This window comes from Streptomyces sp. NPDC004031, assembly GCF_053604375.1.
Map to the genome: position 1 here is coordinate 1 of NZ_JBSGHL010000064.1, position 50,051 is coordinate 50,051.

45 protein-coding genes are annotated in these 50,051 nt (G+C 72.4%); 18 read left to right on the plus strand and 27 right to left on the minus strand.

The window, feature by feature from the left end:
* Positions 1–168 precede the first annotated feature (168 nt).
* Together ACWERV_RS30495 and mca are read right to left on the minus strand one after the other, a co-directional pair.
* Positions 169–423 (minus strand): hypothetical protein, encoded by a 255-nt coding sequence (locus tag ACWERV_RS30495; protein WP_452939172.1) that lies wholly within the window; start codon positions 421–423, stop codon positions 169–171.
* Between the two features lie 6 nt (positions 424–429).
* The gene (gene mca, locus ACWERV_RS30500) at positions 430–1,302 is read right to left on the minus strand and encodes a mycothiol conjugate amidase Mca (RefSeq protein ID WP_452939175.1); all 873 of its coding nucleotides are present in this window, start codon (positions 1,300–1,302) and stop codon (positions 430–432) included.
* A 123-nt stretch (positions 1,303–1,425) separates the two neighbouring features.
* Here mca and ACWERV_RS30505 point away from each other — a divergent pair, with 123 nt between their 5' ends.
* Positions 1,426–1,854 carry a DUF4307 domain-containing protein gene (locus tag ACWERV_RS30505; protein WP_398182288.1) on the plus strand — a complete coding sequence of 143 codons (429 nt, stop codon included), beginning with the start codon at positions 1,426–1,428 and terminating at the stop codon, positions 1,852–1,854.
* Positions 1,855–2,032: 178 nt separating this feature from the next.
* Complete coding sequence (gene greA / locus ACWERV_RS30510) at positions 2,033–2,530, plus strand: transcription elongation factor GreA (protein WP_398182285.1); 498 nt, start codon at positions 2,033–2,035, stop codon at positions 2,528–2,530.
* A gap of 124 nt (positions 2,531–2,654) precedes the next feature.
* On the opposite strand, the gene ACWERV_RS30515 is transcribed toward greA, so the two are convergent.
* The 3 genes from ACWERV_RS30515 to ilvA form a co-directional block, all read right to left on the minus strand.
* A complete protein-coding gene (locus tag ACWERV_RS30515) occupies positions 2,655–3,509 on the minus strand; it encodes an ABC transporter permease (protein ID WP_398182282.1) in 855 nt (284 codons plus the stop codon).
* Entirely contained in the window at positions 3,506–4,531 is a 1,026-nt protein-coding gene (locus tag ACWERV_RS30520; protein ID WP_452939178.1) for an ATP-binding cassette domain-containing protein, read from the minus strand. Before ACWERV_RS30520 ends, ACWERV_RS30515 begins: the two co-directional genes overlap by 4 nt.
* Positions 4,532–4,902: 371 nt before the next feature.
* Positions 4,903–6,132, minus strand: a complete 1,230-nt coding sequence (gene ilvA, locus ACWERV_RS30525) for a threonine ammonia-lyase (RefSeq protein WP_398182276.1) — start codon at positions 6,130–6,132, stop codon at positions 4,903–4,905.
* A 293-nt stretch (positions 6,133–6,425) separates the two neighbouring features.
* Here ilvA and ACWERV_RS30530 point away from each other — a divergent pair, with 293 nt between their 5' ends.
* The 3 genes from ACWERV_RS30530 (at position 6,426) to ACWERV_RS30540 (ending at position 7,937) form a co-directional block, all read left to right on the plus strand.
* Positions 6,426–6,959, plus strand: a complete 534-nt coding sequence (locus ACWERV_RS30530) for a MarR family winged helix-turn-helix transcriptional regulator (RefSeq protein WP_398182273.1) — start codon at positions 6,426–6,428, stop codon at positions 6,957–6,959.
* A 115-nt stretch (positions 6,960–7,074) separates the two neighbouring features.
* Entirely contained in the window at positions 7,075–7,593 is a 519-nt protein-coding gene (locus tag ACWERV_RS30535; RefSeq protein ID WP_452939181.1) for a sigma factor-like helix-turn-helix DNA-binding protein, read from the plus strand.
* Entirely contained in the window at positions 7,590–7,937 is a 348-nt protein-coding gene (locus ACWERV_RS30540) for a hypothetical protein (protein ID WP_452939184.1), read from the plus strand. Before ACWERV_RS30535 ends, ACWERV_RS30540 begins: the two co-directional genes overlap by 4 nt.
* Before the next feature lie 14 nt (positions 7,938–7,951).
* Here ACWERV_RS30540 and ACWERV_RS30545 read toward each other — a convergent pair whose 3' ends face one another.
* The 3 genes from ACWERV_RS30545 to ACWERV_RS30555 all read right to left on the minus strand — a co-directional run bounded on the left by ACWERV_RS30545 (position 7,952) and on the right by ACWERV_RS30555 (position 13,999).
* Positions 7,952–9,115: a cystathionine gamma-synthase gene (locus ACWERV_RS30545; protein WP_398182263.1), complete on the minus strand. Its 1,164-nt coding sequence runs from the start codon at positions 9,113–9,115 to the stop codon at positions 7,952–7,954.
* Positions 9,112–11,712, minus strand: a complete 2,601-nt coding sequence (locus ACWERV_RS30550; protein WP_452939187.1) for a YfhO family protein — start codon at positions 11,710–11,712, stop codon at positions 9,112–9,114. The genes ACWERV_RS30545 and ACWERV_RS30550 overlap by 4 nt, the downstream gene beginning before the upstream one ends.
* Positions 11,713–11,959: 247 nt before the next feature.
* Positions 11,960–13,999, minus strand: coding sequence for a glycosyl hydrolase family 28-related protein (locus ACWERV_RS30555; RefSeq protein ID WP_452939189.1), 2,040 nt, complete (start codon positions 13,997–13,999; stop codon positions 11,960–11,962).
* Between the two features lie 416 nt (positions 14,000–14,415).
* On the opposite strand from ACWERV_RS30555, the gene ACWERV_RS30560 reads away from it, so the two are divergent.
* Positions 14,416–15,348 (plus strand): phosphatase PAP2 family protein, encoded by a 933-nt coding sequence (locus ACWERV_RS30560; RefSeq protein WP_452939192.1) that lies wholly within the window; start codon positions 14,416–14,418, stop codon positions 15,346–15,348.
* A gap of 105 nt (positions 15,349–15,453) precedes the next feature.
* Complete coding sequence (hutH, locus tag ACWERV_RS30565) at positions 15,454–16,998, plus strand: histidine ammonia-lyase (protein WP_452939259.1); 1,545 nt, start codon at positions 15,454–15,456, stop codon at positions 16,996–16,998.
* Between the two features lie 13 nt (positions 16,999–17,011).
* Here hutH and ACWERV_RS30570 read toward each other — a convergent pair whose 3' ends face one another.
* Positions 17,012–17,290: a hypothetical protein gene (locus ACWERV_RS30570; protein ID WP_398182253.1), complete on the minus strand. Its 279-nt coding sequence runs from the start codon at positions 17,288–17,290 to the stop codon at positions 17,012–17,014.
* A 416-nt stretch (positions 17,291–17,706) separates the two neighbouring features.
* Here ACWERV_RS30570 and ACWERV_RS30575 point away from each other — a divergent pair, with 416 nt between their 5' ends.
* Complete coding sequence (locus ACWERV_RS30575; protein WP_452939262.1) at positions 17,707–18,975, plus strand: Ig-like domain-containing protein; 1,269 nt, start codon at positions 17,707–17,709, stop codon at positions 18,973–18,975.
* Here ACWERV_RS30575 and ACWERV_RS30580 read toward each other — a convergent pair.
* Both ACWERV_RS30580 and xylB read right to left on the minus strand, forming a co-directional pair.
* Complete coding sequence (locus ACWERV_RS30580; protein ID WP_398183380.1) at positions 18,920–20,101, minus strand: ROK family transcriptional regulator; 1,182 nt, start codon at positions 20,099–20,101, stop codon at positions 18,920–18,922. The two genes, ACWERV_RS30575 and ACWERV_RS30580, sit on opposite strands and share 56 nt — an antisense overlap.
* A gap of 659 nt (positions 20,102–20,760) precedes the next feature.
* The gene (gene xylB / locus ACWERV_RS30585; protein WP_452939196.1) at positions 20,761–22,200 is read right to left on the minus strand and encodes a xylulokinase; all 1,440 of its coding nucleotides are present in this window, start codon (positions 22,198–22,200) and stop codon (positions 20,761–20,763) included.
* A gap of 102 nt (positions 22,201–22,302) precedes the next feature.
* Between xylB and xylA the strand changes: the two genes are divergently transcribed.
* The gene (xylA, locus tag ACWERV_RS30590) at positions 22,303–23,481 is read left to right on the plus strand and encodes a xylose isomerase (protein ID WP_452939199.1); all 1,179 of its coding nucleotides are present in this window, start codon (positions 22,303–22,305) and stop codon (positions 23,479–23,481) included.
* A gap of 137 nt (positions 23,482–23,618) precedes the next feature.
* Here the strand turns inward: xylA and ACWERV_RS30595 are convergent, their stop codons facing one another.
* Complete coding sequence (locus ACWERV_RS30595; RefSeq protein WP_452939200.1) at positions 23,619–24,131, minus strand: ATP-binding protein; 513 nt, start codon at positions 24,129–24,131, stop codon at positions 23,619–23,621.
* Positions 24,128–24,442 carry a hypothetical protein gene (locus tag ACWERV_RS30600; protein WP_452939203.1) on the minus strand — a complete coding sequence of 105 codons (315 nt, stop codon included), beginning with the start codon at positions 24,440–24,442 and terminating at the stop codon, positions 24,128–24,130. Before ACWERV_RS30600 ends, ACWERV_RS30595 begins: the two co-directional genes overlap by 4 nt.
* 214 nt (positions 24,443–24,656) lie before the next feature.
* Between ACWERV_RS30600 and ACWERV_RS30605 the strand changes: the two genes are divergently transcribed.
* The 3 genes from ACWERV_RS30605 to ACWERV_RS30615 all read left to right on the plus strand — a co-directional run bounded on the left by ACWERV_RS30605 (position 24,657) and on the right by ACWERV_RS30615 (position 26,026).
* Positions 24,657–25,541, plus strand: coding sequence for a helix-turn-helix domain-containing protein (locus tag ACWERV_RS30605; protein WP_452939206.1), 885 nt, complete (start codon positions 24,657–24,659; stop codon positions 25,539–25,541).
* Positions 25,538–25,750 carry a DUF397 domain-containing protein gene (locus tag ACWERV_RS30610; protein WP_452939209.1) on the plus strand — a complete coding sequence of 71 codons (213 nt, stop codon included), beginning with the start codon at positions 25,538–25,540 and terminating at the stop codon, positions 25,748–25,750. The genes ACWERV_RS30605 and ACWERV_RS30610 overlap by 4 nt, the downstream gene beginning before the upstream one ends.
* 63 nt (positions 25,751–25,813) lie before the next feature.
* Positions 25,814–26,026: a DUF397 domain-containing protein gene (locus tag ACWERV_RS30615; RefSeq protein WP_452939212.1), complete on the plus strand. Its 213-nt coding sequence runs from the start codon at positions 25,814–25,816 to the stop codon at positions 26,024–26,026.
* A gap of 55 nt (positions 26,027–26,081) precedes the next feature.
* On the opposite strand, the gene ACWERV_RS30620 is transcribed toward ACWERV_RS30615, so the two are convergent.
* Together ACWERV_RS30620 and ACWERV_RS30625 are read right to left on the minus strand one after the other, a co-directional pair.
* Positions 26,082–26,459: a nuclear transport factor 2 family protein gene (locus tag ACWERV_RS30620; RefSeq protein WP_452939214.1), complete on the minus strand. Its 378-nt coding sequence runs from the start codon at positions 26,457–26,459 to the stop codon at positions 26,082–26,084.
* A 108-nt stretch (positions 26,460–26,567) separates the two neighbouring features.
* Positions 26,568–28,079 carry an amidase gene (locus ACWERV_RS30625; RefSeq protein ID WP_452939217.1) on the minus strand — a complete coding sequence of 504 codons (1,512 nt, stop codon included), beginning with the start codon at positions 28,077–28,079 and terminating at the stop codon, positions 26,568–26,570.
* Between ACWERV_RS30625 and ACWERV_RS30630 the strand changes: the two genes are divergently transcribed.
* Positions 28,078–28,656, plus strand: coding sequence for an isochorismatase family protein (locus ACWERV_RS30630; protein WP_452939219.1), 579 nt, complete (start codon positions 28,078–28,080; stop codon positions 28,654–28,656). The two genes, ACWERV_RS30625 and ACWERV_RS30630, sit on opposite strands and share 2 nt — an antisense overlap.
* A gap of 127 nt (positions 28,657–28,783) precedes the next feature.
* On the opposite strand, the gene ACWERV_RS30635 is transcribed toward ACWERV_RS30630, so the two are convergent.
* Positions 28,784–29,143 (minus strand): ArsR/SmtB family transcription factor, encoded by a 360-nt coding sequence (locus ACWERV_RS30635; protein WP_452939220.1) that lies wholly within the window; start codon positions 29,141–29,143, stop codon positions 28,784–28,786.
* Positions 29,144–29,175: 32 nt separating this feature from the next.
* Between ACWERV_RS30635 and ACWERV_RS30640 the strand changes: the two genes are divergently transcribed.
* The gene (locus tag ACWERV_RS30640; protein WP_452939222.1) at positions 29,176–29,532 is read left to right on the plus strand and encodes a putative quinol monooxygenase; all 357 of its coding nucleotides are present in this window, start codon (positions 29,176–29,178) and stop codon (positions 29,530–29,532) included.
* A 147-nt stretch (positions 29,533–29,679) separates the two neighbouring features.
* Entirely contained in the window at positions 29,680–30,225 is a 546-nt protein-coding gene (locus tag ACWERV_RS30645; RefSeq protein WP_398182218.1) for an RICIN domain-containing protein, read from the plus strand.
* Positions 30,226–30,288: 63 nt separating this feature from the next.
* Here the strand turns inward: ACWERV_RS30645 and ACWERV_RS30650 are convergent, their stop codons facing one another.
* On the minus strand, positions 30,289–31,185 hold the full coding sequence (locus ACWERV_RS30650) for a LysR family transcriptional regulator (RefSeq protein ID WP_452939225.1): 897 nt from the start codon (positions 31,183–31,185) through the stop codon (positions 30,289–30,291).
* Between the two features lie 120 nt (positions 31,186–31,305).
* A complete protein-coding gene (locus ACWERV_RS30655) occupies positions 31,306–31,968 on the minus strand; it encodes a TetR/AcrR family transcriptional regulator (RefSeq protein ID WP_452939228.1) in 663 nt (220 codons plus the stop codon).
* Positions 31,969–32,072: 104 nt separating this feature from the next.
* Between ACWERV_RS30655 and ACWERV_RS30660 the strand changes: the two genes are divergently transcribed.
* Positions 32,073–32,624 carry a hypothetical protein gene (locus ACWERV_RS30660; protein WP_452939230.1) on the plus strand — a complete coding sequence of 184 codons (552 nt, stop codon included), beginning with the start codon at positions 32,073–32,075 and terminating at the stop codon, positions 32,622–32,624.
* A gap of 22 nt (positions 32,625–32,646) precedes the next feature.
* Here ACWERV_RS30660 and ACWERV_RS30665 read toward each other — a convergent pair whose 3' ends face one another.
* Positions 32,647–32,979, minus strand: a complete 333-nt coding sequence (locus tag ACWERV_RS30665) for a winged helix-turn-helix transcriptional regulator (RefSeq protein WP_452939232.1) — start codon at positions 32,977–32,979, stop codon at positions 32,647–32,649.
* A 78-nt stretch (positions 32,980–33,057) separates the two neighbouring features.
* On the opposite strand from ACWERV_RS30665, the gene ACWERV_RS30670 reads away from it, so the two are divergent.
* Positions 33,058–33,666 carry an NAD(P)-dependent oxidoreductase gene (locus tag ACWERV_RS30670; RefSeq protein ID WP_452939235.1) on the plus strand — a complete coding sequence of 203 codons (609 nt, stop codon included), beginning with the start codon at positions 33,058–33,060 and terminating at the stop codon, positions 33,664–33,666.
* A gap of 4 nt (positions 33,667–33,670) precedes the next feature.
* Here the strand turns inward: ACWERV_RS30670 and ACWERV_RS30675 are convergent, their stop codons facing one another.
* From ACWERV_RS30675 to ACWERV_RS30710, 8 genes are all read right to left on the minus strand, one after another.
* On the minus strand, positions 33,671–34,825 hold the full coding sequence (locus ACWERV_RS30675; protein WP_452939238.1) for a diguanylate cyclase domain-containing protein: 1,155 nt from the start codon (positions 34,823–34,825) through the stop codon (positions 33,671–33,673).
* A 478-nt stretch (positions 34,826–35,303) separates the two neighbouring features.
* Positions 35,304–36,116 (minus strand): enoyl-CoA hydratase-related protein, encoded by an 813-nt coding sequence (locus ACWERV_RS30680; RefSeq protein WP_452939241.1) that lies wholly within the window; start codon positions 36,114–36,116, stop codon positions 35,304–35,306.
* A 77-nt stretch (positions 36,117–36,193) separates the two neighbouring features.
* The gene (locus ACWERV_RS30685) at positions 36,194–41,650 is read right to left on the minus strand and encodes a non-ribosomal peptide synthetase/MFS transporter (RefSeq protein ID WP_452939243.1); all 5,457 of its coding nucleotides are present in this window, start codon (positions 41,648–41,650) and stop codon (positions 36,194–36,196) included.
* Positions 41,650–43,086 carry a 2-oxo acid dehydrogenase subunit E2 gene (locus ACWERV_RS30690; protein ID WP_452939246.1) on the minus strand — a complete coding sequence of 479 codons (1,437 nt, stop codon included), beginning with the start codon at positions 43,084–43,086 and terminating at the stop codon, positions 41,650–41,652. Before ACWERV_RS30690 ends, ACWERV_RS30685 begins: the two co-directional genes overlap by 1 nt.
* Positions 43,079–44,059: an alpha-ketoacid dehydrogenase subunit beta gene (locus tag ACWERV_RS30695; RefSeq protein ID WP_452939248.1), complete on the minus strand. Its 981-nt coding sequence runs from the start codon at positions 44,057–44,059 to the stop codon at positions 43,079–43,081. The genes ACWERV_RS30690 and ACWERV_RS30695 overlap by 8 nt, the downstream gene beginning before the upstream one ends.
* Positions 44,056–44,973, minus strand: coding sequence for a thiamine pyrophosphate-dependent dehydrogenase E1 component subunit alpha (locus tag ACWERV_RS30700; RefSeq protein ID WP_452939251.1), 918 nt, complete (start codon positions 44,971–44,973; stop codon positions 44,056–44,058). The genes ACWERV_RS30695 and ACWERV_RS30700 overlap by 4 nt, the downstream gene beginning before the upstream one ends.
* The gene (locus tag ACWERV_RS30705; RefSeq protein ID WP_452939252.1) at positions 44,970–46,421 is read right to left on the minus strand and encodes a condensation domain-containing protein; all 1,452 of its coding nucleotides are present in this window, start codon (positions 46,419–46,421) and stop codon (positions 44,970–44,972) included. Before ACWERV_RS30705 ends, ACWERV_RS30700 begins: the two co-directional genes overlap by 4 nt.
* Complete coding sequence (locus tag ACWERV_RS30710) at positions 46,418–47,920, minus strand: class I adenylate-forming enzyme family protein (protein ID WP_452939254.1); 1,503 nt, start codon at positions 47,918–47,920, stop codon at positions 46,418–46,420. Before ACWERV_RS30710 ends, ACWERV_RS30705 begins: the two co-directional genes overlap by 4 nt.
* 269 nt (positions 47,921–48,189) lie before the next feature.
* Between ACWERV_RS30710 and ACWERV_RS30715 the strand changes: the two genes are divergently transcribed.
* The coding region (locus ACWERV_RS30715; RefSeq protein WP_452939256.1) for a condensation domain-containing protein at positions 48,190–50,051 on the plus strand (1,862 nt) is incomplete at its 3' end.

Genomic DNA, 50,051 nt, shown 5'->3' on the forward strand with positions numbered 1-50,051 from the left:
GGTCGGATACCGACCCAAAGGGTCTCTTCGGTCCGATCCGGACCACCGGCCGGTGGGGGCGGGCCGCGCAGTTCCCCGCGCCCCTGAAAAACGGGCGCGGCCCCCCGCAAGGGCACCCCCCGGACGGGAGGAAGCGCGCCCCCGCGCAAGGGCACCCCCCGACGGGGGTCAGGACCCGGGGGTCCTGGGGGCCGGGGTCTTCGTGCGGTCAACCGCCGGAGGCGCTTGCTCTTCCTCGAAGTCGATCTTCTTCATCTGCTTGCCCATGTTCTTCATGAGGAACCACAGCCCCGCGGCAATCGCAGCGAAGATCACGAATCCGAGGAGACCCGGCGTGACCTTGTCCTGGTTCACCTCGGCGAGGTGAACCAGGGGGTGGCCGGAGACGGCGTGGGAGGCCTGGGATGCAATCACGCCTCCCATTGTCGCCTAGGCCTTCCTGATGCCTGCAAAGAGGTCGTCCTCGGGGAGGGAGACGTCCACCCGGGACTTCGCGAGCTCGTAGTCCTCGTAGGGCCAGACCTCCTGCTGGAGGTCCATGGGGACGCGGAACCAGCCGCCGTCGGGGTCGATCTGGGTGGCGTGGGCGAGCAGCGCCTTGTCGCGGATCTCGAAGAACTCCGCGCACGGCACGTGGGTGGAGATGTTGCGCTCGGGGCGGGAGAAATCCTCCCAGCGCTTGAGCCACTCCCCGTACGGGGATTCCATGCCGCGTGCTTCGAGGGCCTCGTGCAGCGCGAGGGTGCGGGGCTTGTTGAAGCCCTGGTTGTAGTAGAGCTTGAGCGGTGTCCAGGGCTCGCCGGCCTCGGGGTAGCGCTCGGGGTCGCCGGCGGCGTCGAACGCGACCATGCTGATCTTGTGGGTCATGATGTGGTCGGGGTGCGGGTAGCCCCCGTTCTCGTCGTACGTGGTGATGACGTGCGGGCGGAAGTCGCGGATCAGCTTCACGAGCGCGCCGGCCGCCTCGTCGACGTCCTGGAGGCCGAAGCAGCCCTCGGGCAGCGGGGGCAGCGGGTCGCCCTCGGGCAGGCCGGAGTCGACGAAGCCGAGCCAGGACTGCTTGACGCCCAGGATCTCGCGCGCCAGGTCCATCTCGCGGGCCCGTACCTCGTGGATGTGCTCCTCGATGTAGGGGTCGCCCTGGAGTTTGGGGTTGAGGACCGAGCCGCGTTCGCCACCGGTGCAGGTGGCCACCAGCACGTCCACCCCCTCTGACACGTACTTGGCCATGGTGGCGGCACCCTTGCTCGACTCGTCGTCGGGGTGAGCGTGTACGGCCATCAGTCGAAGCTGCTCGGTCAAGGCTGCTGTCCTCAAAGTCCGGTGATCCGTTGAACCCCCTCGATCGGCGGAGAGGGCACGCCTCCTATAGTGACCGAGCGGGGGGACGAATAATTCCGCGGCCAGTGAACGGGAGTGACGATCATGACGGCTGTGCAGGCCGGTGCGACCGGTACTCCGACGCCGCCCGCGGGCCGCTACGGCCCCGGCGCCGACGCGCGCGCGGACCGCAAGCTGCGGATCGCCGCGATCGTGGCGGGTGTGCTCGTCGCGGCCGGTGTCGGCTGGTACGGCTACGACACGCTCTCGGGTGACAAGGTCAGCGCGCAGGTGGTGGCCTTCGAGGCGGTGTCCGACCAGGAGGTGCAGATCCACCTGGAGGTCCACAAGGGCAAGGACGCCGTCACGGTGTGCACGCTGCGCTCGGTGGACGCCGACCACAACGAGGTCGGCCGCAAGGACGTCCGGATCGACCAGCACACCAAGCAGGTGGACACCCTGGTCACGGTGCGCACGACCGCCCGCGGCGAGACCGGCGAGCTGCTCGGCTGCACCACTGCGTCCGGCAGCTGACCGGGCCGTACGACCCCTTTCCGGGCCTCGGCGGCGGCCGTCCGGGCGGGCGATTTTCTGACGCGTTCTGCGGACTTATCCGCTCCCGTCCGTCCCCGGTAATTGTTAGGCTCGTGGTTTCGTCCCGGCTACCGGTGGCAATGCAATTCTTCACGACAGTACCGACGAGGAGCACTCTGTGACCCAGACCAGCGACAACGTCACCTGGCTGACTCAGGCGGCGTACGACCAGCTCAAGGCCGAGCTGGCCCACCTGTCTGGTCCGGCGCGCGCCGAGATCGTCGCCAAGATCGAGGAAGCCCGCCAGGAAGGCGATCTCAAGGAGAACGCCGGTTACCACGCGGCGCGCGAGGACCAGGGCAAGCTGGAGCTGCGGATCCGGCAGCTCACCCAGATCCTGGAGACGGCCAAGGTCGGCGAGGCCCCGGCGGACGACGGTGTCGTCGCCCCGGGCATGGTGGTCACGATCGCTTTCGACGGTGACCCGGACGACACCCTGACCTTCCTGCTGGGTTCGCGCGAGGGCATCTCCAGCGACCTGGAGACGTACTCGCCGCAGTCGCCGCTGGGCCGCGGTGTGGCGGGCAAGCGTGCGGGCGAGGACGCGACGTACGAGCTGCCGAACGGGAAGTCGGCGTCGGTGAAGGTTCTGGAGGTCAAGCCCTACCAGGGCTGACCCGCGGGGACGAGCGGGACGCAGCGGAGCCCCCGGCGGTCCGGCCGCCGGGGGCTCCCGCATGTCCGCGGGCGGTCCGCGAGAACAGCGTCAGGCCGTTCCGCGGGCTGTCCGCGGAGCGGCGTCAGGCCGTCGCGGAGCGGTACTTGTGCACCGCCCAGGTGCGGAAGACGGCGATGATGACCAGCGACCAGATCAGCGACGCCCACACCGGGTGCTCCATCGGCCAGGCCCCGGACTGGCTCACGCCCGGGTTGCCGAAGAGCACGCGGGAGGCCTGCACGGTGGCGCTGAACGGGTTCCAGTCGGCGACGTGCCGCAGCCACGCGGGCATGAACTGCGTCGACACGAAGGCGTTGGACACGAACGTCACCGGGAAGAGCCAGATCAGGCCGCCGGAGGTGGCCGCCTCGGGGCTGCGCACGGACAGGCCGATGAGCGCGCCGATCCAGGAGAACGCGTAGCCCAGCAGGAGCAGCAGCGCGAAGGCGCCGAACATCTTCGGCAGCCCGTTGTGGATCCGCCAGCCCACCAGCAGGCCGACGCACGCGAGCACCACCACGGTGAGCGCGGTCTGCACCAGGTCGGCGAGCGTGCGGCCGGTGAGGACGGCGCCGCGGGCCATCGGCAGCGAGCGGAAGCGGTCGACGAGGCCCTTGCTCATGTCGTCGGCGATACCGGCGCCGGCGCCCGCGGTGGCGAAGGTGACGGTCTGCGCGAAGATGCCCGCCATGAGGAAGTTGCGGTAGTCGGTGGCGCTGGTGGAGTTGCCGACGTTGACGGAGCCGCCGAAGACGTAGCTGAACAGCACCACGAACATGATCGGCTGGACGAGGCCGAAGATCACGACCTCGGGGATGCGCATCATCCGCAGCAGGTTGCGCTTGGCGACCACGAGCGAGTCGTGGGCGGACTGCGTGATGCCGCCGCGCGGCTTGGGCGCCAGCGTCAGCTGCGGGGTCTCGGTCGTGGCGCTCACTTGGCGCCCTCCTTCACGGTGCTGCCGGAGGCGGCGCCTTCCCCGGACCCGGACTCCTCGTCGTCGTCGCCGTTCTCCGGCACCTCGGCGGCGTGGCCGGTGAGGGAGATGAAGACGTCGTCGAGCGTCGGACGGCGCAGGCCGATGTCGTCGATCTCGACGCCCTGGGCGTCCAGGTCGCGGATGATCTCGGCGAGCAGCTTGGCGCCGCCGGTGATGGGGACGGTGATCCGGCGGGTGTGCTGCTCGATCTTGGTGTCGCCCTTGCCGTGCTGACGCAGGGCGCGGGCGGCGTCCTCGATGCGCTCGCGGTCGTGGACGACGACCTCGACGCGCTCGCCGCCGGTCTGCGCCTTGAGCTGGTCGGAGGTGCCGCGGGCGATGACCTTGCCGTGGTCGATGACGCAGATGTCGTGGGCCAGGTGGTCGGCCTCCTCCAGGTACTGCGTGGTGAGCAGCATGGTGGTGCCGCCCGCGACCAGGTCCTCCATGACCTCCCACAGCTGCTGGCGGTTGCGCGGGTCGAGTCCGGTGCTGGGCTCGTCCATGAACATCACCGGCGGGCTGACCACGAGGGCGGCGGCCAGGTCGAGGCGGCGGCGCATACCGCCGGAGTAGGTCTTGGAGATGCGGTTGGCGGCGTCGGCGAGGTTGAAGCGCTCCAGCAGCTCGTCGGCCCGCCGCCGGGCGGCCTTGGCGCTGAGCTGGTAGAGCTCGCCGACCATCTGGAGGTTCTCGCGGCCGGTGAGGAACTCGTCGACGGCGGCGAACTGGCCCGACAGGCCGATGTGCCGGCGGACCTCGTTGGGGTGCTTGACCACGTCGATACCGGCAACGGTCGCGGTGCCGCTGTCCGGCTGGAGAAGTGTGGTCAGGACGCGGACGGCGGTGGTCTTCCCCGCCCCGTTGGGCCCGAGCAAACCGAGGACCGTGCCTTCCGGCACGTCAAGGTCCACTCCCCCCAGTGCCCTGACATCGCCGAAGGTCTTGACCAGACCTTCGGCATGGATGGCGCCCGGCATTTTTCGCTCCCGTCCCTCGCGTTGCATAGCGTGCGCTTGGTGCGTGAAGCCCTCGTGGTGCCCGGAGGGCTGCGACTGCTGGTTGGCTTGTACGGCTGTACGGCTGTACGACTACGGCTGTACGACCGGTCGGTCGGCCGAAACTCATCGGCTGCCGCTCGACAGCCGATGATCGCCTGATGCCCCGCCCTGCGCGAACGGATAAACGCCAAAACTTCTGACGAACCCGGCGAAACCGGTGGGAACCGGATGCGCCAGTGCCGTACGCGGACGGCCGGGGTGGCACTTTCGCGATACACCGCGAGAATGCCAGACGCGATATATCGCGTCAACCCTGGCGCGTACACGACCGGCGACGGACCCGCGCGGGGTCAGGCGATGACCACGTACCCGGCGTCCTCAAGCGCCGTGCCGACCGCGGCGCAGTGCTCGGGACCCTTGGTCTCCAGGTGCAGTTCGACCTCCGCCTCGGTGAGCCCGAGCCGCGGATCGGTCCGCACATGACTGACGTCCAGCACGTTAGCGTCGACCACTGACAACACCCCCAGGAGCGTCGCGAGCGCCCCCGGGCGGTCGGTCAGCCGCAGCCGCAGCGAGAGGTAGCGGCCCGCCGCCGACATGCCGTGCCGCAGGATGCGCTGGAGCAGCAGCGGGTCGACGTTGCCGCCCGACAGCACCGCGACGACCGGCCCCTCGTACGCGTCCGGCGCGGCCAGCAGCGCCGCGACCGGGCTGGCCCCGGCGGGCTCGACGACCAGCTTGGCGCGCTCCAGGCACAGCAGCAGCGCCGACGACAGCTCGTCCTCCGAGACCGTGACGACGTCGTCGACCAGGTCCCTGATCAGCGCGAACGGTACGTCGCCGGGGCGGCCGACCATGATGCCGTCGGCCATCGTGGCGACCTGGCCGAGCGCGACCGGGCGGCCCGCCTGGAGCGAGGGCGGGTAGGCCGCGGCGCCCGCGGCCTGCACACCGACGATCCGCACATCGGGCCGCAGCGCCTTGACCGCGACCGCGACACCAGCCGCGAGGCCGCCGCCGCCGATGCCCACCACGATGGTGCGCACCTCGGGGCACTGCTCCAGGATCTCCAGGCCTACCGTGCCCTGCCCGGCGATGATGTCGGGGTGGTCGAAGGGGTGGATGAAGACCGCCCCGGTCTCCTCGGCGTAGCGGATCGCGGCCCGCAGCGTCTCGTCCACGACCGTGCCGTGCAGCCGCACCTCGGCCCCGTAGTCGCGGGTCGCGGCGACCTTCGGCAGCGGGGCACCGACGGGCATGAAGACGGTCGAGCGCACCCCGAGCAGCGAGGCGGCGAGCGCGACGCCCTGCGCGTGGTTGCCGGCGCTGGCCGCGACCACGCCCGCGGCGCGCTCCTCGGGGCGCAGGCCCGCGATGCGCACGTACGCGCCGCGGATCTTGAAGGAGCCGGTGCGCTGGAGGTTCTCGCACTTGAGGTGGACGGGCGAGCCGATGACGGACGACAGATGGCGGCTGCTTTCCAGCGCGGTCGTCCGGGCCACGCCGGAGAGCATCTTGTGGGCGCCACGCACGTCGTCGAGGGTGATCGGGTGGGTCGCGGCGGAAACCGGTCGTTCCATACGACCAGTCTCGCAGCCGGTTCGGCGCGGGGCGCGCAGGGTGGGGTGACACGCCCGGGGGCAGGGGTGCGCCGCGGGCCGCACGGCAGGGTCAGGACCCGGTTGCGGTTTGTGCGTGCGGGGTAACTGGGGCGGTCCGGCCGCGTACTCTTCATCCCAACTTCCCGCCCCTTCGAGCCTCTTATCCTCCCGACGATCCTCCGCACCACCCCCGTTCCACCGCACCACCCCCGTTCCACCGCGCAGCACCACCCTCCCTCTTGTTGAATCGACAGAACGCGAGCTTCAAGGTCATGTCCAAACCGACGGAGACCTCGACCGAACTCCTGGAGCGCCTCCAGCACCAGGTGGCCCTCTTCGCGCGCCGTGCCGAGCAGACCCGGCTCGGCGGCGTAGGCAAGGCCCGCAACTCCATGGACCGCGCCGCCTACCTGCTGCTCAACCGGCTCGACCGGGAGGGCCCGATGGGCGTCAAGGCGCTCGCGGAGTCCATGGGCATCGACTCCTCGACGGTGACCCGGCAGGTGGCCCCGCTGGTCGACACCGGCCTGGTCAAGCGCACCTCGCACCCGGACGACGGGCGGGCCGTGGTGCTCGCGGTCTCGCCGCGCGGCCGGGCCCGGCTGGACGACGTACGCGACTCGCGCCGCCGGCTGATGGCCCAGGTCACCGAGGGCTGGACGGACCAGGAGCGGGAGCTGTTCACCGCGCTGCTCATCCGCTTCAACGCCGGGCTCGCCGACTGGCACGCCGGGCTCAGCCGGGGCGACGACGACCCGGCGGTGCAGGGCGCGGCCAGCGGGGCGGGCGGGGCCGCCGGGGCGTGAGCGGCCGGGCCGGCGGGGCGGCGCGCGCGCCGGGCGCGAGCCGGTGGTGAACCGGCCGCAAGGGGGGCGGGCACAGGTCTTGACCCGGAACACCCGGTTGCCGTCCCATGGCCGCGTGGGGAAGCGCCGGGCGGCAGCGGAGACCCGACGGGACGCCGAGTTCGCGGCGTTCACCGCCGGGGCGGCAGGACGCCTGCTGCACACCGCGACCCTGCTCACCGGCGACCGCGAGCAGGCCGAGCGGCTGCTCGGCGCGACGCTCGCCCGCTGTTACGCGGACTGGCTGCGGATGCGCTCCGAGGACCCGTACGACCAGGCGCGGGCCGAGCTGGTGCGGCGTTTCGCGTCCCGTCCGTTCTGGCGCAGGCCGCACGGCGGGGTGCTGGACCGGCTGACCGCCCAGGAGCGGATGATCATCACGATGCGCTACTTCGAGGGCGTCGCCGAGGAGCAGACCGCCGCGCAACTGGGCCTGCCCACCGACCGGGTCCGGGCGATCTGCGCCCGCGCCGCCGCGACGCTGCGCAGCCGCCCGCCGGGCCCGCCGCCCCGCAGCGTGGCCGAGGTCCGCGCGGGCGACGGGTCTCCGGCCGGTGGCCGTCCGCCCCGCGAGGTGCACGGGGCGGCCCGGTGAGCCCGGCGCGCAACCGGCGTGACGACGAGGTGCGCAGGCTGCTGGACACCCCGCATCCGATCGTGCCCGCGGGCCTGGTCGCGCACGCGACCGCGCGGGGACGGCGTACGGTCCGCCGCCGCCGGGTCCTCGCGCGGGTGCTGTGGGTGCTGCTGGCGGCCGCGCTGGTGGCGGGGATCGTGCTCGCGGTGCTGTACGGGCCGGACGACACGGGCGGCGGAGGCGGCGGTGGCGGAGGCGGCGCGGGCGACGGCACGTGGTGGGGGCAGACGGTCCTGGCGCGCGTCCCGCCGCCGCTGTTGCCCCGCCTGCCCCGTGTGCCCCTCGTGCCCCTCGTGCCGTGAGGTGAGGGTGGTGCTCAGCCGAGCGCCTGCGTGAGGTCGGCCAGCAGGTCGTCGGCGGATTCGATGCCGACCGACAGCCGCACCAGGTCGGCGGGCACTTCGAGCGCGGAGCCCGCCGCGGAGGCGTGCGTCATCCGGCCGGGGTGCTCGATGAGCGACTCGACGCCGCCCAGCGACTCGCCGAGCGTGAACAGCTCCGCCCGGTTGCACACCTCGACCGCCGCCTCCTCGCCGCCCGCGACGCGGAAGGACACCATGCCGCCGAAGGCCCGCATCTGCTTGGCCGCGGTCTCGTGGCCCGGGTGCTCGGGCAGGCCCGGGTAGAGGACGTGGGTGACCTTCGGATGGGCCGTCAGCAGTTCGGCGACCCGGGTGGCGTTGGCGCTGTGCCGGTCCATGCGCACCGCGAGCGTCTTGATGCCGCGCATGACGAGCCACGCGTCGAAGGGCCCGGCCACGGCGCCCATCGCGTTCTGGTGGTAGGCGAGTTCGTCGCCGAGCGTGGCGTCGGAGGTGACCAGGGCGCCGCCGACGACGTCGGAGTGGCCGCCCATGTACTTGGTCGTGGAGTGCACCACGACGTCCGCGCCGAGCGCGAGCGGCTGCTGGAGGTAGGGGCTGGCGAAGGTGTTGTCGACGACCAGCCGCACGCCCGCCTGCCGGGCGACCCCGGCGAGCGCGGCGATGTCGGAGATGCCCAGCAGCGGGTTGGACGGCGTCTCGACCCAGATGACCTTGGTCTCCGGGCGCAGCGCGGCGCGGACCGCCTGGACGTCGGAGGTGTCGGCCACCGACCAGGACACGCCCCAGCGCTCCACGACCCGGGAGAAGAGCCGGAAGGTGCCGCCGTAGGCGTCGTTGGGGATGACGACGTGGTCGCCGGGCGCGAGGACCGTCCGCAGCAGGCAGTCCTCGGCCGCGAGACCGGAGGCGAAGGCGAGGCCGCGGCGGCCGCCTTCGAGGGCCGCGAGGTTGGCTTCGAGCGCGGTCCTGGTCGGGTTCGCCGACCGGCTGTACTCGTAGCCGCCGCGCAGGCCCCCGACGCCGTCCTGCTTGTACGTCGACACCTGGTAGATCGGTGTCACGACGGCGCCGGTGGCCGCGTCCGCGGGCTGCCCGGCGTGGATGGCCAGGGTCTCGAACTGGCCGCCGTGCTGATCGGTGTGCTGATCGCTCATGCCGCCGAGGGTAGTGCCCCGGCGGCCCCCGCACGGCGGTTCACCCGCCGGTACCACAGGCCCGTCGCGATCAGGGCGACGAGTGCCGCGCCCCCGGCCGCGCCGCCGAGCTTGAGGCCGGGCGGGGTGAAGTCGCAGGCCAGCGTGGTGGTCCTGCCGTCCAGCGGCACCGCGATGAGGCCGAGGTACTTGTGGGCGGGCCTGGCCGAACCGCCGCCGGCCGAGCAGCTCCAGCCCTCGATCCGGGGAACGGCGACGAGCGCGGTGCCCGTGCTGCCCGCCGGGAGGGTGGCCGAGAGGTGGTGGCCGTCGATGTGCACGGCGGTCGCCCCGGTGGCCGTGAGCTTCTGCACGGCGGTGGTCAGCCGACCGCGGTCCAGGCAGCCGAGGGGCTGCCGCGGGAGCCGCAGGTGGCCGAAGAAGCCGAGCGCGACCCGGGCCTGCCCGGAGGCGGGGACGGTGCCGACGGGCACCATCGGGGCGCGCACCGCGGGCAGGTGGCCGTCGACGCCGACCGGCGTGCCGCCGTCCAGGGTCGCGGTGCCCTTGAACTGCGGGGCCCAGAAGAACACCTGTGCGCCGGGCGCGCAGGTGGCGGTGAGCAGCGCGGCGCCGGTCCCGGTGCCGGCGGTGGTGACGTGCGGCTGGTCGTAGACCTTCGTGCCGAGCAGGAGTTCCTGGTTGCTGAAGGCGGAGTCGGTCCACCGCGGGGCCGTACGGGCGAGGTCCAGGTCGGGGCGGACGGTGACCAGCGGCGGGACCGGGGTGGTGGTGGACGTCGTGGTGGCGCGCGGCAGCGCGGTGCTGCTGGGCTTCGCGGTGGGGGTGGAGTGCATGCGGGTGCCGATGGAGAAGATCGCGTCGGTGACCGGGTTGTCGAGCGTCACCGGGTGGCGGCCCTTGGCGTAGTAGCCGAAGCCCAGCTCGGACAGCGTCCAGGAGGTGATGTCGGAGGTGAGGCTGCTGTAGTACTCGGCGCCCTGGCCGCCGACGACCAGTTCGTCGTTGCCGCCGGGCACGTCGCCGGGGTCGGTGCGCGAGCGCGGCCAGTCGTCCTTGGCGGCGACCGCGGCGGCCATGTCCTGCTGGGCCGGGCCGAGCCGCGGCGTCCAGGACACCTCCTTGAGCTGGTCCTTGACGACCCGGCTCGCGGACACCGCGGACTCCCCGCCCTGCGCGAGCAGCAGCAGGACGACGGCGGCGGCCGGCAGCGCCCGCGCGCCCCACCCGTACCGCTGCCGGAGCAGCAGCGCGGCGGCTGCGGCCAGCCCGAGGAGCAGGGCGAGCGCGAAGACGCGGTAGGTCCAGCGGTCGTCGGCCTCGCGGCCGTGCCCGGCGAGCGCGATGAGCAGCACCAGGGCGGTGCCGCCGAGCAGCGCCGGCAGCGCGGGCAGCCCGTCGGCGGCGGACAGCCATCCGGCGATCAGCAGCAGCCCGCACAGCACGAAGGTCTGCCGGTAGGGCACCCCGTTGGGCGAGGCCCCGGCGTGCCAGACCAGGTGGGTGGGCTCCCAGTTGAGCGACAGCGTCACGAGCACCGCGGCGGCCGACCACCAGGCCCGTACCCGTACCGCGACCGCGCGGTTGAAGGGCAGGGTCAGGGCGAGGACGAGTGCGGGGGTGCCGATGTAGAGGGCGGGGGTCGCGGTGCTGGTCGTCGCGGGCAGGAAGCGGGCGGCGATGTCGGCCCAGGCGGCGGGCTCGAAGGTCACCTTGGGGGTCGGGTCGGCGACCTTGGTGGCCTTGAAGATCACCAGCACCAGCGGGGCGGCGAGCCCGACGCCGATGAGCATCCCGCGGGCCGCGTGCAGCAGCGTGACCAGGCGCTTGCGGGCGGTCTCGCTGCCCTCGGTGGTGAAGAGGCGCACCAGCAGCACGATCGCGGCGCCGAGGGTGGCCATGTAGGCGGTGTAGAAGTTCGAGATCCAGGCGAGCGCGACGACCAGCGGCGCGATCACCGGGCGGCGGGCGGTGCGCGCCCATTCGCCGACCAGGCACAGCATCGGGAAGGCGAACAGGCCGTCGAGCCACATCGGGACGACCGCGCCGTTGTCGAGCGTCCAGCCGGACACCGCGTACGCGGCCCCGAGCAGTGCGGCGAGCGGCCAGGGCCCGCGGCGCAGCCGCAGCAGCAGCACCGCCATCGCCGCTCCGGCCGCGGTGACCTTGGCGACGGTGATGACGTAGAGCGCCAGTTCCGGGCGGTCGGCCGGGAAGAGCACGACCATGAGGTCGAAGGGGCTGCTCAGGTAGGTGCCGATGTCGCCGAGGAAGTTGGTGCCGAAGCCGGAGTTCCAGTTGACGAAGAGGTCGCCGTCGGCGCCGCCGGTCAGCACCTTGCGCCAGTACACGTGGTAGGGCAGGTACTGGTTGCCGAGGTCGACGACGTTGCGGGTGTGCGAGCCGAGCGGGTAGCTGCCGGCGAGCGCGCCGCCGAGGCAAAAGAGCACGCAGGCCAGCACCGCGGCCCCGGCGCCCGCCCGCAGCGCGGTGCTGCCCAGGGCCCACGCGCGCAGCCGTCCGCCGGGGGCTCGCGGCGGCCGGGGGGCAGGGCCTGCGGGGTTCTCCTGGGCCGATACGGCCTCGGCTGCGGACACGGGTCCTCCGGGTTGTGGTGCGCTGCGCGTGGTGCGTCCGGCCCGCGGGTCCTGTCACCGCACGGGTGCGACCAGCCATCCCACACCGGCCCGGCGACACCGCCTCGACCACGGGGCGAACCCCGGGGCGCGACCGGGTGAACGCCGGGAATCGCCGGATCTCCCGGGGTACGCGCGAAACCGCCGGCCGCCCGGGTGTCAGGGACCCGGGCGGCCGGCGGCCGGTCGTGCTAGCGGTGCGGGTGCGTCACCACGCGGACGGTGCGGGCGGGGCCACGACGTCCGGGCGGTCGTTGCAGGTGATCGTGTTGGGCAGCTCCCACGGGGCGAGCCACGGGCCGGTGGTGCCGCCGCCGTCGTTGCCGCCGAGGTCGGTCACGGTGAACTCCGAGCCGGCCGGGGTGAAGTTGAACGAGCCGCAGTTGTTGATGCCCACGGCCCCGACGTTGCGGGCGTCGACGTTCTCGAAGGTCGCGCCGCCCGCGGACCGGGCGCTGAGCACGGAGGTGCCGGTGCCGTCGACCTGGATGTCCTTGAAGTGCACGCCGGTGATCTTGTACTGGTCCTTCACCGGGAAGTCGGTGACCAGCATGATCGCGTTGTAGGTGCTGTCGAGGAAGTGGTCGCCGGTCACCTGGATGTCGGCGTCGATGTTCTTCTCCAGCGCGTAGAACCAGATCGCGCCGAGCCCGATGTTCCAGTTCAGCTCGTACGTGCCCGCGCGCACCGTGGTGTTGTCGGTGATCTTCAGCGAGCCGGTGAAGGGCTCGGCGCCGAAGCGGGAGCCGACCTGGATCGCGCTGCCCTCGCGGATGGGGTCGGCGATCAGGTTCGCCGAGACGGTGTTGTCCGTACCGCCGTACAGGGCGATGCCGTTGGCGAGGACGGGGGTCTGCACGGTGTTGTGGTCGATGGTGTTGCCCGCGTCCTCGACCTTGTCCGACCACAGCGCGAGCGCGTCGTCACCGGTGTTGCGCAGGAAGTTGTTCGAGATGACCGAACGCGTCACGCCGGTGTGGAAGTTGATGCCGTCGGCGATCTGGTCGACGATCACGTTGTTGCTGATCTTGAGGTTGCTCATCGGCCCGTCGAACCACATGCCGACCTTGGTGTGCTGGATGTACAGGCCGTCGATCGTGGAGTTGCTGAGCGCGCCGCCGATGCCGTTGACCTGGTCGGTGTCGATGCGCTCGCGGACGTCGCCCTCGATCGCGAAACCGGACAGGTGGACGTCCGAACTGCCGCCCTGGGCCGCGTCCTTGCCGTAGAAGCCGACCCCGGTGTGCACGCTGCCGTCGGGCGCGGGCGTGGCGAGGTCCACCTGGTGGCCCTTGAGGATCGTGTACCAGCTGCCCGCGCCCTCGATCGTGACGTGGTCGACGACGATGTGCCGGCTGACCTGGTACGTGCCCGGCGGGATGTAGACCTTGAGGTGGGCGCGCTGCGCGAACGCGACGGCCTTGTCGATCGCCGCCGCCGAGTCGCGGTGCCCGGTCGGGTCGGCGCCGAACAGCAGCACGTTGGCCGCCAGCAGATCCACCTTCGGCGGCGCGACGAGCTGCGAGTCCAGCAGGTCGACGGTGGTGGCCGCCGCCCCCGCGGGCACGGTCAGCCGCACCTTCTCGCCCGCCTTGTACGTACGGCCCAGCAGCAGCCGCTGCTCGTCGTAGAAGTGGTTGGGCCGGAAGGGCTTGGCGAAGACCGGCGCCGGGGTGGTGTCCTGCGGGACGCAGGAGCACTCGGTGACCCAGTAGTCCGGGTGCAGGATGTCGGCGGTCGGGTCGTTCGAGAACGGGTAGAGGTTGTAGAGCCAGGCGTACTGCGAGGTCAGCGTCATCGTCTTGGTCGTGCCGCCGACGCCCACCTTCAGCGGCGAGGTGAGCCCGCCGCCCTTGGGCGCGTCCGGGATGCTGTAGCGCACGTTGATCGCGTTGGCCGCGCTCGGCAGCGTGAACTCGACGTACTGCCCCGGCTGGAGCGTCACCGCGCTGCGGCCCGACGCCTCCGCGGGCAGCGTGTACGCGTCCCGGCCGGGCCCGATGACGGTCCCGTTCGTGACCGCGTTCTCCGCCTCCTGCTCCGCGAAGCCGACGCTCGCGCCGCGCCCGGCCGTCAGCGCCGGATCCAGCGCCGCCCGGGTGACCTGGGCCTTGCCCTGCCCGGCCTGCCCCGCCCCCTTGGCCGCCGCCGCTCCGGCGCCCAGCACGCCGAACGCCGCGGCGGTCGCGGTGACTGCCGCGACCGTCACAACGGCTCTTCGCCGCGGGCCTGTTGACCATCTCGCCATCGACAGCTCGATTCTCTCGGGACACCTCAGGTGGGGGTTCCGCCGCGCGCGGGCGGCGGCAGTGAGGGTGAATTTAGGACCCTCCGGACCAGCCGCACAAGGTGCGTGCGCGGGGTATTTCGCATCCGTGCCGAGCAACTTCATGAGATTGCGCGATTCTTGCGGCCGACGTTCAGCGCGTTGCGGCGACGGATGGGACGGACGCGAACCGGCGGACGGGAGAGGCCCTGGCCGAAAGCGGACGCCACGGGACGGTTGAGCCGGATCGGTGTGGGATTCACCTCACGGACATTTCGCCGCCGCTTTGGCAGGATGTCCGGAGCAGTCGGACTGGCGTCGGCTCTGCGGGGCAGGCGACGGGGACGGTACGGCACCGGAAGTCAGCAGCGGCGGACGACAGGGGCTGAGGAATGGGTATGGGAAGTGCGACGTCGGCGGCGTACGGCACCCGGAGGCTGCTCCCCCGACCACCCCGCATCCCGCTCCCCGACCGGCTCCCCCACCTCCTCCCGGAACTGGCGCTGCTCGTCGCCGTCCAGGCCGTCTACAAGTACGGGCGGAAGATCGCCAACGGCCACACCGAGGACGCGTTCCACCATGCCGACCACGTGTGGTCGTTCGAGCGCGCGATGCACCTGCCCAGCGAACACTCCGTGCAGCAACTGCTGCTGCACAGCCACACGCTCGTACACATCGCCAACTACCTCTACGCCACGGTGCACTTCCCGGCGATGCTGCTCTTCCTGGGCTACATGTTCGTGCGCCGGCGCGCGCACTACCTGTGGATCCGGCGCGCGATCGTCATCCAGACGATGCTGGCCCTGCTCGGCCACCTGCTCTTCCCGCTCGCGCCGCCGCGGCTGCTGCCCGGCGACGGCATGATCGACACCGCGGCGGTGTACGGGCCCGCGGTCTACGGCAAACCCGAGACGCACTCGATGGCGAACCAGTTCGCCGCGATGCCGTCGCTCCACGTCGGCTGGGCCCTGGCGATCGCGGTGGGCCTCATCGCGTCCCACCGCTCCCGCTGGCGCTGGCTGTGGCTGCTGCATCCGCTGCTGACGATGCTTGTCGTGGTTGGCACGGCCAACCACTACTGGCTCGACTGTGCCGTCGGGGCGTTGCTCCTCGCGCTGGCCCTCGCCCTCATCCCGGGCCCGATGCCCGAACCCTCCTCCCCGCGCCCCCTCCGCGACTGGACCTGGCCCCTGCGCCGGGCTGCTGCGCAGGGCGGTGAGCGTTTTGGGGGCGCGGGGAACGGCGCGAGCAACCATCCACCGGCCGGTGGTCCGGATCGGACCGAATTGCCCCTCCGGGCCGGTGACGACCCGCGCCCCGGTGGGGGCTGAGCGCGCAGTTCCCCGCGCCCCTGAAAAACGGGTGCCCCGCGCGGGCAGCGTTGAGCCCTCTCGTGACAGAGAGGGATTCAGTGCTTAGGGTGCGTGAATATGGATATGCACACCGTGCTCATCGGGCCCACCGGGGCCGGCCCCGAAGACGTACTGGCCGTCGCGCGTGAGAACGCGCAGGTCAGCCTCGCGGAAAGCGCCGTCGAGGCGATGGCCGCGGCCCGCCGCGTCGTGGACGCGCTCGCCGCGAAGCCGGAGCCGGTGTACGGCGTGTCCACCGGCTTCGGCGCCCTCGCCGTCCGCCACATCAGCCCCGAGCTGCGCGCGCAGCTCCAGCGTTCGCTGGTGCGGTCGCACGCCGCGGGGATGGGCCCGCGGGTCGAACGCGAGGTCGTCCGCGCGCTGATGTTCCTGCGGCTCAAGACGCTGGCCTCGGGCCGTACCGGTGTGCGGCCGGTGGTCGCGCGGACGATGGCCGCGCTGCTGAACGCGGGCATCACCCCCGTCGTCCACGAGTACGGCAGCCTCGGCTGCTCCGGTGACCTGGCGCCGCTCGCGCACTGCGCCCAGGTGCTGATGGGCGAGGGCGAGGCGGAGGGCCCGGACGGCGAGGTCCGCCCGGCGGGCGAGCTGCTCGCGGCGCACGGTATCGAGCCGGTCGAGCTGCGGGAGAAGGAGGGCCTGGCCCTCATCAACGGCACGGACGGCATGCTCGGCATGCTGGTCATGGCCTGCGCGGACCTCGCCCGCCTGTTCACCTCCGCGGACATCACCGCGGCCCTGACGCTGGAAGCGCTGCTCGGTACGGAGAAGGTGCTCGCGCCCGACCTGCACGCGATCCGCCCGCACCCGGGCCAGGGCGCGAGCGCGGCGAACATGCTGAAGGTGCTCCAGGGGTCGGGCCTGACGGGTCATCACCAGGACGACGCCCCGCGCGTCCAGGACGCGTACTCCGTGCGCTGCGCCCCGCAGGTCGCGGGCGCGGGCCGGGACACCCTCGCGCACGCCCGTACGGTCGCCGACCGCGAACTGGCGGCGGCCGTGGACAACCCGGTCATCACGGAGGACGGCAGGATCGAGTCGAACGGGAACTTCCACGGCGCCCCGGTCGGCTACGTCCTGGACTTCCTCGCGATCGCCGCCGCCGATCTCGCCTCGATCGCGGAGCGGCGCACGGACCGGCTGCTGGACAAGAACCGTTCGCACGGCCTGCCGCCGTTCCTGGCGGACGACCCGGGCGTGGACTCGGGGCTGATGATCGCGCAGTACACGCAGGCCGCGCTGGTCAGCGAGCTGAAGCGGCTCGCGGTGCCCGCGTCGGTGGACTCGATCCCGTCCTCGGCGATGCAGGAGGACCACGTCTCGATGGGCTGGTCGGCGGCGCGCAAGCTGCGTACGGCGGTGGAGGCGCTCGCGCGGGTCGTGGCGGTGGAGATGGTCGCGGCGACGCGGGCGCTGGAGATCAGGACGTTCGGCGGCGGCTCCCCCGCCCCGGCGACGGCCGCGGTGGTGGCGGCGGCGCGCGCGGCCGGGGTGCCGGGTCCGGGCCGGGACCGTTTCCTCGCCCCCGACCTGGAGGCGGCCTACCTCTTCGTACGGTCCGGCGCCCTGGTGCGCGCGGCCGAGGAGGTCACGGGCCCGCTGGCGTGAGCCCGTGCGGAGGTCAGGGCGCGGTGTCCGGCTCGGACTCGTCGGCCTGGCGGGCGCGGCGGGTCGACTCGACGAGCAGGCCCGCGCCGACCACGAGGAAGACGGCGCCGCCGATGAGGTAGGGCCTGGTGTTGAAGGCGCCGGTGTCGGCGAGGCCGCCGTCGTCCCCCTGCGGCACGCCGACGGCGGCGGAGTGCGCGGCCGGGGCGGCGGCGGGGGCGTGCTCGGGGCTGGCGCTCGCGGTGGGCACGAAGTACAGCGCGGCAAGGACGGCGCCGGCGGCTGCGACCACGTAAGGACGGGGCGAGGCCATGGGAACCCCCAGGGGTTGCGACGACGTGACCGTGGCCACCGATCGTAGTGACCTCCGCCACGCCTTGGGAAGCCGCCCCCCGGTACGCCCCCGGGCCCCCGCCCTGTCGGCGTACACCTGCCGCGACCTCGGCGGGATCGCTGCGTAGACGTCGAGGCACACACCGTCACCACGAGCGTGGGATGGAACACAATATCGGACAGAAAGGGTGATTTGCCCCGGCGTGGCTGTTTCCATGGTCGGAAGAAGCCCGCAGGCCCCACCGGCCGCGGGGGACTACTGCCGCATTGGAGAGCTGCGTGACGCCGCCCGAGAACGGATCCGCCCCGACCGAGGCCCCCGCCAAGCACCGCAAGATCACCACCCGCCGCACCCTCGCGGCGGTCGCCGTGCTGATGGGCGGTGCCGTCGCCCTCACCGCGTGCAACAGCGGCGGTGGGAGCCACGCGGACGGGAAGGCCTCCCCCTCGGCGTCGGCGACCTCGTCGGCCCCGACCCCGTCGTCCTCCCCCTCGGCGACGAGCCAGGCCACGGAGGACGCGGCGGCGGCCAAGCACGCCTCGGCCGCGAAGATCACCATCACCCCGAAGAACGGCTCGACCGGCGCGAAGGTCAGCGGCGCGGTGAAGGTGACGGTCAGCGGCGGCACGCTGGGGCAGGTCACGATGAAGGCCAAGTCCGGCGGCAAGGCGGTGACCGGCAAGCTGTCCGCGGACAAGAAGACGTGGACGCAGAGCGGCTCGCTCGCGCACAGCACCCAGTACACGGTCTCCGCGACCGCGACCGACGCGCAGGGCACGCCCACCGCGGCGACCGCGACCTTCGCGACCGCCGCCGCGAAGCCGTCGACCTTCACCGGCTACTTCACGCCCGAGGACGGCTCGACCGTCGGCGTCGGCATGCCCGTGTCGATCAACTTCGACCACGCGATAGCCAACGGCGACCGGGCCGGTGTGCAGCGCGCGGTCACCGTGACGTCCACCAGCGGGCAGACCGTGGTCGGCCACTGGTTCAACGGCAAGCGGCTGGACCTGCGCCCGCAGAACTACTGGACCGCGGGCACGCACGTCACCGTGACCATGAACTGGAAGGGCGTCGAGGGCGCCCCCGGTGTCCACGGCACGCAGCACAAGACGATCGGCTTCGACATCGGCCGCTCGCAGGTCTCCACCGTCGACACCCAGACGCACATGATGACCGTCGTGCGCGACGGCCAGGTCATCCGCACCATCCCGATCTCCGCGGGCGGCCCGGACCACACCACCTACGACGGCCAGATGGTCATCGAGGAGAAGCACGAGACGACCCGGATGAACGGCGCCACCGTCGGCTTCACCGACGACGACGGCAAGGGCGAGTACGACATCCCCGACGTGCCGCACGCCATGCGGCTCAGCAACTCCGGGACGTTCATCCACGGCAACTACTGGGGCGACCCGTCCGTCTTCGGCAACGTCAACACCAGCCACGGCTGCATCGGCATCGAGGACGTCAAGGGCGGCGGCGACCCCACCACCAACGCCGCCTGGTTCTACGACAACTCGCTGCTCGGCGATGTCGTGACGGTCGTCAACTCGCCCGACAAGGTCATCCAGCCCAGCAACGGCCTCAACGGCTGGAACATGACATGGAGCCAGTGGGTGGCGGGCTCGGCTCTGAAGTAGCCCGCTCCGTGACGTCACGGATCCAGGTCGCGGGGTCGTCCAGCACGGTACGCACCGAGCTGTAGGCGGCCCCGCGCAGTACGCCGTCCCGGCCCAGCCGCGAGATCACCACGTCCTGGGCCCGCCAGCGGCGGTCCGTGACACGCGCGGCCAGCTCCCGCCGCACCCCCGGCAGCAGCCAGGGCGCCAGGTCCGCGAGCGGGCCGCCGACCACCACGGCCTGCGGGTCCAGCAGATTCACCGCGCCGCTCAGGGCTATGCCCAGGGCGGCGCCCGCCTCCTCCAGCGCTCGCAGCGCCGCCGGGTCGCCCGCGGCCGCCGCGGCCTTCAGCGCCGGGCCGCGGCCCGTCCGCACACCCGCGGCGCGCAGCAGCGCCTCCTCACCCGCGTACGTCTCCAGGCAGCCCGTCGCCCCGCACGAGCACGGGGGCCCCTCCGGGCGGACGGGCACGTGCCCCAGCTCCCCCGCGAAACCGCGCGCCCCGCGGAAGAGCCGGCCCTCCACGACCAGGGCGGCACCGATGCCGATCTCGGCGGAGACGTGCACGAAGTCCGTGAGGCCGCCGTCGTGGCCGCCGAGCCACAGCTCGGCCAGGGCGCCGAGGTTGGCCTCGTTCTCCACACCGGTGGACGGCTCCGGGAAGGCCGCGTCCAGCGGTACGTCCTCCCATCCGAGGTTGGGCGCGCGCAGCACGGTGCGGTGGTCCGGCCCGATGAGCCCCGGTACGGCGACGGTCGTCCGGACGGCCGTCAGCCCGGCCTCCGTGCTCTTACGGATCACCTCGCCCGTCAGCTCGGCCAGCTCCCCGAGCACGGCCTCGGCGGGGCGGCCCCGGTTCGCCGCGGGCCGCTCCGCGCGGGCCCGCACCCGTCCGCGCAGGTCCACCGCGCACGCGGCGAGGTGGTCCACGCCGATCTCCGCGCCGATGCCCGCGGGGCCCGTCTCGGTCAGCGCCAGCACGGTGCCGGGGCGGCCGACCGTACCCGGCCGCTGCGCGCCCTGCTCTTCGAGGAGCCCGGCGGCCAGCAGCTCGTCGACGAGCGTCGACACGGTGGCCCGCGTCAGCCCGACCTCCGCGGCGACCGCGGCCCTCGTCACGTTCTCGCCCGCGGCGAGCGCGGTCATGACCAGCGCCATGTTCCGCCGTCGCAGCCCAGCCTGCGCGCCGGTCCCTTTCCCCACGCTCTCCTCCGGAGGTGCTCAGCTTCCACGCTCGGGCCTGTGCGACCCGGGCCCTGCCCTACCCGTCCCCCCTCCAGCCCTCCGGGCTGCCCCGTTCCCTTGCGACGGGATCTTCCCCCGGCGAGGGGTTGCGCGCGCAGTTCCCCGCGCCCCTAGATTGCGCGCCCTCCCCCGCAAGCTCCCGCCCCTGCGGGGCCGGCCCTCAGCCCTCCGGGCTGCCCCTTGCTCTCCCCCCGGGACCTTACGGCCGGTGGTGGGCTGATCGCGCAGTTCCCCGCGCCCCTGGTTCGTTGCCCCGCGCGGCAGAAGCGAGCCCCCGACGGACCCTTCCCCCGCGGGGGCGGGTCTTACGGGGGAGGGTGAGCGTTTTTAGGGGCGCGGGGAACTGCGCGACCAGCCACGACGGCGGGAAAGCCGACCGCCCAGCGCAAGGGGCAGCGCCCAGAAGGGGCGCGGGGAACTGCGCGCTCAGCCCCCACCGGGGGAAAGCCGACCGCCCACCGCAAGGGGCAGCGCCCCGAAGGGGCGCGGGGAACTGCGCGGGCAACCACCCACCGGCGGAGGATCGCGCAGCCACCGCGGGTGGCAGCCCGTAGCGCCCCCTACCGCTGAGCCGCGGCCAGCGGAAGTGCGGCGGCCAGCCGCGCACGCGCCCCCTCGTCCAGGGGCAGGGCCTCGTGCACGCGCCCAGCGGTCGTGTTCCAGCGCGCGGCGATAGCCGCAGGAGCCTCACCCGTGAGCGCGGCAGCAGCCTGCACCGCGGCCCCGAGGGCAACAAGCTCGCCCGCTTCGGGCACCTGCACGGCGCGCCCGGACAGCCGCCGGACCGTCTCCAGCCACGCCGTCCCGCGCGACCCACCGCCGATGACGAGGAGCGGCTCGTCCGAGGGAGCCCCGCCGTCCACGGCGAGCACTTCCTCCAGCGCGCCCAGCAGCGCGTAGACCGCCCCGTCGTACGCACCCTGAAGCACCTGACCGGCGGTCGTGTCGTGCCGCAGCCCGCTGAGCAGCCCGGACGCGTACGGCAGGTTCGGCGTGCGCTCGCCGTCGAGGAAGGGGAGGAAGGCGACCGAGCCGCCGGGCTCGACGTCCTCCCGTTCGCGCCCGAGAAGCGCGGCGACCTTGTCGACGGCCAGCGTGCAGTTGAGCGTGCACGCGAGCGGCAGCCAGCCGCCGTCCGCGGAGGCGAACCCGGCGACGACCCCGCTGGGGTCGGTCGGCCGCTGCCGCGACACCGCGTAGACCGTTCCGGACGTACCGAGGCTGAGCGCCGCCCGGCCCGGCGTGAGCCCGAGCCCGAGCGCGGCGGCCGCGTTGTCGCCCGTCCCCGGCGCGACGAGGGCGCCGGCCCGCAGCGGCAGCCCGTCCCGTACGACGCCCGCGGTCTCGCCGGGCCCGAGGACGGTCGGCAGCAGCCCGGCCGAGAGCCCGAGCGAGTCGAGCAGCTCCTCGTCGTACGCCTCGGTGTCGGAGCGCCACCACCCGGTGCCGGACGCGTCACCGCGGTCGGTGACCCCGGCGCCGGACAGCCGCTCGGTGAGGAAGTCGTGCGGCAGCCGTACCGCCTTCGCGGCGGCGGCCGCGGCGGGCTCGTGCTCGGCGAGCCACGCCCACTTCGTGACGGTGAAGCTCGCCCCGGGCACGGACCCGAAGCGCTGCGCCCAGTGCTCGGCCCCGTACTTCTCGACGAGCGCGGCGGCCTGCGGCGCGGACCGCACGTCGTTCCAGAGCATCGCGGGCCGCACCGGCGCGCCCTGCGCGTCGAGGACGACGAGCCCGTGCTGCTGCCCGCCCACGGAGACCGCCTCCGCCCGCGCGGCGAACTCACCCGTCTGGCTCAGCGCGTCCTGGAGCGCGGTCCACCACACCTCGGGGTCGGTCTCCCGGCCCGCGCCGGTGCTGACCGTGTGCCGCGCCTGGCCGGAGGCCAGCACCGCGCCGGTCTCGACGTCGACGGCGAGCACCTTCGTCGATTGCGTGGAACTGTCGATCCCGAGGACGACCGCCCCGGACGACGCCCCGAGCGCCCCGTTCTGCCCCATGTGATTCCTGTCCCTTCCGGAGCCCGTCGCGAGCTGCCACTTCCCATCATCGGCCTCGCATACTAATTTGTTCAACAGTCTGACGAATAGGAGCGAGCCCTCATGACTTCCGAGACGAACCTCACCCCGGGGCCGGAGCACAAGTTCACCTTCGGCCTCTGGACGGTCGGCTGGCAGGGACGCGACCCGTTCGGCGAGGCCACCCGTTCCGCGCTCGACCCGGTCGAGTCCGTCAACCGGCTCGCCGAGCTGGGCGCGTACGGCGTGACCTTCCACGACGACGACCTGATCCCCTTCGGGTCGTCCGACGCCGAGCGTGACGCGATCATCAAGCGCTTCCGCGCCGCCCTCGACACGACCGGCCTGGTCGTGCCGATGGCCACCACCAACCTCTTCACCCACCCCGTCTTCAAGGACGGCGGCTTCACCGCGAACGACCGCGACGTCCGCCGCTACGCGCTGCGCAAGACCATGCGCAACATCGACCTGGCCGTCGAGCTGGGCGCGAAGACGTACGTCGCCTGGGGCGGCCGCGAGGGCGCCGAGTCCGGCGCCGCCAAGGACGTCCGGGTGGCCCTCGACCGCTTCAAGGAGGCGTTCGACCTGCTCGGTGACTACGTCACGGAGAAGGGCTACGACATCCGCTTCGCCATCGAGCCGAAGCCGAACGAGCCGCGCGGCGACATCCTGCTGCCGACGATCGGCCACGCCCTGGCGTTCATCAACTCCCTGGAGCGCCCCGAGCTGGTCGGCCTCAACCCTGAGGTCGGCCACGAGCAGATGGCCGGGCTGAACTTCCCGCACGGCATCGCGCAGGCCCTGTGGCACGGCAAGCTCTTCCACATCGACCTCAACGGCCAGACCGGCATCAAGTACGACCAGGACCTGCGCTTCGGCGCCGGCGACCTGCGCTCGGCCTTCTGGCTGGTCGACCTGCTGGAGAACTCGGACTACGAGGGCCCGCGCCACTTCGACTTCAAGCCCCCGCGCACCGAGGACTTCGACGGCGTCTGGGCCTCCGCGGCCGGCTGCATGCGCAACTACCTCATCCTGAAGGACCGCGCCGCCGCCTTCCGCGCCGACCCGGCCGTCCAGGAGGCGCTGCGCGCCGCCCGCCTCGACGAGCTGGCCCAGCCGACCGTCGCCGAGGGCGAGGGCCTGGCCGGTCTGCTGGCCGACAAGTCCGCGTTCGAGGACTTCGACGTGGACGCCGCCGCCGAGCGCGGTATGGCCTTCGAGGCGCTGGACCAGCTGGCGATGGACCACCTGCTGGGCGTCTGACCCTCCGCGGGTCCACCCGTTCGCGGGTGACGCTCCTCCAGGCTCGCGGGACCCCGCGCGACCGGCCTACGTACGACGTCCTGTCAACGTCGTCCCCCTTCCACAGGGGGGCCGGTCCGCGGGGCCCCGCGCCCTTTTCACCTGAGGCCGAGGGGTACGGGCCGTACGCCGTCCAGCACGCGCTGCCCGAACGCGGCCTCCGCCAGGGCCCATTCCGCGTCGTACGCCGACTCCGCCTTCTCCCCAAGCGGCAGTTCGGCCCACACCACCTTGCCGGGTGCGGCCGGGCAGAAGACGTCCCACCGCGCGCTCAGGGCCTCCACCAGGAAGAGCCCGCGCCCGCCCTCGGCGTCCGCACTCTGCGCCGGGATGACGGGACGTCCGCAGTCGCGGTCCCAGACCTCGACGTAGAGGCTGCCGCCCGCCGCCCGCAGCTGCACCCCGATGACGTGGCTGCCCGCCGGTCCGCTCATCTTCACGGCGTTGGTGACCAGTTCGGACCCGATCAGCTCGGCCCCGTCGATCTGCTCGGCAAGCTCCCACGCGGTGAGCGTCCGCCGGATGAAGTCCCGCGAGACGCCGACCGCCGCGAAGGCGGCGGCGAGCCGGATGCTCGCGACGTAGAGGACGCTCGGCGTCGGTACGTTCACTCGTCCCTCACCTCGTAGATGTCCACGTCCGCGCGATCGACGAGATACGCGGCAAGGTGCTCCCGCAGTACCTGTGTCGAGCCGAAGTGCCGCAACGACGGCACGACCACGGCACCACCACGCGTGAGCTTCAGCTCCTCGACGAGCCCGTTGAGCACGGCGATCCCGCCCTCCTGCTCCTCGTGCCAGATCCGGACGAGGTCGAACCCCTCGCGCTCCGCCCAACACCGCAGCCGTAACTCGTCCCGCCTCACCTCGGCGTCGGGCGTCGCTGCGTAGGCCCGCATGTAGCCGTGGACGGCTCGCTTCATCCCGCCTCCTCGCGGTGGATGCACCGATCACGGGGCGTCAAGTTCGTTACGCCCTGCGTGATGTGACGAGTGAAGCACCGCAGGACTCTGCAATGCAAGACTACATTTTGAATCCACGTCAGCGAGAATTCGAACAGTAATATGGGCATTGCGAACCGTATGCAGAGGTGCTTACATTCCGGGTGAAAGACTGCCCGGAGCGGAAGGCGGACGTATGAACGAGCGAACGACCGGATCGACCGTGCCGCGCAGACAGCTCGGGCGGCACCTGCGCGACCTACGCAACAAAGCGCGCCTCACCGTGCGCGCGGCAGCCCGCGAACTGGAGTGGTCCGAGCCGAAGATCTGGCGCATCGAGACCGGCCAGACGTCCCTGCGCAGCCTCGACGTCGAGGCCATGTGCAAGATCTACGGCGCTCCGGCCGAACTGACGCAGGGCCTGATGGGCCTGGCCAAGGAGACGAAGGGCCGCGGCTGGTGGCACGCGTACGGTGACGTGATCCCGGAGAACTTCGACCTCTACATCGGGCTGGAGGAAGCGGCGGAGCGGGTGCAGCAGTACAGCCCGGAACTGGTGCCGGGGCTGCTCCAAACTCCGGACTACGCACGCACGTTGATCACCGAGGACAACCCGGGCGTCGACGCCGAGGAGATCGAACGCCGGGTACACGTGCGGATTGCCCGTCAAGCGTTGCTGACCAGGGTCACCAGTCCGCTTACGATGGAAGTGGCCCTCAACGAAGCCATCTTGCGTCGGCCGGTCGGTGGCCGAGCAGCTATGGCCGCCCAGCTCGACCACTTGGCGGAACTGGCAGCTCTGCCTCACGTCTCCATCCGGGTCGTACCGTACGACGCAGGTTTGCACCACGGCTTGCTGTCCGGGTCGTTCACGATGCTCAATTTCCCGCTCGGCGGTGACGGCCAGCCGACCGAACCTCCCACGGTCTACGTCGGTGGGTTCACCGGCGACCTCTATCTCGATAAGCCGAACGAGATCGAGCGCTACGACGGGGCGTTCCAAGCAATCTGGCGCAGTTGCTCGGGGCACAAAGAAACACTGCGCCTCATTCAGCAAGCAGCAAGGGAGCTACGGAAGTGAAGAGTTCCGACCTGGTAGGGGCGGTGTGGCGCAAGTCCAGCCGCTCGGCGGACAACGGTCAGTGCGTCGAAGTCGCCTTCCTCGCAGACGGCCGCGTGGCGATGCGCGACAGCAAGGACCAGGGCACCGGCCCCGCACTCGTCTTCACGGCAGCCGAGTGGGCCGCCTTCCACGGTGGCGTCATGGATGGCGAGTTCACGACTGCGTAAAGCCCCGCAGGGCACCGCACCCTGGAGGTCCGATCCCTCACAGCCAGCAAAGGAGCACCGGCGATGAAGAGTTCGGACCTCACGGGCGCGGTATGGCGCAAGTCCAGCTACTCAGCAGACAACCACCAGTGCATCGAAGTCGCCCTCCTCCCCACCGGGCACGTCGCCACCCGCGACAGCAAGGACGACGGCACCGGCCCTGCCCTGGTCTTCACGGCCGCCGCGTGGACGGCCTTCCACCGCGCCGTCGCCGACGGCGAGTTCACACCCGCGTAAGGGCCAGCGAGGGGCGTCCCGACAACAGCCCGGTCAGCGAAGCGCCCTCCGTGCTCTACATCGGTTCGGCGAGGGCGGCCCGCCATTCGGGGCGCGGGTCGGCTCCCAGGCTCGTCCAGTACTCCGTCGCCCGGACGACCTGCCCGTCACGGACCGTCCAGAACGATGCCGCGCGGAAGACGCCCATGCTGTCGTGCGGTACTTCGACCTCGGAGACGACCTCCTCGCCCTCGGCCACCACCTTGAGCACCCGGATCGACCAGCCGTCCGGATATTCACGGTTCACCGCGACGAAGTTCTCCCGGCCGACGATGCGTTCGAGGCTGATCGGCCACTCGACGACGACGTCCTCCGCGACCAACTCGGCGACGCCCGCCCAGTCCCGATCCTGTATCCGACCCCACAGCGTCTCAATGATCTTCGAAGGTTCCATCGAAGGAGCTTCCCACAGCGGTCTGACAGCCCGCCCGTGCGAGCGCCGCGGCGGCGCTCCGTCCGTAGCCTGAGAGCCCGATCCCTGTCCACCAGCAAGGGAGCATCGTCAATGAGGAGTTCGGATCTCGCGGGCGCCGCCTGGCGCAAGTCCAGCCACTCCGAGATCGATTGCCCAGTCCAGCAGGTGCTCGTCGCTCCCGGCGCGGCTGACGCACTGTAGGCCGAGCGGCAGGCCGTTCTCGGCCTGCCCGGCGGGGACGGAGAGGCAGGGCCAGCCGGCATAGCTCCAGGGCAGGCACATGGCGGAGCTGCCGGTGTCGGCCAGACCGTGGGGTGCCGGGCCGGTGGCCGCGGGGCAGATCCAGATATCCACGTCTGCCTCGTCGGTCGCACGTGACAGGGTGGTCCGGAAGGCTTCCCGCCGTCGTAGCGCGTGCTCGTACCGGCCCCGGGAGATCGTCTGCCCTTGGCGCACCGTGGCCGCGGACTGTGGCCGGTAGAGAGCCCCGTACCGGGGGAACCACTCGGCGTGGCTGCGTGCGGCTTCATAGCGGTTCACCGTGTACAGGTCCTCCGCGTTGTGAGCGAGGTCCGGGAACATGGGGACGCGGCGCACGCGGAGGCCCGAGCTCGACAGCCGCGCCACCTGCCCTTCGAACGCGGCGCGCGCTTCCGCTCCAGCCTGCTCCAGGTAGGGGCCGTCAGGAACGCCGAGCACCGGGCGCTTCCGTTCGGCGTCCCGCACTGGCTGCCAGTTGTCGCACAGGACGGGTGCCACCCTCGCCACCCCGTACAGCGTCGCTGCGAAGACGCCGATGGTGTCGAGTGTCGGCACGTTGGGGATCACGCCGTCGAGCGGAGTCCGACGGGCAGTCGGCTTGAACCCCACGACACCGCAGTAAGCCGCAGGACGGATCGTCGATCCGACCGTTTGCGTACCGATGGCCAGCGGCACCATTCCCGCCGCGACAGCCGCTGCCGACCCGCTGCTGGAGCCGCCAGGAGTGTGGTCGCGGGCTTGCGGATTGCGTGTCGGCCCCGGCGCGGTCATGGCGAACTCTGCCGTCACGGTCTTCCCCGCGATCAGGGCTCCGGCATCACGAAGCCTGTCCACGACTCCCGCCTGCCTGCCCTCGAACACCTCCGGAGGCAGCAACGAACCACCACATGTGGGCAGTCCGTCCACGTTCACGATGTCCTTGACCCCGATCGGGACGCCGAACAACGGCGGCCGAGCGCCAGCCATCGGCCAACGCTCGTGGACTGATCGAAGCTCATCACGAACGCGCTCCCGCCGGGCCGCACCCGTCTCCGACTCGGCAACGAAGGCATGGATGACACGGTCCATCTCATCGATCCGGTCGCACAGCGAGTCAACCGGCACGGACGGCCGCCCACTTGCCTCGTACGTTCTCGATCTCACGTCGGTGATCCCCTTGGCTCCGCCCTGGATGAACTGCTGGGCGATCGTCTTGGCCTGGGGGGTGACCCCGCCGTAGGTCTGGTCGATGGCGGCGGCCAGGTGGCGGGCGTCATCGATGTCCTGCGGTACGGCCGCGGCCGGGAGCCAGAACATCAGTCCGATCTCAGCAGGTGGATGTGACAGGGTACCGATCATGCAGCCGACTCTCCTTGACGCACTGCCGGCACTCGTCGTGATCGATCTGCAGAAGGGGATCGTCGACGGGCCCAAAGCACACCCGGTGGAGGGCGTCGTCGCACACGCCGTCGCCCTGGCCAAGTCCTTCCGTTCCCAGGGCTTGCCCGTGGTGCTCGTCAACGTCGCCGGGGGAGCCCCAGGGCGCACCGACTTCGACTACGGCGACGACGAGGACGAGGACGAGGACGACGCGCAGGACTGGGTCGAGCTCCTGCCCGAGCTGGGCGCCCAGCCAAGTGATCTGCGGGTGACCAAGACCAACTGGGGCGCCTTCACCAACTCCACCCTGCACGCCCAGCTCCAGGAGCGGGGCGTCACGCAGGTGGTGCTCGCCGGTATCAACACGCAGATCGGCGTGGAGACCACGGCACGCACCGCCTACGAGCTCGGCTATAACGTCGTGCTGGTGACCGACGCGATGACCAGCTTCGACGCGATCGCCCACGACCACAGCGTCACCCGCATCTTCCCGCGCCTGGGGCAGACCACCACGACCGAGGATCTTCTCGACGTCCTCGCCACCCGCCCGGCCTGACCCGACCCCAGGGCCGGCTTCCACCCCGGTCTCCCCGCCCAAGGGTGCCCCACGGATCACCTACAGTCACAGTCGGGCTGCTCTCCCTGAAGAACCGGCGACAGTTGCATACGCGAGCCCACCGGTATCAGGCCCCATCCTCGCCGCGCCCACAGGGTTCGGGGAGTTCAGGGGGCTCGCGGAGTTCGCTGACGAGGAGGGCGAGCAGGCCCGGGAAGTGCTGCTCGGTGGCCTCCCGGCGCAGGGACACCGCGCTGCCGTTGCCGTGGAAGCGCTGGTCGATGAGGCCGGCTTCGCGGAGCACGCGGTAGTGGTGGGTGCGGGTGGCCTTGCCGACCGGGAGGTCGAAGGAGCCGCAGGCGCGCTCCTCGCCGTCGGGGCCGGCGGCGAGTTCGGCCACGACGCGGCGGCGGCGGTCGTCGGCCAGCGCGGCGAGCACCTTGCCCAGCTCCACAGCGGCCCCCTCTCCGAAAGGTACGGCTTGCATCGTACCAAGGGGGCGCCCTAAGGTCGCGAGGTATGAACATCGTCATACCTGAGGCCTCGGGCCCCGTAGCCCTGTACGGATTCGCCCGCCCCCGCCCCGAGCGCGCGGCGGAGCTGGAGAAGCTGCTGCTGTCCTTCGTCGAGCCCACCCGCCGCGAGCCCGGCTCGCTCCAGTACCAGGTCCACCGCGACGCCGCCGACCCCACGACCCTCGTCTTCTACGAGCTGTGGCGCTCCCCGGACGACCTGCGCCGCCACCTCGCCGTCCCGGAACTCGCCCGCTTCGGCGAGACCCGCATGGACTACCTCCGCGAGGACCTGGAGATCCACTGGCTGACCCCCCTCAGCGCGGAGGAGGCCGCCCCCGTCGCCCGTCATAAGCGCGGGTGATCTCGGCCCCCCCGAAACCGGCGTTGATCGGCCCCCGCCCCCCGGCGAGGGTTGGTCACGGCGCGTCCGAACACGCCGGGAGACCACCGTCCCGGGCGCGCCGCACCAACGCGGGACCGCACCGCGGTCCGTCACCGAGGGGGAAAGATGCTCATCCGCAAGACCCTGGCAATGGCCGCCGCGACGGCCGGGCTCATCGGGGCCGGGATGCTCACGGGCGCCTCGACCGCGTCGGCGAGTGTCCAGCCGCCGGAGTCGAGCGGGGGTGTGGTGCAGCTCGTCAACGAGAACAGCGGCAAGTGCCTGGAGATCGCCGACTGGCGCACCGACAACGGCGCACCCGCACGACAGTGGGACTGCACCGGCGGCGCCAACCAGAAGTGGTTCGAGACCACCGACTACTACGGGCGCCACACGTACGTGAACCAGAACAGCGGCAAGTGCCTGGAGATCGCCGACTGGCGCACCGACAACGGCGCACCCGCACGACAGTGGGACTGCACCGGCGGCGCCAACCAGAGGTGGTACTTCGACACCATCGGCGTGGGACAGGACGAGCCGTCCTACATCGGTCACCTGCTGAACGACAACAGCGGCAACGGCTGCGTCGTCGTCCAGGGGACCGGCAACGGGAGCACCGCCTTCCAGTACACCTGCATGCTCTACCGGGACCAGAACTGGTACCGCAGGTGATCCCCGCCCTGGTCGGGTAGCCACGCCGTGAGCCGGTCACCGGGCCGGCTCACGGCACGCCGTTCACGCCGTCGCCGCAGGGAGCGGCCCCAGGTCGGCGGCCACCCGGGCCAGGGAACGGATGGCGTCGCCCTCGCTTTCGGTACGCCACACCATGGCGAAGGTCAGTGGGGGCAGGCCGTCGGCCGGGCGCCAGGCGATGTCGGGGCGGGACCAGTAGGGGACGGAGTGCGCGGGGAGGAGGTGGAACACCTCCCCGTGGCTGATCAGGGACAGCAGCCGCTCCATGTCGGTGACCAGCGGCCCGCGTGCGATGAGCCGGCCGGCGGGGGTGTACAGGGGGACGAGGGTGTTGCCCCAGTACGAGGGCATCCGGGCGCTCGTGATCGCGAAGTCGGCGAGCATCTCCACCGGGACCCGCTCCCGGCCGGCGAGTTCGTGGTCGACGGACACCGCGACGGCCCTGCCGTCCGCGAACAGCACCGGCCCGACGGTGAGGTCGTCCTCCTCGACGGGCAACCAGGTGACCAGGACGTCCAGCTCGCCCTCCCGGAGCGCGGCGAAGGGATCACTGAACGGGGCGTGCCCGAACTCCAGCGCCAGCTGCGGGCACCGCGCGCGGAACTCCCGCCAGTAGCCCCGCAGATAGTGCACGTTCCCGGGGATCATGCCCACCCGCACGGTGTTGCCGACCCGGCGCGCGGCGACCCGCGCCCGCTCCAGGCTCTCGTGCACGCTCGCGTGGACCGGCAGCAGGTCGTCCCGCAACTGCCGCCCCACCGCGGTGAGTCGCACGTCCCGCCGGTTCCCCCGGTCGAAGAGCACGGCGTTGAGCCGCCGCTCCTGCTTGGCGATCGCCTGACTGACCCGCGCCTGCGAGACGAACAGCCGCTCGGCGGCCCGCCCGAAGTGCAGTTCCTCCGCCAGCGCCAAGAAGATCTCGATGTCCCGCAGCTCCACCGATGCCCGCCTCCCCGTGCTCGTCCCGCGCCACCGCCTCGACGGCGCGCACGGTAGGCCGGGCCGCCAACAGCTCACCAACAGCGGGCTCGCAGGCGCACCCGCTCCGGCCGGTCCCGGCTACTCGCCGGGCGGCGGGGCGCAGTCGATGCCGGGGACGGGCGCGGGCGGGGCGGGGGTGGCGCTTTCGGTGGCGGCGCGCGTGGCGTGGATGCGCAGGAGGCCGTCGATGCCGCGCAGCAGGGTCTCGCCCGCGAGGACGGGGTCGCCGAGGTAGCCCGCGCTCATCGCGCCGTCGCGGAGCATGACGAAGTGGCGGCCGGCGTGGTCGGCGGAGTCGGTCGCGATCTCGGCGAACAGTGCGGTGACGGTCTCCAGGAACCAGGCCCGGTGCTGCACCACGGCCCGGTGGACGGGGTGTCCGGGGTCGGGGAATTCCGCGGCCGCGTTGAGGAAGGCGCAGCCGCGGTAGCCGGGTGAGCGGATCTGCTCGACGAGGGAGGCGCCGATGCCCCGCAGGATCGCGTCCGGCGGGGCCTCCGCGGCGGTCAGGGCGCCGACCTGGGCGCGGATCGCGTGGTCGACGCTGCCGATGTAGGCGACCGCCAGATCCTCCTTGCTGCGGAAGTGGCGGTAGAAGGTGGCGTTGGTGACCTTCGCCTCCGCGACCAGGCGGTCGACGCCCACGGTGTGGATGCCCTCGGCGTAGAAGAGCCGCGCGGCCGTGGCGAGCAGCCGCTCCCGGGCCTTCGAGACCCTCGCGCCGGTTTCCGTCTGCGTCATACCGTCCAGCTTAACAGGGAGAACGTTCTCTCTTGTTTCGGCGCCGGAAGTGTGCCACGCTCCAAAAAGAGAGAGAACGTTCTACCCCACATCAGGAGCAGACCATGGCATCCACCACATCCGCCGAGCCCGCAACCCCCGCCGCACCCACCCTGCGCACGCTCTACGCCGCCCGGTTCGTCTTCGCCGCCGCGTGGGCGGCTCTCCTCCTCGCCTCAGGCTCCGACCTCACCACCCCGGCCAAGGTGCTGCTGATCGTCTACCCCGCCTTCGACGTCGCCGCGGCCGTCGTCGACGCACGGTCGGCCCGGACCACCGGCCCGGTCAGGGGCCTCTACGCGAACATGGCCGCCAGCACGCTCGCCACCCTCGGCATCGCCCTCGCCGCCACCTCGGGCACCCCCGCCGTCCTGCGCGTCTGGGGCGCGTGGGCGATCGTCTCCGGGCTCGTCCAGCTCCTCGTGGGCGTCGTCCGCCGTCCGATGGGCGGCCAGTGGGCGATGATCGCCAGCGGCGGCATCTCCGTCCTGGCGGGCGCGTCCTTCCTCCGCAGCGCCAGCGCCGACAACCCGTCCCTGACCGCCCTCGCCGGATACGCAGCGCTCGGCGGCATCTTCTTCCTCGCCTCGGCGAACCGCCTGCACCGCCGGGGGTGACCCGCGGGGCGCGCGGCACCCGTCACGGCGCTTCGCCCGAGCGCTCCAGGTCGAGGGCCACCGCCCGCACCGCGTCCGCGATGGGCGTCAGCTTGCGGCCGAAGGCGGTGAGTCCGTAGACCGTCGACTGCTTGCCCCTCGACTCGGTGACCCGGCTCACGATGCCGGCCTCTTCGAGTCGGCGGAGGCGGCTGGTGAGCGTGACCGCGTTGGCCTTCGGGATCGCCCGCTGCAGTTCGTTGAAGCGCCGCTCCGACTCCTGGAGCGTCATGACGATCGCCAGCGTCCACAGGTCGCCGACGAGCGCCAGGATCTCCATGCACCGCGCCGTCCGGGGATCGTTCGTCTGCTCCATGACGCCTTCCACACTCGAACGCTATGCTAGCTTTAGCGGTAAAGAATCTTTAGTGGTCGACAGAAAGGTTCCGCCGCCATGAGGATCACGTTATTCGGCGCCACCGGCCGGATGGGACAACTGCTGACACAACTGGCCCTCGACGCCGGACACGAGGTCACCGCCTACGCCCGCAACCCGGCCAAACTCCGCATCACCCACCCGCACCTGTCCGTCGTCGCCGGACAGCTCGACGACGACGCGGCCATCCTCGACGCGGTACGCGGAGCGGACGCCGTGATCGAGGGCGTCGGCTCGGAGAGCGCGGCGACCCGCCGCGTCATCGCCGCCATGGGCTCCGCGGGGGTGAAACGGCTGGTGGTCGTGTCCACGTGCAGCGTCCCCGATCCGGACGACCTGCCGGACGCCAAGTTCAAGGCCCTGGTCCGCTTCGTGCGGACCGCCGCGCCCCGCCCCTACGCCGAGGTACGCGCCGCGGCCGAGCACGTACGCGCGAGCGATCTCGACTGGACGCTCGTCCGGGTCGCGAAGCTCAACGACAAGCCCGCGCGCGGCGACGTCAAGGTCGGCGCCTACGGCCACGGCGTCGTGGGCCTGTCCCTCACCCGCGCCGACATGGCCGCCTTCCTCCTCTCCCAGGTCCGCGACGACACCTACATACGCAGGGCCCCGGCGATCAGCAACTGACACCTCACGGATGGTGGCCGCGGATGTGGCGGCGCTCGGTCGGGTCGGTCGGCGGAGGGGAATCGGCGAGATGCAGCACCGGATCCTCCGGCCCCTCCCGGCCCGCGACCACCGGATACGCCGCCCGCAGCGCCTTCGCGCGGTACTGGGCCGCGTCCGCGAGCCGGAACAGACGCCGGGCGGACCGCACGGGACCGATCGGGTCACCCGTGGACGCCACACCGCAGGCCACGCCCTCCCCCACGTCGAGCTTCGCCGCCCGCAGGCACAGCTCCGTCGCCGCCCGCACGACCTCGTCCGCGGAGCTGCCCACCGCCACTATGCAGAACTCGTCACCGCCCAGCCGCGCCGCGAGACTCCCCGGGAGCATCGCGCCGCACAGGCTCAGCAGCGAGCCGAACCGTTCCAGCAGACGGTCCCCCACCGCGTGGCCCAGCCGGTCGTTCACCGTCTTCAGACCGTTGAGATCGCACACGACCAGGCTCACGGGGGTGCCGTCCGCCCGGTGCCGCTCCAGCGCCTCGTCCAGCCGCACATCCACCGCCCGGCGGTTCCCCAGCCCCGTCAGCGGATCGGTGAACGCCAGCCGCTGCACCTCCGCGAGCCGCTCCGTCTGCGCGATCCCCGAGGCCAGCACCGCGGCCAGCACCGTCGCGAAATCCGCGTCGCGCCGGGCGAAGGGCGGCTCCGCCGCGCCCCGCGCCACATAGATCTCCCCCCACGCCCGGCCGTGCAGCACCAGCGGCGCCACCACACAGCTCCCCCGGCCCCGCCGCCGCAGCGCCGCCGCCCGCCCCCACGAGCTGCCCCCGGGCGACGCGCCCGTACCCTCCGCCGTCTCCACCCACGCGTGCGGGGCGCCGCCGCGGGCCCAGCTGCCGTGCAGGAACTCGGCGATCTCCGGGAAGTCGTGCACCGAATACGACTCGTCCTCGGGCTCCGGCTCCTCACCCGGCGCGAGGTCGCCGTCGTTCACCAGCACGCGCAGGCGGCCCGTCTCCCGCTCCCACGCGGACACCGCCGCGAAGGAGCCGCCCATCGCGTGCCGCGCCCCGCGCGCGCCCGCGCGGGCCGCCTCCTGCGGGGTCTGCGCCGTCGCCAGCGCCTGTGCCAGTTCGACGACCGCCGCGAGCCGTCGATCGGCCGTCCCGTCCTCCATCTCCCCAGGCTAGAAACCTTCTCGCGTCCGCGGGGGCTTAATACTCCGAACGGCCGTTCAGTCGGTTTGCGGCTTCCCCGCCGCGGGGGTTTCCCGCGCCTTCGGCGCGGGGTGTTTCCCACCCGCACCACCCGTGCAGGTAGGAGCGAAAAGTGCCGGTCTTCCAGTGGGACGCATTCGCCGTCGGCGGCGAACCGCAGTACCTGGGACATCTCCCCCACCGGCAGGCAGCCGCTGAACCGGCCCGGAGGGGGACGGTGCGGGGTGCCCCCGCAGGAATGCGCTGCCAGTCCCTCCACCAACTCGGGAAGAGGGCGAAGGCGCATTCCGAGGAGGTGCCCCGTGGCGGCCCCCGACCCCACCCCCCGGAGGGAAAGCGCGATGCCCCGCCGGGCAACACCAGGGGCGCGGGGAACGGCGCGAGCAACCCCCACCGGGGGACGATCGCGCACCCCACAGCAGGGGGCACCCCAGAGCGTCAGACCCCCGGCCACCGCGGCGTGCGCCGCTCGTTGAACGCCGCCACCCCCTCCGCCCGGTCACCGGAGAACGCGACCGTCCGCCAGCCCGCGTCCTCGATGTCGAGCCCCGTCCGCAGGTCGAGCCCGTGCCCGAGCCGCAAGGCGCGTTTCGCCGCCCGCAGCCCCACGGGCGAATTCGCGGCGATCCGCCCCGCAAGGGAAAGCGCCGCGTCCCGCGCGGACGTGCCCTCCTCCGCCAGCACATCGACCATCCCGAGGCCCACCGCCTCGGCCGCCCCCACCCGCCGCGCCGTGAAGACCAGCTCCGCCGCGCGCGCCGCGCCCACCCGGCGCGGGAGGAGCTGTGTGCCGCCGCCCCCGGGGATGACGCCCACGGACACCTCGGGCAGGCCGACCACCGCCGTACCGTCGACCACGATCACGTCGCACGACAGCGCCAGCTCGTATCCGCCGCCGAGCGCGTACCCGTGCACGGCGGCGACCGTCGGCATGGGCAGCTCCAGCACCCCCGTGTACGCGCCCCGCGCGACGGGCCGCTGGGCGACCAGCTCCGCGTCCGTCATCGCATTGCGTTCCTTGAGGTCGGCCCCGACGCAGAACGCCTTCTCGTTGGACGACGTCAGCACGACGACGCTCACGGACGCGTCGGCGGCCAGCGCGGCGCACGCCCCCGCGATGGACTCGGCCATCGCGGAGGAGACCGCGTTCATCGCCCGGGGCCGGTCCAGCACCAGTTCGGCGACCCTGGGCGCGGGCCGCTCGACCCGCACCCATTCGCCGTACCGCACCCCATCCGCCTGAGCACCCATCGGACCGCCTCCCGGTTAACGACCGTGAACCTCGCGAACCCTCATCGTGCCACGAGGCTCCGACAGCCGGGACGGCGTCACCCGACCGGCGCGGCCGCGGGCTCCAGCTCCTCCTCCGGAGAAGCCGCCGCCCGCGACTTCTCCGCGAGCGCCTCCACGCCCAGCAGGTCGTCCGCGACCGCGTCCGGCATGTCGGTGTCGAACCGCGCCAGCCGCCGTATCCGCAGCGCCCCGACCACCACCAGCGCCATGCCCGCCGAGCACAGCAGGAACATGAAGGCGACCCCGCGGCCGGGGCCCGTCCCCACGACGTGTCCCGCGCTCGACGCGAGCGCCCCGTGCTCGCTGAGCAGCCGGTTGAAGAGGTCGGAGCCGAGCGGGGCGATCAGGCCCATGCCGATGGGCAGCGTGGACCACGCGACGAGGGTGTTCAGGGCGAACACCCGCCCGTGGTAGCGGTACGGCACCTTGAGCTGGACGATCGTCGTGTAGACGGAGTTCATGATCGTCAGGAAGAACGTCAGGGCGAACGCGCCCGCCCCGATGAGCCACAGCGACGGCCGCAGGCTGACGAGGAAACCGCCCGCGGCCATGCACACGGTCGTGATCAGCACCCCGCGGAAGCGCTTGACGCGCGGTCCGCCCCAGATCGCCATCGTCGTGCCGCCGAGCATGACGCCGAGCCCGCTGACCACCGACACACGCCCGACGTCGCCGAGCGTCCCGAAGGACAGCACGAGCGGTGAGACGAGCAGCAGCAGCGGCGACATGAAGAGGTTGAGCACCGCGAAGAAGCTCAGGACGGAGCGCAGGCCGCGGTCGTTCCAGGTGTAGCTGAAGCCCTTGGCGATCTCGGTGGTGAGCGGCTCGCGCGGGCGCCACGGCAGGGTGTTGGGGAAGCGCACGAAGAGGACGACGGCGACGGCGAACGCGTAGCTGATGACGTCGATGAGGACGATGCCGTCCAGTCCGATGACGCTGAGCAGGCCCGCCGCGATGAGCGGGACGACGAGTTGGGCGACGCCGTTGGTCATCTGCGTGACGCCGATGGCGTGGCCCAGGTACTGCTTGGGCACGAGTTGCGGCACCGCGGAGCCGTAGGCGAGGCGCTGGAAGGTGGTGCTGATCGACAGGGCCGTGACCAGCAGGTAGATCTGCCAGACGTGGATGCCGCCGGCGAGGATGAGCCCCCACAGGATCGCCTCGATGATGCCGGAGGCGGCGTCGGCCCACAGCATGACGCGCCGCCGGTCGCCGCGGTCGACGATCGCGCCCGCGAGCGGGGAGATGAGCAGCCCTGCGAGGTTGAGCACGGCGATGAGCGAGAACTGCGCGAGGGACTTGTTGTCCACGAGCACGGTGAGCGGCAGCGCCCAGCCGGTGAGCGCGGAGCCGATGAGGGAGATCTGCTGGCCGCTGGCGATGGTCAGGAAGCGGCCCATGCTGGGACGTACCCGGTCCGCGTCGGCCCTCAGCGCCGCCTCGGACTCCGCGGTGGCGACGTCCTCGACCCACCAGGTGTCGCCGTCCACCCGCCGTGGCGGGTCGGGCAGTTGGGTGTGGGTACGGAGCGCGAGGGCGACCTCGGCGGCGCGGTAGCGCAGGAAGAAGTGGCCGCCCTCGTCGAGGACGACGAGCGCCGTGGTGTCGGTGAAGGCGCGCCACTCCTTGAAGCGCTCCTCGTACATCTGCGTGGCCGGATCGCGCTCGCCGATCAACGACACGACGGGGGCGCGCAGTTTGCGGCGGTCGGGCTGGTCGAAGAGCTTGGTGAAGTACTCCTCGGCGGATCGGGAGTCGTGCCGCATCGTGCGGATGATGCGGTCGGCGACGGCGGGGTCCAGCTCGTCGAGGTCCACACCGCGGGATTTCAGCGAATCCAGGTCGCTCTGGCTGCTGCGCAGCCGCTCGAAGAACTCGGGGCGGACCAGCCGCCGCCACATGCCCGCGGGTTTGGCGAAGGGGAAGATCGCGCCGATGTAGCAGGCCTCCAGTTCCCGCCCGGCGGCCTCGACGCGCCGCGACAGCTCGACGGCGAGCGCGGCGCCCACCCCGCAGTGCCCGTAGATCACCAACGGGCCCTCGATCGCGAGGATCTCCTCGGTCGTGCGCGCGGCCAGCTCGTCGAACTCCATCGGCTCCTCGTCGAGTCCGATGTCGTTGCCGGGGATCGAGAGGGCGTAGAGGGCTTCGTCCTTGGGGAGTTCGTCGGCGAGCGGCTGATAGACGATGGCGCTGCCGGAGCCGTACGGGACGCACACGTACGTCACGCGGGTGGACTTGCGGCGCGGGGTGAGGCGCTGGAGCAGGGGGCGCGGGCCCTCGGGGGCGGACTCCGAGGCGAAGTCGGCGAGTTCGGCGACGGTGCGGTTCGAGAACATGTCGACCAGGCCGACCGGGCGGCCGCCCGCGGGCAGCGCCGTACGGAGCTTGGCGACGACCTGGATGGCGAGCAGCGAGTGGCCGCCGAGGTCGAAGAAGTCGTCGTCCAGGCCGATGCGTGTCGCCTCCAGGACCTCCGCCCACACCGCGGCGACGATCCGCTCCACCTCGGTGGTCGGCTCGCGGTACGCGGCGGTCGTGACCTCCGGTTCCGGGAGCGCCCTGCGGTCGAGCTTGCCGTTCGGGGTGAGCGGCAGCGCGTCGAGGGCGATGACGTGCGAGGGCACCATGTAGTCGGGCAGGTAGCCGCGTACGGCGTCGCGCGCGTCGGCCGGGTCGTCGGGGCCGCCGACGAGGTAGGCGATCAGCCGCTGGTCGGGGCTGACGACGACGGCCGCCTCGCGGGCGCCCGTCCGGTCGCGCAACGCCGTCTCGATCTCGCCGAGTTCGATGCGCAGGCCGCGCAGCTTGACCTGGTTGTCGAGGCGGCCGAGGAACTCGATCGCGCCGTCGGGCAGCCGCCGGGCGGCGTCGCCGGTGCGGTAGCGGCCGCCCGCGAAGCGCTCGGCGGTCAGCTCGGGCCGCTTGTGGTAGCCGAGCGCGACGGCCACCCCGCCGATCGTCAACTCGCCAGGTACGCCGACGGGTACGGGCTCGCCGTGCGCGTCGAGGATGTCCAGGGTGACGTTCTGGATGGGGCGGCCGATGGGCACGCGGGCGCGGCCCTCCAGCTCCTCCGGTGTGCACTGCCAGGACGAGACGTCGATGGCGGCCTCGGTCGGCCCGTAGAGGTTGTGCAGTTCGGCGTCCGGCAGGGTGCGCAGGCAGCGCGCGGCGAGATCGACGGGCAGTTCCTCGCCGGAGCAGATGACACGGCGCAGGCCCGTGCACTCGGCCACGGAGTCGTCGGAGAGGAAGAGGCCGAGCATCGACGGGACGAAGTGCGCGGTGGTGATGGCCTGTTCGGCGATGAGCGTGCGCAGGTAGCCGGGGTCGCGGTGGCCGCCGGGCTCGGCGAGCACCAGCCGGGCGCCGGACAGGAGCGGCCAGAAGAACTCCCACACGGAGACGTCGAATCCGGCCGGGGTCTTCTGGAGCACGCTGTCGGCGGCGCCGATCCGGTAGCGCTTCTGCATCCAGTCCAGCCGGTTGACGATGCCGCGGTGGCTGTTGGGCACACCCTTGGGACGGCCGGTGGAGCCCGAGGTGTAGATCATGTACGCGGCCGCGCCCGGCTCGCCCGCCGCCGGGAACGCGGTGCCGGGCCCGCCCTCCCACACCGCCGGGTCGTCCAGGACGAGGACGGTCGCGCTGCTCGCGGCGAGCGCCTGCGCGGTGCCCGCGTTCTCGCCGAGCGCGCCCTGCGCGGTGCCGTCCAGCAGCCTCTTCTGCGTGAGGACGACCGGGGCCTGCGCGTCCTGGAGCATGAACTCCAGCCGTTCCGCCGGATATTCGGGGTCGAGGGGGACGTACGCGGCGCCCGTCCGCAGCACGCCGAGCAGCGCCGCGGGCAGGTCGAGGGAGCGTTCGGCGCAGACGGCGACGAGCGAGCCGGCGCCGACGCCCTCGTCGGCGAGCCGGTGCGCGATCCGGTCGGCCCGGGTGTCGAGCTGGGCGTAGGTGAGGGTGGCGCCGTCGAAGGTGACGGCGGGCGCGTCGGGGGTGCGGCGGACCTGGTCGGCGACGAGGCCGTGCAGCGTCGCGTCCGCGGGGTAGTCGGCGGCGGTGTCGTTCCAGCCGTCCAGCAGCGCGCGTTCGGCGGCGTCCAGCAGCGGAAGACGGCTCACTGCCGTACCGGGCGCGTCGAGCGCGGCGCGCAGCAGCGTCTCCAGGTGCCCGGCCATCCGCTCCACGGTCCCGGCCGTGAACAGCGAGGTCTTGTACGTGAAGGTGCAGGCCAGACCGCCGTCGCCGGACGGTACGACGTACAGCTCCAGGTCGTGCCGCGAGGAGCCGGGCGTGAGCGGGAAGTCCGCGACACGCACCTCGGCGCCGTCGTCGTCACCCGTGGCTACAGGGAAGTCGTGCATCGAGAACAGCGCGTCGACGAGCGGCTGACGGCTCGGGTCGCGCGGCACGTTCAGCTCCTCGACCAGCCGGGCGAAGGAGAGTTCCTGGTGGTCCAGCGCGTCGATCACGACATCCCGGGTGCGCGTCAGCAGCTCGGTGAAAGCCGGGTCGTCGGTCATGTCGGCGCGCAGCACCAGGGTGTTGACGAACATGCCCACGACGCCCTCGAACTCCGGCCGGGTCCGCCCGGCGACGGGCGTGCCCACGCCGAACTCCCGCTGGCCGGTGCAGCGGGACAGCAGCGCCTCGAAGGCGGCGAGCACGACCATGAAGCGCGTGGCGCCGTGCTCGCGGCCCAACGCGTCGATGCGGGCCGTCAGTTCGGCATCCAGCAGCCGTACGGTCGAGGTGCCCTCGAAGCGCTGCCGGGCCGGGCGGGGCAGGTCGGTGGTCAGCTCCAGCCGGGGCAGGCCGTCCAACTGCCGCAGCCAGTAGGTGCTTTCGCGCTCCAGCGTGCGGTCGCGCTGCCAGGCGGCGATGTCCCCGAAGCGCACGGCGGGCGCGGGCGCGGCCTCGTCCCGGTAGAGGGCGACGAGATCGCGGACGAGCAGCTGGGCGGACTGGCCGTCGGCGACCAGGTGGTGCACGAGCAGGGCGAGGACGTGCTCGGGCTCCGCGCCGTCCAGCCGCTCCACGAGCAGCGCCCGCAGCAGCGGGCCGTCCGCCGGGTCCAGCGGGATCGCGCACTCCTCGCCGATGAGCGCGAGGGTCTGCTCGTCGCTCGCCGCCTCCACGCGCGCGAGGGGCACAGGCGCCTCGTCGAGGACGTGCACGGCCGGATGGCCCTCGTCGTCTGCGGGGAAACGGTGCCGCAGACTGTCGTGGCGGCGCGGGAGTTCGGCGAGCGCCGCGGTCAGCCGCGCGACGTCCAGCGGTCCGGACAGGCGCACCGCGAGGGCGATGGTGTACGTGCCCGTGCCGGGCATGTACTGCTCCATGAACCACAGCGGTTCCTGCGCGGGCGCGAGCAGCGCCGGGGCGTCCGCGGGGCGCGCCGGGATGCCCTGCGCGCCGCGCTTGCCGCTGAGCCTGCGCCTGAGCAGTTCCCGCTTCGCCTCGGAGAGTTCGACGGCCGACGTCATCAGGCGAGCCTTTCCATGGAGTTCTTGAGCGCGTGCAGGAAGAGCGTCGCCTCGCGTCCGTTGATCAGCCGGTGGTCGTAGGCGAGCCCGATGTTCGCGGGCGAGCCGTCGCCGGGCGCGGTGACCGCGAGCGCGCACACCGTCCCGGGCAGCACGAAGGGCACGGCGAGCACCACGTCGGCGTCGGTGTGCAGGGTGACGGTGAAGTTCGCGCCCGTGAGGTCGCGTTCACGGAACGAGCCGGTCGTCGCGGCGAGCCGGAACGTCATCAGCCGCGTCGCGATCTCGCCGATCGACAGCCCGGCCGCGTCCCGCACGCACGGCACGAACAGGCCCTCCCCGAGATCGACGGTCACCCCGATGTGCGGGGCGTCCGCGAGCAGCGCGGTACTGCCCTCGACGCTGGCGAAGAAGCGCGGGAACTCGGCGTGCAGCAACGCCACTTCGCGAACGAACAACTCCCCCGCCCCGACCGGCCGCCGCACCTCCCGCGTCACCCGCTTCGCATACGCGAGCGCGGGCCCGAGATCCATCCGCACGACGGTGTAGGCGGCGGGGATCGTGCGGTGCGAGATCTCCACGGCCCGCGCGACCCCGCGCTGCACGCGCGGAAGCGCGACACGGGTGACGCCGGGGGCGTCGGCCGCGGGACCGGGAGCGCCGAGCCCGCCGCCCCCGGCGGGGGCGAGCCCGGTCGCCGCGGTCACCGCGGGTACGGGGCCGGGCGGTGCCGCCGATGCGCCGGAGGGTGCTCCGGTGCCTGCGGTCCGCGCCGCTCCCGCGGGTGCGGCCGGCCCCGGGCTGCCCACGGACGTGCCGCCCGGCACCACCGCACCGGGCCGCAGTGCCGCGACGTGCTCCCGCCGCACGACCGCGCGCCCGAGCGCGGCCACCTCCGCCGCGGAGACACCCAGCTCGTCCATGAGCTGCTGCGCGGGCCGCGTGACGAGCTGGTCGGCGCCCGAGCCGCCCGGCACGGCACCCGCTGCCTCGGGCACGCCCCCTCCGCCGTCCCCGCCGCCCCGGAGGGCCGGGACCGCACCGGCCCCGACGCCCGAGCCGCTTGCCGGGGCGACGCCCACGGCCACCGCAGGGCCCCGTACGGCATCCGCCCCCGCCACGCCGGACGACACACCACCGGGCCCGGCCACGGGCACGCCGGCCGGCGCAGCCCCGCCCGGCAGGGCACCCGGGGCCGGCTCCTCGCTGTCGTCGATGACGGCGAGCCGTTCGCCGGGGCGGCACACCGCGCCCGCCGCGAGGGCGTGCCGCAGGGTGCCCGGGGACGTCGCCTCCAGCTCTTCCGCGGCCTTGGAGGTCTCGACGACGGCGACCGGGTCGCCCACGGCGACGTCCGTGCCGTCCGGGACGAGCCAGTCCGTCAGGACGTATTCCGTGTCGTTGTTGTTGAGCTTGGGTACGAGCAGCTCAGCCACGCAGCGTCTCCAGGATCGTGCGGTGCACGCCCTCCGCGCTGACGAGGACGGCGCGTTCGAGGTGTGCGGCGGTGGGGATGGCGGAGTCGGCGGAGTGGACGAGGGTCACCGGGCCGTCGAGGCGCGACCACAGGCGTCGGTGCAGGACGTGGGCGACCTCGGCGCCCCATGTGCCGCCCGCGGTGCCTTCCTCGACGACGAAGATCCGCCGTACGTCGGGGAGTTGGAGGTCGTCGGCGTCGAAGGGGTAGAGCCGGGAGGGCACCAGCAGCGTGCAGGCGATGTCCTCCTCGACGAGGAGCGTGCGCATGGCGTCCAGCACGCGGTGGGCGACGCCGCCCGGCGCGATGACGACGCAGTCGGGCCGCTCGCCGGGCAGGCTCACCTCGGCGGTGCCGCCGTCGCGTTCGGCGAGGGCGAAGGGCGGCTCGACCTCGTACATCCGCTTGGTGTAGAGGACCTTGTCCTCGAACAGCACGCCGGGTTCGCCGCGTTCGAGCATCTCGGCGAGGACGGCGGCGCTGTCGCGGAAGGGCGAGGCCTCGTACAGCGCGAGGTTCGGGACGCCCACGAAGTGCTTCTGGAGGCTCTGGCTGTGGGTGGGGCCGTAGCCGCGCCCGCCGCCGACCGGGCAGCGCAGCACCATCCGCATCGGCACCGGGGAGCCGTACATGGTCACGGACTTGGCGGCGAAGTTGACCAGTTGGTCGAAGGCGAGGGCGGTGAAGTCGCCGAACATCATCTCGACGATCGCGCTGTCCCCGGCGAGCGCGAGCCCGGCCGCGACCCCGGTGATGGCGTTCTCGCTGATGGGCGTGGACAGCACGCGCTCGGGGAAGCGGGTGGAGAGCCCGCGGGTGATCTTGAAGGCGCCGCCGTACGGGTCGGCGATGTCCTCGCCGAGGACGTGGAGTTCGGGCCGCTGCTCCATGAGGCCGTGCAGCGCCGCGTTCAGGTTCTCGGCGACCCTCATACCGGCTCCCTGGCGGTGACGTCCTCGGCGACGGCGTCGATCCGGGCCCGGACGGCGGCGTCCAGCCGGGCGAAGCGCTCGGGTTCTGCGGCGGCGAGCCGCGGGTACCAGTCGGCTGCGCGGGCGGCGGCGATCTCCTCGGCCCCGCGGGTGTCGTCGCCCTTGCTGTGCGGGCCGAGCCGGTGTGTGGCGAACTCCGTGACGAGCGGGCGCCCTTGGCGTACGGCGGCGACCGCGGGCGCGAGCAGCGTGCGGATCTCGTGCAGGTCGGTGGAGGCGGTCCGCACGTGGTCGATCCCGAAGGCGGCGGCGCGTCCGGCGATGCTGCCCGCCATGGTGCGGGTGGTCGGCGTGGACTGGGCGATGCCGTTGTTCTCCACGACGACGAGCAGCGGCAGTTGCCACAGTGCGGCGAGGTTGAGGGCCTCGTAGACGCCGCCCTCGCCCCATGTCCCGTCGCCGATGTAGACGCAGGCCAGCGCGCCCGGTGCGGTGCGCTTCAGATGCAGGGCGACACCGCACGCGACGGGCAGGGACTCGCCCTGCACGCCGGTCGACAGGTAGCGGTCGCGCTTGATGTGCTGGCTGCCGCCGACGCCCCCGCAGACCGCGCCGCGGCGGCCCATGATCTCGGCGAGCAGTCCCTCGGGGTCGCGGTGCCGGGCGAGGTAGTGGCCATGGCCTCGGTGGTTGCTGAAGACGTGGTCGGCGGGGGCGAGCAGCGCGTCGAGCGCGACGGGCACGTACTCCTGGCCGAGGCAGGTGTGGGTGGTGCCGTTGAGCATGCCGCGGTCGAAGAGGTCGAGGAGCTTGAGTTCGAAGGCCCGGATCGTGAGCAGTTGGGTGAGGTCGTCGTCGGAGGGGGCGTCGCCCAGCGTGTGGGAGCGCTCCCAGATCGTGCTCGCCACGGTCATCGCCGGATCACCGCGACCACGCCCGCGACGGTGGAGTTGTCGAAGAAGTCGTCCAGGCCTATCTCCACACCGAGTTGCTGCTGCATGCGGGCGATGATCTGGGTGATCGTGAGCGAGTGGCCGCCGAGGTCGAAGATGTCGTCGTGCAGGCCGATCGGCGCCATGTCGAGCACCTGCTCCCAGATCTCCCGCACCTGCGCGACCAGCGGGTCGCCCGCGGCGAGCGCGTCGTCGGCCGGGGCGGCGGCGGGTGCCACGTCCGCGTCCTCCTCGCCCTGGACGACCGGCGCGGTGAAGTCGACGAGGTCGGCGAGCCGTTGCCGCGGGTCGCGTCCGGCCGCGTCGAGCAGCCGCGTGAGGTCGTCCACGAAGCGCCCGGCGGCGGGGAGTTCGAGCGGGTCGTAGCGCAGGCTCGCGACCGCGCCCGCCGGGCCGTGCGCAACCTGGAGCTGGAGCGCGCCGCGCACACTGTGGTTGAAGGCGAGCCACCGCACCTCGCCGAGCGGGCTGCGGGTGTCCGGCAGCCGCCGGTAGCTGATCGACACCGGGGCCAGCGCGGCGTGCGGCCGCAGTCCGGGCACGGCGCGGGCGAGCGGCACCTCGCGGTAGCGGTAGATCTCGCGCAGCTCCGTCCGCAGCCCGGCGGCGAAGTCGGCGAAGGCCTGCTGCCCCGACGGCCGGGAGAACAGCGGGAGTTCGTTGACGTACGCCCCGATGTGCGCGGCCTCGGCCTCCGTACGCGTGGCGAGGTCGAGCGCGGTGACGACCTCGGCGTTGCCGTACGAGGCGAGCAGCACGTGCACCGCGGCGACCAGCACCTCGAAGGAGGTCAGGCCGTCGAGGCGGGGCAGCGGCAGCGGCATCTCCAGCACGTCCGCGTCGGCGGCGCCGCGCGAGCGCAGCGCGCCCCCGGGCACGGCGGTGGCGGCGGGCTCGTGCCACCGTTCGGCCCAGAAGTCGGCAGCCTGCGGGAGGAGTTCGGCGACGCGCTCGCGCTGGGCGGCAGCGTGGTCGGCCTCCTCCAGCTCGGCGGGGATACCGCCCTCGTAGTACGTCGCGAGGTCCGCGACCAGCAGGTCCTTGGACGCCCCGTCGAAGACCAGGTGGTGGGCGACGACCACCAGCGTGTCGCCGCCGACCAGCACGAAGCGCACCAGCGGCCCGGTGTGCAGGTCGAAGGGCCGGGTCACGGCCTCGGCCACGGTGCCGGCCTCCTCCAGCGCGGGCAGCCGCCCGGCGGGGACGAGCGCCGGGTCGCCGTCCGCGTCGCTCAGCGCGCAGCCGAGCAGCGGGTGGCGCTCGACGACGGCGTGGCAGGCCTTGGCGAGCGCGCCGCGGTCCACGTCGCCGTCCAGGGCGACGACAAGGGGCATGTGGTAGGCGGTGCCGGCGCCCATGCGCGCGGCGATCCACATTCCGTGCTGGGTGAAGGAGAGTTGGCGTTTCATCGGACGACCTCTCGCAGGGCGCGTTTGTCCACCTTGCCGCCGTGGTTGCGCGGCAGGGCGTCGAGCGTGATCAGGTGGTGCGGCTGTTCGTGGGACGCCAGCCGGGTCTTGAGGAAGGCACGCAGGGCGGTGTGGTCGGCGGGGCCGACGACGGCGACGGCGACCGCGGTGCCGAGCGCGGGGTGCGGCACCCCGAACGCGGCGGCCTCCACGACGTCCGGGTGCGCGTACACGGCCTCCTCGACGTGCAGCGTGGACACCTTGTGGGCCCCGGACTTGACGACGTCGCTCTCCCGGTCGACCAGGTAGAGGTAGCCGTCCGCGTCGAGGTAGCCGAGGTCGCCCATGCGCACCCAGCCGTCGCGGAAGACGCCCGCGGAGGCGGCCGCGTCGCCGTAGTAGCTGCGGCTCGCGGTGGGCGAGCGCATCCAGACCTCGCCGGTCTCGCCCGCGGGCAGCGGCTCGCCCTCCGCGGTGGCCACCCGGACGTCGCCCGCGGAGGCGGGACGGCCGACGCTGCCGGGGCGGCCGGCGCTGTAGAGCATCACGGTCTGCGCGGGCGCGGCCTCGGTCGAGGTGTAGTAGTTGGCGATCGTCGCGCGCGGGAAGGCCGCGGCGAGTTCGCCGGCGATCCGCGCGGGCAGCGGCGCCGCGGCCGAACCGAGCAGCAGCACGCTGGACAGGTCGGCTTTCAGGTGCGCCCCGCTGGCCAGCAGTTCGATGGCCATGGTGGGGACGAGGAAGACGGTGCCCGCGCGGTGCTCCTCGATCATGCGGGCGAAGCGGCCGGGCGTGAAGCGGCCGAGGGTGACCACGGTGGGGTGCGCGCCCACGGCGTTGGCGAGCATCCACTGCCCGGCCTGGGTGCCGATCGGGAAGGCGTGCGCGAGCGTCTCGGAGTGCGTGAAGGGCTTGCGGCGGCCGCCCCAGCCGTGGCCGAGGTTGGCGTGGGTGGCCGCGACTCCCTTGGGGCGGCCGGTCGTTCCGGACGTGTAGAGGATCTGGGCGAGGTCGCCGGGGGCGGGCCGGACCAGGTCCGTACCCGGTTCCGCCTCGGCCGCGGGCAGCTCACCGGCCCGCAGCACGAGCGTGGCGCCGCAGTGGGCCAGCCGGGCGTCGATGTCGGCGGGCCCGAGCTGGTCGGACAGCGGTACGGCGACGGCACGGGCCTTGAGGGTGCCGAGGAAGGCCACCGCGTAGTCGATCCAGTCGGCGTTGCCGAAGACGAGCCCGACACGGTCGCCGGGAGTGACACCGCGGCGCAGCAGACCTGCGGCGACAGCGTCGGAGCGGCGCCACCAGCTTTCGAAAGTAAGGTTTCCTGCCCCCGCAACTTTCAAAGCCGGACGATCGGCTTCCGTTACCGCGCGGGCGCGCAGCAATTCGGAAAGGATCGTACTCACGTGCTGATCCCCCTGTGCCAAAACCGGGCAATAGCCGGTCAATTGACGGGATCGACGCCACAGCGCGGTGCAGCGCATCCCCCGAAATACGCTCATTGACTGAGCGGGCCTCACCCTGGCATCGTCACCCAGAACCGTCAACCCTCGAAAATGTGTCGGCTGAGTTTACGAAATTCACCGCCGACGCATCCGTCACAGCCGCCCCGAGACCGCCATCCCGTGGCTCTCTTCCCGGCTGCACCCGCTCCGGATGGTCGCGCCACGCACACGCACCGTGACGGATCCGAGGCCACGTACCGCACGCACCATCGCCTGCCATGCGTACCCGCACACGTACCGCACAGCACAGCACGGGGGAGAGACCTGTGAAGACCGGACCGCTCTCGTTCGGGCAGCAGAGACTGTGGTTCCTGCACCAGTTCGACCCCGAGGATGCCTCGCACAACGCCGGTTACGCCTACCGGCTGCGCGGCGCACCGGACGTTCCCGCGCTGGAGGCGGCCTTCACCGCCGTGGTCGCCCGGCACGAGGCGCTGCGCACCCGCTTCACCGCGCAGGACGGCACGGCCCTCGCGGTGGTCGAGGACCCGAGCCCGGTGCGCGTCGAGGTCACGTCGGCGGAGTCGGCCGAGCACGCCGAACGCGTCGTCGCCGCTCGCGCCACCGCCCCCTTCGACCTCACCGCCGCACCGCCGCTGCGCGTCACGCTGGTACGGATCGCGCCGGACGACCATGTGCTGTGCGTGGTCACCCACCACATCAACAGCGACGGCTGGTCCTTCAACGTGCTGCGTGACGAGGTCGCCGCCCACTACGCCGGACAGGCCCTGCCCGCACCGCCGTTGCAGTACGCCGACGTGGTCGCCGCCGCCGGCGACGCCCAGGCCGACCCCGCCTGGTGGGTCGAGCAGCTGTCCGGCGCGCCGGACCTGGAGCTGCCCACCGACCGGCCACGCCCGGCCGAACGCACCACCGACGGCGGCGAGGTCCGCTTCACCCTCGGCACCGAACTGGCCGACGCGGTAAGGGCGTTGGCCCGGCAGACGCGCTGCACGCCGTACATGGTGCTGCTCGCGGCCTACGAGGTGCTGCTCGCGCGGCACAGCGGGCAGACCGACTTCTGCGTCGGCACCCCGGCCGCCGGGCGTGGACGCCCCGAACTGGAGCGCGTCATCGGCTACTTGTCGACGACGATGGTGCTGCGCTGCGACCTGGGCGGTGACCCGTCCTTCACCGACCTGGTCCGTGCCACCCGGCGCGGCGTGCTGTCCGGACTCGCCCACCCCGACGTGCCCTTCGAGCAGCTCGTCGGCGCGCTCGGCGTCCCGCGCGACCTCAGCCGCACCCCGATCTACCAGGCACTCTTCGCCCTGCACACGCACGGCACCGTCGCCGAACCGCTCCCCGGCCTGGACGCCGAACCCTTCCCCTTCGGCTGGCACTCCGCCCGCACCGACCTGACCCTCGACCTCTACGAGCAGCCCGACGGCAGCATGGTCGGCATCCTCATCCACAGCACCGACCTCTTCGACGGCACGACCGCCGAACGCCTCGTCGCGCGCTTCCTCCACCTCCTCGGCTCGGCGACCGCGGCTCCCGAACTGCCGGTCAGTGAGCTGGAGTTGCTGCCGGTGGCGGAGCGGGAGCTGCTGGCGTCGTGGGACGGTCCGGTGGTGGAGCTGCCGCCCGTGACGCTCGTGGACCTGGTGCGTGAGCGGGCGGAGGCGGCGCCGGACGCGGTGGCGGTGGTGTCGGGCACGACCGTCCTCACCTACCGGCAACTGGTCGCGGCGGCCTCGCGGTTGGGTGCCGAGCTGCGGGGTCGGGGTGCGGTGGCGGGTGCGCGGGTGGCGGTGCTCAGCTCGCGGCGGGCGCACATGCTGGTCGCGCTGCTGGGGGTGGTGTGGTCGGGGGCCGCCTACGTGCCGGTGGACCCGGAGTACCCGAAGGCGCGGATCGACTACGTCGTCCAGGACTGCGGGGCCGCGCTCGTCCTGACGGACGCGGACCTGGACGGGGTCCTCGACGACCTCGACGGCGCGAGCACCACGGACCTGCCGCGCCCCGCGCCGTCCGACACCGCGTACGTCCTCTACACCTCCGGCTCCACCGGCAACCCCAAGGGTGTGGTCGTCCCGCACCGGGCGCTGGTCAACTTCCTGCTGGCGATGCGGGATCTGGTCGGCTCCACCGAACGGGACCGGTGGCTGGCGCTGACCTCGCTGTC

Bases quoted from the DNA above. Each gene is read 5' to 3' on its own strand.
- ACWERV_RS30495 (WP_452939172.1), bottom strand. From the start codon at position 423: ATGGGAGGCGTGATTGCATCCCAGGCCTCCCACGCCGTCTCCGGCCAC.
- ACWERV_RS30505 (WP_398182288.1), top strand. From the start codon at position 1,426: ATGACGGCTGTGCAGGCCGGTGCGACCGGTACTCCGACGCCGCCCGCG.
- ACWERV_RS30520 (WP_452939178.1), bottom strand. From the start codon at position 4,531: ATGCCGGGCGCCATCCATGCCGAAGGTCTGGTCAAGACCTTCGGCGAT.
- ilvA (WP_398182276.1), bottom strand. From the start codon at position 6,132: ATGGAACGACCGGTTTCCGCCGCGACCCACCCGATCACCCTCGACGAC.
- ACWERV_RS30530 (WP_398182273.1), top strand. From the start codon at position 6,426: ATGTCCAAACCGACGGAGACCTCGACCGAACTCCTGGAGCGCCTCCAG.
- ACWERV_RS30545 (WP_398182263.1), bottom strand. From the start codon at position 9,115: ATGAGCGATCAGCACACCGATCAGCACGGCGGCCAGTTCGAGACCCTG.
- ACWERV_RS30555 (WP_452939189.1), bottom strand. From the start codon at position 13,999: ATGGCGAGATGGTCAACAGGCCCGCGGCGAAGAGCCGTTGTGACGGTC.
- ACWERV_RS30560 (WP_452939192.1), top strand. From the start codon at position 14,416: ATGGGAAGTGCGACGTCGGCGGCGTACGGCACCCGGAGGCTGCTCCCC.
- hutH (WP_452939259.1), top strand. From the start codon at position 15,454: ATGCACACCGTGCTCATCGGGCCCACCGGGGCCGGCCCCGAAGACGTA.
- ACWERV_RS30575 (WP_452939262.1), top strand. From the start codon at position 17,707: ATGGGCGGTGCCGTCGCCCTCACCGCGTGCAACAGCGGCGGTGGGAGC.
- ACWERV_RS30580 (WP_398183380.1), bottom strand. From the start codon at position 20,101: ATGACCGCGCTCGCCGCGGGCGAGAACGTGACGAGGGCCGCGGTCGCC.
- xylB (WP_452939196.1), bottom strand. From the start codon at position 22,200: ATGGGGCAGAACGGGGCGCTCGGGGCGTCGTCCGGGGCGGTCGTCCTC.
- xylA (WP_452939199.1), top strand. From the start codon at position 22,303: ATGACTTCCGAGACGAACCTCACCCCGGGGCCGGAGCACAAGTTCACC.
- ACWERV_RS30600 (WP_452939203.1), bottom strand. From the start codon at position 24,442: ATGAAGCGAGCCGTCCACGGCTACATGCGGGCCTACGCAGCGACGCCC.
- ACWERV_RS30605 (WP_452939206.1), top strand. From the start codon at position 24,657: ATGAACGAGCGAACGACCGGATCGACCGTGCCGCGCAGACAGCTCGGG.
- ACWERV_RS30615 (WP_452939212.1), top strand. From the start codon at position 25,814: ATGAAGAGTTCGGACCTCACGGGCGCGGTATGGCGCAAGTCCAGCTAC.
- ACWERV_RS30620 (WP_452939214.1), bottom strand. From the start codon at position 26,459: ATGGAACCTTCGAAGATCATTGAGACGCTGTGGGGTCGGATACAGGAT.
- ACWERV_RS30630 (WP_452939219.1), top strand. From the start codon at position 28,078: ATGCAGCCGACTCTCCTTGACGCACTGCCGGCACTCGTCGTGATCGAT.
- ACWERV_RS30625 (WP_452939217.1), bottom strand. From the start codon at position 28,079: ATGATCGGTACCCTGTCACATCCACCTGCTGAGATCGGACTGATGTTC.
- ACWERV_RS30635 (WP_452939220.1), bottom strand. From the start codon at position 29,143: ATGCAAGCCGTACCTTTCGGAGAGGGGGCCGCTGTGGAGCTGGGCAAG.
- ACWERV_RS30640 (WP_452939222.1), top strand. From the start codon at position 29,176: ATGAACATCGTCATACCTGAGGCCTCGGGCCCCGTAGCCCTGTACGGA.
- ACWERV_RS30645 (WP_398182218.1), top strand. From the start codon at position 29,680: ATGCTCATCCGCAAGACCCTGGCAATGGCCGCCGCGACGGCCGGGCTC.
- ACWERV_RS30655 (WP_452939228.1), bottom strand. From the start codon at position 31,968: ATGACGCAGACGGAAACCGGCGCGAGGGTCTCGAAGGCCCGGGAGCGG.
- ACWERV_RS30660 (WP_452939230.1), top strand. From the start codon at position 32,073: ATGGCATCCACCACATCCGCCGAGCCCGCAACCCCCGCCGCACCCACC.
- ACWERV_RS30665 (WP_452939232.1), bottom strand. From the start codon at position 32,979: ATGGAGCAGACGAACGATCCCCGGACGGCGCGGTGCATGGAGATCCTG.
- ACWERV_RS30670 (WP_452939235.1), top strand. From the start codon at position 33,058: ATGAGGATCACGTTATTCGGCGCCACCGGCCGGATGGGACAACTGCTG.
- ACWERV_RS30675 (WP_452939238.1), bottom strand. From the start codon at position 34,825: ATGGAGGACGGGACGGCCGATCGACGGCTCGCGGCGGTCGTCGAACTG.
- ACWERV_RS30680 (WP_452939241.1), bottom strand. From the start codon at position 36,116: ATGGGTGCTCAGGCGGATGGGGTGCGGTACGGCGAATGGGTGCGGGTC.
- ACWERV_RS30685 (WP_452939243.1), bottom strand. From the start codon at position 41,650: ATGACGTCGGCCGTCGAACTCTCCGAGGCGAAGCGGGAACTGCTCAGG.
- ACWERV_RS30695 (WP_452939248.1), bottom strand. From the start codon at position 44,059: ATGAGGGTCGCCGAGAACCTGAACGCGGCGCTGCACGGCCTCATGGAG.
- ACWERV_RS30700 (WP_452939251.1), bottom strand. From the start codon at position 44,973: ATGACCGTGGCGAGCACGATCTGGGAGCGCTCCCACACGCTGGGCGAC.
- ACWERV_RS30705 (WP_452939252.1), bottom strand. From the start codon at position 46,421: ATGAAACGCCAACTCTCCTTCACCCAGCACGGAATGTGGATCGCCGCG.
- ACWERV_RS30710 (WP_452939254.1), bottom strand. From the start codon at position 47,920: ATGAGCGTATTTCGGGGGATGCGCTGCACCGCGCTGTGGCGTCGATCC.